This window comes from Microbacterium sp. (genome assembly GCF_031180975.1).
Taxonomy (GTDB): domain Bacteria; phylum Actinomycetota; class Actinomycetes; order Actinomycetales; family Microbacteriaceae; genus Microbacterium.
The window spans coordinates 115343-172437 of record NZ_JAPSLI010000007.1; the positions used below are offsets into that span (position 1 = coordinate 115343).

Consider the following 57095-nt stretch of genomic DNA (forward strand, 5'->3'; position numbering starts at 1 on the left):
GTAATGTCTGCTGCTCGGGAAGATCTGGATCGCACCGCCACCGAGCTCCGACACGCCGTCTTCCGACTGGCCCGCCGGCTCCGCTGCGCTCGGGCCGTCGATGCGATGAGCGACGCGCAGCTCGCGGTGCTCGCCGCCCTGCGCATGCACGGGCGGCACACCCTGTCCGCCCTCGCCGAGCGCGAGCGCGTCACGGCGCCCACCATGACCGCGATGATCAACGGCCTCGCGGACCAGGGGTACGTGGTGCGGATCCCCGACGAGGAGGACCGTCGCCGGGTGCACGTCGAGATCACGCCGCGCGGCGAGGAGGTCGTCGCCGAGACGATCCGCCGACGCGATGCGCTGCTGGCCGACATGCTGGGCGAGATCGACCTGAGCGAGAAGGATCTCGCCGTCCTCGACGAGGCGGCCGCGTTGCTGAGGAGGGTCACAGAACGATGAGCGCGATGTTCCGTTCCTTCCGCTCGTTCAACTACCGCATCTGGTTCCTCGGCGCGGTGATCTCCAACATCGGCGGCTGGATGCAGGCCACCGCGCAGGACTGGGTGGTGCTCACCGAACTGACCGCGAACGACGCCACCGCCATGGGCGTCACCATGGCCCTGCAGTTCGGCCCCCCGCTGGTGCTGGTGAGCCTGACCGGGTGGGTGGCCGACCGATTCGACCGCCGCCGGGTGCTGCTGTGCACGCAGACGGTGCTCATGCTGCTCGCGGTCGCTGTCGCCGTGCTGCTGCTCACCGACGTCATGACGCTACCGCTGATGTTCTGCTTCGCCGCCGCGTTCGGCGTGGCGAACGCCTTCGACGCCCCGGCCCGGCAGGCGTTCGTGTCCGACATGGTCAGCATGGAGGACATGTCCAACGCCGTCGCGCTGAACTCCGCGTCGTTCAACATGGCCCGGTTGATCGGTCCCGCGGTCGGCGGCGTGCTCATCGTCGTGATGGGATCCGGCTGGGTGTTCGTCGCCAACGCGGTGACGTTCCTGGCGATGATCGTCGCCCTGCTGCTCATCCGCTCCCCGGAGCTCACGCCGCGATCCAAGCACCGCCGCAACGGCGGCCTCGCCGAAGGCTTCCGGTACGTCCGGGGCCGCAGCGACCTGGTGGTCGTGTTCGTGATGGTGTTCCTCATCGGCGCGTTCGGCATGAACTTCCCCATCTACGCGTCGACCATGGCGCTGGAGTTCGGCCGCGAGGCGGACGGCTACGGCGTGCTCAGCTCGGTGCTCGCGATCGGGTCGCTGACCGGCGCGCTGCTCGCCGCCCGGCGCGACCGCGCCCGGGTGCGCGTGCTGGTGCTCGCAGCGGGCGGCTTCGGGCTCGCGTCGCTGCTCTCGGCGGCGATGCCCGGGTACTGGAGCTATGCGGCCGTGCTGATCCTGGTCGGCTTCTCGACGGTGACGATGCTCACCACCGCGAACGGGTACGTGCAGACCACGACGGACGCCGCGCTGCGCGGCCGCGTCCTCGCGCTGTACATGGCCGTCATCATGGGTTCGACTCCGGTCGGCGCGCCCATCGCGGGCTGGATCGTCGACACCTTCTCGGCACGCACCTCGATCATGGTGGGCGGCGTCGCCGGCCTGACCGCGTTCGCCATCGGTGTCGGCTGGATGATGCGCTCCGGCCGCCTGCACCGCGACGCCGAGGCACGGTTCCGGCTCACCCTGGACGAGACCCGGCCCATCTCGGTGATCCGCGAGATGGACCCGACATCATACGACGATCGCACCGCCGCGACGACGCCCATCCGTCTCCCCCGCGACGGCGCGTGAGGCCGCTCAGGACGGATGCTGTCAATCCCTTCCTCGTGCGGATGGGCCGGTCGTAGGCTCGTCGCCATGACTGAGAACCACGAGAACGAAGCGGATGCCGGACAGCGCCCGCACACTCCCGGCCAGGATCCGGAGGGCAGCGGCGAGCCGCGCGAGGGCGGCCTCACCGGTGCGGCCCGCCCGCAGGGCGGGGCGGCCGCCGGGGCCGCGGCGGCGAGGGGCGAGGGCGCGAATCAGGGCGCGAACCAGGGCGACGCCCCGCTCGGCGGTGACGAGGCCACCGAGGAGCAGCTCGATGCCGACAACGCCGTCGAGGAGGACACCCTGAAGTCCCTCGACCCCGACGACTCCCCCGCCTGACCGCGGATCGCGCACCGAGCGGGCGGCCGTCGGCCTTGTCAATCCCCTCTCCCTGGTGAGGGCCGGCTCGTAGCCTCAGCCCATGGACGAGCAGACGCACCACCACGACCGGACTGACCACGACGACGTTCCGGAGAACGATCCGCAGGGCGCCACGCAGGGCGGAGCGATCCAGGGCGACAGTTCGCGCGGCGAATCACCGCACGGCGCCATCCAGGGCGACGCGAGCCCGGACCGCGATCTCGACGAGCGCGACGATCCGCACGTCCGGGACGATCTCGCCGAGTAGCGCAGACAGCGAGACCTCCCGTTCCGTCGACGCGCATGCGCCGTCCGCGGAACGCGAGGTCTCGTCGCTGTCAGCCCGCCAGCACGACCCGCAGCTGCTCGACCGCCCAGTCCAGCTCGGTGGCGCGGATGACCAGCGGCGGGGCGATCCGGATCGTCTGGCCGTGCGTGTCCTTGACGAGCACGCCGCGCTCGAGGAGCTTCTCGGCGATCTCGCGCCCGGATCCACGCGCCGGGTCGATGTCGACGCCGGCCCAGAGCCCGGCGATGCGCACGCCGGTGACGCCCTCGCCGATGAGCGACTCCAGCCGACCGGCCAGATGCTCGCCCAGCGCCCGTGCCCGCTCCTGGAACTCGCCGTTCTCGAGCATCTCCACCACGCGCAGACCCACGGCCGCCGCCAGCGGGTTGCCGCCGAACGTCGAACCGTGCTCACCAGGGCGGATCACGCCGAGCACGTCTCGATCGCCGACGACCGCCGACACCGGCAGGATGCCGCCACCGAGCGCCTTGCCCAGCAAGTACAGATCCGGCACGACGCCCTCGCGGTCGCACGCGAACGTCTCGCCCACCCGACCGAGGCCGGACTGGATCTCGTCCGCGATGAACAGGACGTTGCGCTCGTCGCAGATCTCGCGGATGCGGCGCAGGTAGCCCTCCGGCGGGATGATCACGCCCCCCTCGCCCTGGATCGGCTCGATCAGCACGGCTGCGGTGTCCTCCGTGATGGCCGCGGCGACGGCATCCGCATCGCCGTAGGGGACGGCGTCGAAGCCGGGGGTGTACGGGCCGAAGTCGGCGCGCGCCTGCTCGTCGTCGCTGAAGCTCACGATGGTGGTGGTGCGGCCGTGGAAGTTCCCCTCGGCGACGACGATGCGTGCCTTGCCGTCGGCGATGCCCTTCACGCGGTAGCCCCAGGCACGGGCGACCTTGATGCCGGTCTCCACCGCCTCTGCGCCGGTGTTCATCGGCAGCACCATCTCCTTGCCGCACAGCGCGGCGAGGGCGGCCGCGAACGGCTCGAGCCGGTCGCTGCGGAAGGCGCGGCTGGTGAGCGTCACCCGGCCGAGCTGCTCCGTGACGGCGGCGAGGAGGGCCGGATGCCGGTGCCCGAAGTTCACAGCCGAATAGGCGGCGAGCAGGTCGAGGTAGCGCTTGCCCTCGGCATCCGTCACCCATGCGCCTTCGGCACGCGCGATGGTGACCGGCAGGGGGTGGTAGTTCTCGGCGACGTGCGGCTCGGCCGCCTCCACGACCGCGCCGGTGGCGGGCGATCGGAGGGCCCCGGCGGTCACTTCTTGCCCCGCAGTTCGAGCGTGCAGCACTTGATCCCGCCGCCGCCGAGCAGCAGCTCGGAGAGGTCGACGGTGATCGGGTTGTAGCCACGCTCCCGAAGCTGGCGTTCGAAACCGGTCGCGCGCGGCGAGATGATCACGTTGCAGCCGTCGCTGGAGGAGTTCAGGCCGAACACGGCGCCGTCCTCGTCGGAGACCAGGATCGCGTCGGGGAAGCGCTCCTCGAGGATCGCACGGCTGGCGTCGTCGAAGGCGCCGGGCAGGTAGGCGATGTTGGCGCGCTCGGGGCCGCCGTTCTCGACGCCCTGCACCGGGTCCAGCACGGCGATCGCGGTGTCGAGGTGGTAGAAGCGCGGGTCGATGAGATTCAGCGAGACGACCTCGCGGCCGAACACCTCGCCGACCTCACGGTGGCTGTCACCGGTGGAGCGGAAGCCGGTGCCGGCGAGGATCACGTCGCCGACCAGCAGGAAGTCGCCCTCGCCCTCGTTCACCTCCTGCGGTTCGACCGTGTCGAAGCCGTGGGTGCGGAACCACTCTGCGAATGCGGGCGCCTCGCCCTGCCGCTCGACGAAGCGGAACTTCGGCACATATGCGCGTCCGTCGATCACGAAGCCGCCGTTGGCGGTGTAGACCATGTCGGGGTAGCCGGCCAGCGGGTCGATGAGCTCGACCTCATGGCCGAGCTCGAGGTACAGGTCGTACAGCTTCTGCCACTGCGCGACAGCCTTGGCTGTGTCGGTGGGCTTGGCCGGCTCCATCCACGGGTTGATGGAGTAGTTCACCGTGAAGTGCTCGGGTCGGCACATCAGGTAACGGCGGTGGTGGGCGGTGCGGGTCACGGGGCTCGCGATGGCGGTCTCCGGCGTCGACATGGGTGCTCCTCGAGAGGGTGCGGCGGACGCTGTCCAGGGGCCCGGCGGGCCTTCGACCCGTCGCGCGGCCCTCGACTGAACCAGGGACCGGCGGCGGGGAAGATGCGACTCGGGCACGCCGCGTTCATTCTCTCACCCGAGTCTGTGCATCGCCAGCATCCGGGCCCTGCACCACGACAGGCGCCCGCGCACCGGCCGCGACGAGGTGGTGGATCGCGGAGGGCGCGGCGGAGAACGGCCATTCGCCGTCCCACACCGGCGTCACCGCGCCCTCGTCCGCGAGCAGGGTGAGGGCGCGGACCACCTCGGGGTGGACGCCCGCCGCGAGGGTGCGGATGCGGATGCTCCGCCCGCCGGACAGCAGCAGGCCCGCCGTGCGATGTCGGAAGGACCCTGGGACGGCATCCTCACCGGCGAGGACGATCACGCCGCCCCTGGCGGTCAGCCGCTGCAGCAGAGCGAGGCGGATACCGCTGCCGAGATCGACGACGGCGTCCAGATGTCCCGATGGGATCTCGGCAGCCAGGGCGTCCGGCGCGATCGGGTGCACGCCCGGCGGCCGGCCGCTGGATACGGCATCCGTCGCCCAGACCTCGGCGCCGCGCACGGTCGCGAGCTGCACCGCGATCGTCGCGGCCGCTGACGCGCCGGCGATGAGCACGCGCCGACGGTGCGCAACGCGTTTGTCGAGCCCGGCCATGTCGAGCGCCTGCCACACTCGACTCCCGCCGCCCGCCAGGCAGGCGGCCGACTCGACGGCGAGATGCGGCGGGCGCGGCACGAGGCGCATCTCGTCGACGGCGACGAGGGCCGCGAGACCGCCTCCGCCGGGCAGTCCGACCACGACCTCTTCCCCGAGCTCCGAGCCGACCACGCCGGATCCGATCGCGACGACCGTTCCGGCCACGGCGGAACCGGGCACCTGCCGTCCAGGAGTGCTGACGCCGGCTCTCGCCCGCCTGGGCCCCCTGCGCATCATCCGCAGGTCCGTGCCGTCGAGCGCGGTCGCGCGGACGCGCAGCAGCACCTCACCGGCGCGTGGCCGCGGCACTCGCATGCGTTCCAGGCGGATGCCGGATGCCCCACTGTCCTGCATCCAGGCCGGCATCAGATCTGGGACGCCGGGAAGCCGGGCGCCGGGCAACCGGTGCGCGATCACCGCGGCACCTCCAGCATGGTCATCCCGGTCCGTCCTCGTCACATCATGCGGCTCTCCGCGGAGCGGACCGGGTCCTGGCGGGCACCCGGCGCGCCAGGACCCGACCGATCACTCGTCGCCGCGCGGCTCCCACGCCTGCTCGGGCAGCGAGTCCCAGATCGACGTGTCCGCCGTCTCCACTTCACCGCTGGCCACAGCGCGGATGGTGCTCTCCAGCGTAAGGATCGTCTGCTGACGCAGGTAGCCGTTTGACTTCTGCCCCAGCAGCGCGTCCGGGTTCTCGTGGTCGCTCATCCCGCGCATCTCGAACAGCAGGGTGGAGATGTCGTACTCGGCGGCGATCCCGTTGCGCGCGATCGTGTTCGCGGTGCCGCCGACGTACTTGCCGAGGTGGCCCCAGCCGGTGGAATCCACGCTGGCGTAGACGACCGCACCCAGCCGCTTCGAGCCCTCCAGCACGGCCGGGTCCACATCGGGGGTGGTCGGGTGCAGGATCGACCCGGACACCAGCTTCCCGTCGACCCGGGACTGCGTGCCCTGGTGGTGCAGGTCGATCATGTAGTCGATGTCGTACACCGAGAGCACGTTCTGGTGCAGAGCCTGGATCTCGGGCTGTGTCTTGGCCACGTGGTCACGGTTGATGTCCACGTTGTTGGCGTTGTGGCGGGTCAGGTGGCGGTCGCCCGACGCGATGTAGTCGTCCAGCGGGAAGTCGACGTCACCCATCGCGCCATCGGGGTTGAGCATCGGCAGCACCAGGATGTTGATGTCGTCGAGCACGTCGGCCATGCGACCGGTTCCCAGGTGCTTGATGACCTCGATCGCGCCTTCCGTGGTCAGCTGCTCGTTGCCGTGCTGCTGCGTCAGGAACAGGATGGTCGGGTTCGCGGGGTCCGACAGGTACTTCGCGAGGTAGAGATCCCGGCCCTTCACCGACTGCCCGATGACCTCGAGCTCGAGCGCGTTCTGCCGCGCGTCCTGCGTCTTCAGTTCCTGCACCATCGAGTCGTAGGTGTGCAGGTTCGCCGTGTTGACCGTCTCGTGCCCGTTGTAGTTGGGGCCTTCGCCGACCGCGAGCGCAGGGGCGGCGCTCAACGTCGCGACCAGGGCCGTGCCGGCCAGCACGCAGCCGGCCTTCGCCAACAGATGCCGTGGGGATCGGGCTGAGGTGAGATTCATGGGGAGTTCTCCTTCGGACTGGTCGGCGCGCCGACCCCTGCGCGAGGGGCGCGCAGATCGGTGCACCCTGGGGAACGTCCCATGCAACCATGGCCTCGTCACGGTTGGCAATCGCTTTCCCCCGCTCGGCCGAAGTTCCTCCGGCGAGCGCCGTGACGCATCAGGCGCGATCAGATCACGCCGGCGCTCCAGTCGTCCGGGTTCCCGAACCGGTGCGCCGTGATGGTCACCGACTGCTCATGCACGAAGGGCAGCAGTTCGATCCGACCGGCCGAGGTCACCTCGTCGGCGTACACCGCCAGATCGGGATCGCCCTGCACCGCGCGCGCAAGATCGCCGTGCAGCGCGGCGACGGCATCCCGCTCACCCACCAGCCGCACGCGACCCGCCCCGGCGAGCACGGCGGAGGGCCCGTCGGGGTCCGCCACCGTCTCGACGTCGGCCTGCTCGGCCGCCTGGCCGCGGCGCACCATCCGGTCGATCCATTCGGCGTCGCTCTCGACGGCGACGAGCACGCCCAGGTCTCCCAGCACGGTGCGGACTGCGGCCGGCAGCCCGCTCGGCACCGAGAGCAGGAACCGCGCGCCGGAGCGGATCCCGGCGATCACCACCCGCAGCACCTCGTGCAGCGTCGAGCCGGCTGCGGCGCGCACCACGACCGGGACCGGACGGTACCGGAACAGGTTGCGCTCCACACCGAGCTGGGAGACGTCGCGCACCTGCCCGAACTCGCGGTCCCACGCCACGGCGTCGGCGAGCGCCGCCTGCCGCAGCCACTCGAACGCGTCGAAGTCCAGCGACGGCTGCGCCGCCTCGATGAGGCCCGAGATCCGCGCGTCGAGGCCGCGCAGGTGCAGCGTGCTCGACGCCTTGCCACGGGGCTGCGAGCGCCACGAGCCGAGACCGATCAGGTAGTTCGGCCCGCCGGCCTTCGCCCCTGGTCCGACCGACGAGCGCTTCCAACCGCCGAACGGCTGCCGCTGCACGATGGCGCCGGTGATGCCGCGGTTCACGTACAGGTTGCCTGCCTGCACCTGATCGAGCCAGAGCGCCAGGTCCTGCGGGTTCTGGGTGTGCAGCCCGGCGGTGAGTCCGTACGGCACCGCGTTCTGCAGTTCGATCGCGGCGGCGAGCGTCGGGGCGTGCATGATGCCGAGCACGGGGCCGAAGAACTCCTCGAGGTGCGTGCGGGATCCGGACTGCACGCCGACCCTGATGCCGGGGGTCCACAGCCGGCCGGTCTCGTCGCCGGGCACCGGCGCCGGCTTGACCAGCCAGCGCTCCTCGCCCTCGAGCTCGGTGAGCGCCCAGTCCAGCTTGCCTTGCGGCCTCTCGATCAGCGGCCCCATCTCGGCGAGCGGGTCGGAGGGCCAGGCCACGTGCAGCGAGCGGGTCGCGTCGACGAGCTGCCGCGCGAACCGCCGGGAGCGGCCGACCGGTCCGACCAGGATGCCCAGGGACGCCGCGGAGCATTTCTGCCCGGCGTGGCCGAACGCGCTGCGCACCAGGTCGGCGACGGCGAGGTCGAGGTCAGCGGTCGGCGTGATGACCAGCGCGTTCTTGCCGCTGGTCTCCGCCAGCAGCGGCAGGTCGGGACGCCAGGAGCGGAACAGCGCCGCGGTGTCCCAGGATCCGGTGAGGATGACCCGGTCGACGTCCGGGTGCGATATCAGCTGTCGACCCAGCTCGCCCTCGTCGAGGTCGGCCAGCACCAGGACGTCGCGCGGGATGCCGGCCTGCCACAGCGCCTCGGCGATCACCGCCGCGCATCGACGGGCCTGCGGCGCCGGCTTCAGCACGACGCCCGAGCCCGCGGCGAGTGCCGCAAGCGTGCCGCCGGCCGGGATGGCGAGCGGGAAGTTCCACGGCGGGGTGACCACGGTCACCCTGACGGGCTGGAACACCGCGCCGGGGATGCCGTCGAGTTCGCGGGCGGTCGCTGCGTAGTACTTCGCGAAGTCGACCGCCTCGCTCACTTCGATGTCGGCCTCGGCGAACACCTTGCCCGTCTCGGTCGCGGCGACCTCGATCAGCTCGCCGCGTCGTGCTTCGAGAGCGGCGGCCGCGCGCAGCAGCACCTCCGCACGCTCGGATGCCGGACGCGCGCCCCAGCCGGATGCCGCGTCGCGCACCGTCTGGAGCGTGCTGTGCAGCATCCGCTCATCGTCGATCCGCGCGGCACGCAGCGTCTCCGACCCCGCTCGTTGCGTCGTCGAGACCGACGCGATCCGCTCCAGCACCTGACGGGCCCACTCACGGTTGGGAGGCAGGGCGGGATCGCTGTCGGGCGTGTTCGAGAAGCCGGGCGCCCCGTCGGAGCGGGTGGCGCCGGCGAGCTCTTGCCGGGCGTACACCGCCGTCTGCAGGAACGGATCCTCGTCGTCCTCGTCGCCGGAGGAGCCGCGCGCGATGCCGAGCACGACCCCGGTGAGGTTCTCATCGCGCGGCGCCGGACGCGTCACCGGCCGCACCGACTCGTGCGCGGGGGCGAGGCGGTTCTGCGTGCGACGCGGTCCGGTGAGCAGCGACCGGTCGGCGGCGCGGGCGATGGAATCGACGAACCGCAGCCTCTCCCGCTCGAACAGCACCGGATCGTCGGCCAGATGGAACGCCGCCGACAGGAAGTTGGCGGGGGAGGCGCTCTCCTCGAGTCGCCGGACCAGGTAGCTGATGGCGACGTCGAACTCGTCCGGGCGCACCACGGGCACGTACAGCAGCACCGGTCCGACGACCCGCGACACCGCGGCGACCTGCCCCTGCGCCATGCCCAGGAGCATCTCGAACTCGATGTGCTCGCGGACGCCACGCTCGCCGGCGAGCAGCCACGCCCAGGCGATGTCGAACAGGTTGTGGCCGGCCACGCCGATCCGCACGGCGTCGGTGTTGCGCGGCTGGAACGCCTCGTCCAGGCAGCGCAGGTAGTTCGCGTCGGTGTCGAGCTTCGAACTGTACGGGGCCTGCGGCCAGCCGTGCATGACGGCATCCACCTGCTCCATGGCGAGGTTCGCGCCCTTCACCAGCCGCACCTTGATCGGGGCGCCGCCGTGCTCGACGCGGTCGCGTGCCCACGCGGTGAGCTCGCGCAGCGCCGGAAGCGCGTCCGGCAGGTAGGCCTGCAGCACGATCCCGGCGTGCAGGTCGCGCAGACGGGGATCCTCGAGGATGCGGGTGAAGACGGCGATCGTCAGGTCGAGATCCTTGTACTCCTCCATGTCGAGGTTGATGAACGTCTGGGCCCCTGAGCCGGTAGAAGAGCCCGCCGCGGTCAGGTACAGCGGCATCAGCCGCTCCACCACCCGGTCGACGACCTCGTCGAACGCCCACATCGAGATGCGGCTCATGATCGCCGACACCTTCACCGACACGTAGTCGACGTCGGGTCGCCGGATCAGCTCGTGGATGCCGTCGAGTCGGCGCTTCGCCTCGGTCTCGCCGAGCACCGCCTCGCCGAGCAGGTTCAGGTTGAGCCGTGCGCCCGACTCACGGATCTGCTCCAGTGCTGGCCCGAGCTTCTCGGGCCGCGCGTCGACGATGAGGTGTCCGACCATCTGCCGCAGCACGCGGCGGGCGATGGGCACGGTGGGCGCGGGCAGCGCCGGGGCGATCATGCCGCCGGCCCGCACGGCGCCACGCAAGTACCAGGGCAGGAACTCGGGCGCCAGCGGGGCGACGCGGTGCAGGTTGGACGCGGCGGCGGACAGGCTCTCGGGGCGCATCACCCCGTCGACGAAGCCCAGCGTGAACGGGAGCCCCTTCGGGTCCTGCAGCACGCCGGCCAGCCGCTGGGCGGCCGGGTCGGTCTCGGCCTGGGCGGCCTCGGCCACCCAGCGGTGCACGAGTGCGGTGGCCTGATCGGCGAGGGATGCCGCCGCCTCGGGGTGTTCTGGTGCGGGCGTCTCCGGCATGCCCTCAGCCTATGCGGGCGTCGTGTCGGCCGGCCGGATTGCGCCGTGCTGAGGGGGAGCACCGGTGGCCGGGACCTCCCCAGTGGTCCCGGCCACGGCATCACTCCGTGAGACGTCACACCGGCTGCGATGCGGCGAACGTCCCCTGCGGGTCGTACTGGTCCTTCAGCGCGCGCAACTGCGCGGCGGACGCGCCGAATCCGCGGCCGCGGTCGACATCTCCGGCGTCGACGAAGGTGAGGGCGAGCGCGTCGACGTGCCACGGCGCGAATGCGCTGACGCCGCCGCGGACCGCCGCGATGCCCGGCTGGATCGCCTCCGGCACCGGCGTCATCGCGATGGTGTGCACGAGGTAGTCCCCCGCGATGGAGCCCACAGCACCGGCATCCTGCGGGCGGCGCCCGACCGCGCCGCCGAGGTGGCGCAGCTCGGCGATGGACACACCGGGCGTCCACCCCACCGACGCGAACACGTCCACGGCCTCGGCGGGCAGCGCGCTCAGGATGGCATGGTCGGTGACCGCCGGCGTCGGGCCGGGTGGGTCCATGTGCACGCCGATCAGCGCGGCAGACGGGATGCGCGAGAAGGTGTCGAGTTCGGGTCGCAGTGCGCGCAGTGGTTCGAGCAGGGCCGCAGCGGTCGCGTCGTCCTCGACGATGGCGCCGTCGACGACCACGACGGAGCGCCCGGACAGGAACGGCGGCAGCTCCGGCAGCGGCGGGAAATGCATCACCCGCAGGGTGGTGGTCGCGGTCTCGGGCGCCGTGCGAGTCCACGCCGCCCAGGCGTGGGAGACGTCGTCGGTGTGCGAGCCGTCCCACAACAGCATCCCGGCGAACACGTCGGCGTAGGGCAGCAGGTCGATCTCGATCGAGACCACGACACCGAACGCGCCGGAGCCGCCGCGGACCGCCCAGAACAGCTCCGGGTTCTCCTCTGCGCTGGCGCGCAGCAGCGCACCGTCGGCCGTGACGATCTGCACGGCCCGCACGTGGTTCACCGCCAGGCCGACCGAGCGCGCGTAGAACGACAGACCGCCGCTGAGCGTGTATCCGACGACGCCCACGTCGCCGGCGCTGCCGTGCGGGGCGGTCAGCCCGTGCGGTGCCGCCGCCTCGAGGACGTCGTTCCACAGCGACCCACCCAGCACCCGGGCGGTGCGGGCGTCCGGGTCGACGCTCACGCCGCGCAGGCCGTTCAGCTGCATGAGGACCGTATCGGACAGGTCGGTGCCCGCGAGCGCGCCGGCCGCGTGGCCGGTCGCCTGAGGGGCGATGCGGATGCCGCGGGCCGCGGCGGCACGGACGACGTCGACGACCTCCTCGACCGTCTCGGGGCGCACGATTGCGAGCGGGCGCTGGTCGATCGCGACGTTCCACGGCGAGCGCGCGGCGTCGTACCCGGGGTCTCCGGCGAGGAGCGCGCCGGATCCCAGCTCGTCGCGCAGCTCACGGTCGCCGGTCGGTGCGGTGATGTCGGAAAGTGTCATGGGTTCTCCATCGCTGTGTGATGTCGAGGCGTCCGGTGCGACGGCCCTCGAGTGGTACACGGAGAGTCTGCGCGCCGCCGCGAACGCGCCACCATCCCAGCGTCGAGGGGTTCTTCGACCCCCCAGACATGTGGGATGGCGCGCACCGCCGGGCGGGAGGACACTGGTCTCGTGGCCTCGGAACTGGCGTTCGGTCGTGCGCGCAGCGACATCGACGTGATGTCGCGCGCGGGGTTGCCGCTCGACCGCTTCATGGACGAGGCGGCGGCCGCGCTGCAGCACGTCGTGCCCTATGTGGCCGCGTGCCTTGCCACCCTCGACCCGGCCACCGCCATGGTCTCCGGCGTACGGAAGATCGGCGAGCTGAAGGACGCGAACGACAGCGACATCACCTGGGCGCAGATCGAGTACGGCGCCGACGACATCACTGCGACCACCGCGCTGCTGTCCGCCGGGCGCGTATCGGTGGGGGTGCACGACCTCACCGGGGGCGACGTCACCCGCTCCGTCCGGATGGCGGACCTCGTGATCCCGCGGTTCGGGTTCCGCGACGAGGCGCGGGTCGTGTTCGCGGACCGGTCGGGCGCGTGGGGTTCGGTGTCGATGTTCCGGGGGAAGGACGATCCGGTGTTCACCGCCGATGAGGTGTCGTTCCTCGCGGCGGTCGCCCCGTCGTTCACCCGCGGCGTCCGCACTGGCCTTCTCGCCCAGTCCGGCCGACAGGATGCCGTCGCCGGGGGCGGCCCGGCGGTGATCATCGTCGACCATGAGGACCGGATCGTGCAGTTCACGCCTGGGGCGCGCGACCACCTGGACTACCTGTCGTCGCCCGGCCGGGGGGACCCGCTCACGATGGTGCACGCCCTGGTCAGCGCCGCCCGCCGGTTCGCACGCGGCGAGATGGACCGGATGCCGCGGATCCGCGTGCGCACGAGTGACGGTGTCTGGCTGGTGCTGCACGCCGCCCCGCTCAGCGGCGAGTGCGGACCCGCCGGGAACGTGGTGGTCACGATCGAAGAGGCCCGCCCGCAGGAGGTGATCGACCTGGTGGCTGCCGCCTTCGGGCTCACCGCGCGGGAGCGTGACGTGACGGCGATGGTGCTGCGCGGCGCCGACACAAAGGCGATCGCGCAAGCGATGCACCTCTCCCCCTACACCGTGCAGGATCACCTCAAGTCGATCTTCGACAAGGCCGGCGTCACCAGCAGGCGGGAGCTCGTCGCCCGGGTGTACTTCGACCAGTACGCCAGCCGCCTGGGCGGCGAGATCGCCCCGTCCGGCTGGTTCGCCGGCGGACGCTGAAAGCTTCGGCGAAGTCGTCGGTCCGGGCGACCGGGCGCGTCAGTTCCAGACGCTCGGGGCGTCGGCCTTGGTCGAGGGCAGCGCGGAGGCTGCGGCCCAGTCGTGGATCCAGTCGTCGACGCCCGGCACGCCCTCGGGGCGTCCGACGGCGGCGAACAGCTCCTCGTGGGAGACGGTGCCGCCGGTACGGCGCAGCATCCGTGCCCGCACGATCACCCGCGCGTACACCTCGCCGTCGACCACGGCGCGGTGCTCCATGAAGAGCGCCTTGTCGTCGTGACCGACGAACCGCGTCTCGACGTCGAACCGCTGCCACAGCTCGAGCGACTTGCGGAAGGTGACCGTCTCGCTGGACACGACGGCGTACCAGCCGCGCCGCCTCATCGCGTCGAACAGGCCGGTGCGGATCAGCAGGTCCCAGCGCCCGAGGTCGAACAGCGACAGATAGCGGCCGTTGTTCATGTGCCGCAGCATGTCGATGTCGGTCGGCAGCGTGGTGAGCCTGATGGTGGCGACCTCGGTGGGCGGGAGCGGAGCGCCGCGGCGGACACGGAGCCGGGCGCGGAGGATGACGAGCAAGGTGCGCCAGATCACGTTCACGAGTTCCGATCGTAGCCAGACGTGCACGAATCGCGAAGACCGTTGTGGGAACCCCACATCACGCGCAGGGTGCTGAAATGAGGGTTCCTCTCGATTTCCGCTTGGCGGGAGCCGCGCGTAGAGTCGCGGCATGAGCGCCGAAGCCCAGCCCGAGATCATCGTTCGTCCGGTCCGCGATGTCGACGCGGAGGCTCTGGGTCGCGTGCACGCGCAGTGCTGGCACGAGACCTACGACCACCTGATCAGCAAGGCCGCGTTGGCCAAGATCTCTCCTCGCCGCATGGCGGAGCTGTGGACGCACTGGGCGGCGCAGGGTCCCGACTTCAAGATGAGCGCCGCGTTGGTCGACGGTGAGATCGTCGGGTTCGTCGGCTCGGGGCCGGCTCGCGACAAGGACGCGCCGGCGTTCCGCGAGCTGTACTTCATCTACCTGCTCGACGCGTACCACGGCACGGGCATCGGCCAGCGCCTGTTCGACGCGGCGGTGGAGAAGGACGAGCCGCTGTACCTGTGGGTCGCGGAGGACAACCCGCGCGCGCACCGGTTCTACACCCGCAACGGGTTCCACCTCGACGGCGCCAAGCACACCGAGCCATTCCTCGGCGAGACGCTCACCGAAGTCCGCTTCGTGCGCTGAGCGCCGTCGCCGACACCCCGCCCTGCCGCCGACACCCCGAGTTGCGCACGTCCGTAGCACGGGGTGTCGGCGCGCACCCGGGGTGTCGACGCGTACCCGGGGTGCGGGCGCCCTGAAGCACGGGTTCAGAGGGCGCGGATGATGTCCTCCACCCGCTCCTTCGCGTCGCCGAACAGCATGTGAGCGTTGTCGCGGAAGAACAGCGGATTCTGCACGCCGGCGTAGCCGGCCGCCATCGAACGCTTGAACACGATCACGTTCTGCGCCTCCCACGCCCGCAGCACCGGCATCCCGGCGATCGGGCTGCCCGGATCCTCCGCAGCAGCGGGATTCACGGTGTCGTTCGCGCCGATGACGAGCACGACCGAGGTGGAAGCGAAGTCGTCGTTGATCTCCTCCATGCCGAGCACGATGTCGTAGGGCACCTTTGCCTCGGCGAGCAGGACGTTCATGTGGCCGGGCAGGCGGCCGGCCACCGGATGGATGCCGAACCGCACGGTCACACCCCGATCGCGCAGCCGTGCGACGAGGTCGGCGACCGGGTACTGCGCCTGCGCGACGGCCATGCCGTAGCCGGGGGCGATGATGACGGTGTCAGCGTTCGCCAGCATCGCGGCCGCCGCCTCAGCGGTGATCTCGCGGTGCTCCCCCATCTCCTGCTCCGCGGTCGAGGGCGCGACGATACCGAACCCGCCCGCGATCACCGACAGGAAGGAGCGGTTCATCGCCTTGCACATCACGTATGACAGGTACGCACCGGACGACCCCACCAGGGCGCCGGTGACGATGAGCAGGTCGTTGTTCAGCAGGAAGCCCGCGGCCGCCGCCGCCCAGCCGGAGTAGCTGTTCAGCATCGACACCACGACCGGCATGTCGCCGCCGCCGATCGAGGCGACCAGGTGCCAGCCCAGCGCGAGGGACAGCACGGTGACCGCGATGAGCAGCCACAGCTGCTGGTCGATCACGAACCACACCGTGAGCCCGAGGAATGCGACCAGAGCCAGCACGTTCAGCACGTTCTTGCCCGGCAGCATCAGCGGGCGGGAGGAGATGCGCGCCGACAGCTTGAGGTACGCGACGATCGAGCCGGTGAAGGTCACGCCGCCGATGAACACGCCGATGAACACCTCGGCGTTGTGGATGCCGGCGAGCGCGGCGGGAAGCTCCGGGTGCGCGAGGTGGCCGTTCCAGCCGACGAGCACCGCGGCGAGGCCCACGAAGCTGTGCAGCAGGGCGATGAGCTCCGGCATCCCGGTCATCTTCACCACGCGCGCGCGCCACAGGCCGATCCCGGCACCGATGAGCACCGCGACGCCCAACAGGCTGAGGCCGAGCACGGCACCGGTGCCGCCCCAGCCCCCGGCGACAGTCAGGGCCAGGGTGGCGAGCAGCGCGATCGTCATGCCGGCGATGCCGTAGGCGACGCCGTTGCGTGCGGACTCGTGACGGCTGAGCCCGGCCAGGCTCAGGATGAACAGCAGCGCCGCGACGAGGTAGGCGGCCCCGGCGAATGCGTCGACGGTCACTTCTGCGCACCCTTCGCCGGCTTCTCGAGGGTGAACATCGCCAGCATCCGCCGAGTCACCGCGAACCCGCCGAAGATGTTGATGCTGGCGACCAGCACGGCGACCGCGGCGAGCGCCTGCACCACCGGATTCGGGTCGGTCAGCTGCAACATGGCGCCGACCACGATCACACCGCTGATCGCGTTGGTGACCGACATCAACGGCGTGTGCAGCGCGTGGTGCACCTTGCCGATCACGTAGAACCCGATGACGACGCTCAGCACGAGCACGGTGAGATGCTGCGGCAGGGGCGGGGGCGCGAACACGTTCACGAGGAAGAGCGCCGCTATGCCGAGCGCCACGAGTCCGGCCCTGCGGCGTGCCGGCATCCGGGTCGGCCCCGGCGGGACGGCCGCCGCTGTCGCGGCAGGGGCGGATGCCGGCGGCGCGGCCGCCACCTGCACCGGGGGCGGCGGCCAGGTGATCTCCCCGTCGCGCACCACGGTGACCGACCGCTGCACGATGTCGTCGAAGTCGGGGGCCAGGCGGCCGTCCTTGCCTGGGGTGAGCAGTGCGACGAGGTTGGCGACGTTCGTCCCGTACAGCTGGGAGGCCTGGGATGCCAGTCGCGACGCGAGATCGGTGTAGCCGAGGATGATCACCCCGTTCTCGGTGACGACCCGCTCGCCGGCGACCGAGCCCTCGACATTGCCGCCCTGGCCCGCGGCCATGTCGACGATGACGCTGCCGGGCCGCATCCGCGCCACATCGGCCGCGGTGATCAGCCGGGGTGCTGGGCGCCCGGGGATGAGCGCGGTCGTGATGATGATGTCGACCTCGGCGGCCTGGGCGGTGTAGAGCTCCGCCGCGCGACGGTCGTAGTCCGCGCTGGTCGCCTTGGCGTATCCGTCGGTGGACTTCTCCACCTCGACGTCGACGGCCAGATAGGTGCCGCCGATCGAGGCGACCTGGTCGGCGACCTCGGGTCGGGGGTCGGTGGCCCGCACGATCGCGCCCAGGCTGGATGCCGCACCGATGGCGGCGAGTCCGGCGACACCGGCACCGGCGACCAGCACCTTGGCGGGCGGGACCTGCCCGGCGGCGGTGACCTGGCCGGTGAACAGACGCCCGAACTCGTGAGCGGCCTCGATGACGGCTCGGTAGCCGGCGAGGTTGGCCATCGAGCTGAGCACGTCCATGGACTGCGCACGGGAGATCCGCGGCACGGCATCCAACGCGATGGCGGTGAGACGGCGCTGCGCGAGCTGCTCGAGGAGATCCGGTCGCAGCGCCGGGGCCAGCAGAGCCACGATCGTGGCCCCGTCCGCGAGGCGTGCGATCTCCTCTGCCGTGGGAGCGTCGATCTTCAGCACGATCCCGCTCGCCCAGGCGGTGGCGGCGTCCACGATCTCGGCGCCCGCCTCGCGGTAGGCCTCGTCCGGGTACGAGGAGCGCGCCCCCGCTCCTGTCTCGACGGCGACCCGGTACCCCAGGGCGCGGAGCGTCGTCACCGTCGCGGGTGTCGCGGCCACGCGCGCCTCGCCCGCGCGCTCCTGCACGATTCCGATCTGCGTCACTGCATTCCTCCAGTCCGACGGCGGTGTCGGCGGCCCGCGGTCATCCGGGCGCTGCTGGGCTCAGGCTATCGACCCGGACGCGCAGGACCGCCGGATTCGCGCCCGGATGATGAGGAAAGAACGAATGTTCTTATCGACCCGGTAACCGGTTCGGCGCGGATCAACGGCTCGACACGTTGCCGAACATCCGGGCGATCGGTGCCAGCACCGGCGCGCGGGCCGCGATCCAGCCCGCCACGACCACGACGAGCGAGGCCACGAAGACCCAGAACCCGGTCCAGGTGACAGCGTCCTGCGAGGCGTACATGTGGTTGAGATTGCGCAGGAACCCGGTGAGCATCACCAGCGCCACGTGCACCACGATGAACGCGACGAAGTACAGCATCACCGGGAAGTGCAACGCGCGGGCCCATTCCACCGGGTACACCTTCGACAGCCGCTCGGCGCTCTTCGGCCACAGCCCGGACATCCGGAAGCCGGTGACCGCGGCGAGCGGCGCGGCGATGAACACCGTGATGAAGTAGGCCAGCTGCTGCAGGCTGTTGTAGTTGTTCCAGCCGTTCTCGTGCGGCCAGTCGAATGAGACGTACTGCAACGCCGCCGAGAGCGCGTTCGGCAGCACCTCCCAGCTGGTGGGGACGATCCGCACCCAGTGGCCCGTGACGAAGATCAGCACGACGAACGTGACGCCGTTGATCAGCCAGAGCAGGTCGAGCACCTGGTGGAACCACAGTGTGAGGCTGATCTTGCCCTTGCTGTTGCCGCGGGGGGCCCAGAACGCGGTCGGCCGCTTCTCGGTGCGCACCCTCAGGCCCGAACGGATGATCAACACGAGCAGGAACATGTTGAAGAAGTGCTGCCAGCCCACCCACGGGGCGAAACCCGGCTCGACCGCGATGGCCGGTTCGTACTCGCCGGGGAACGCGGCGAGAAAGTCCTGCATGAAGGGCAGACTCAGCAGTGCCCGGACGAACGCGACGGCTGCGCCGGCGAGGATGCCGAGGGCGGCAGCCCCGAGGAGCCCCGCGATCGCCTGCGGCCAGGTGGGACGGAGAGCGGATGCCGGAGGCTCGGCGTCCCCGTGACGCGGAGCCCTGCCCTGCCACACGGTGCGCCGAAACGGCAGCGGTGTGGACACATCCGGGCGGACGGCCGCGCGCGCACCGGAATGGGTCTCGAGTGCACCGGTTTCCGTCGATTGCACGGCATCCACGCGCTCCGAAGCCGTGCGCTCGGCGACATCCCGTGCATTCGGCACGCCTATGCCCGCCGGCGGCCACGCTTCGCCACCCTTCACCCGCGGCAGCCCCCGCCGCAACGTGGTGCCGGTCCGCGAAGCGCCTGGTGCCTCGGCCTGCATCCCGAGTGCACCGGTTTCCATCGACTGCACGGCATCCACGCGCTCCGAAGCCGTGCGCTCGGCGACATCCCGTGCATTCGGCGCCTCGGCCGCCGCATCGCCCCGCTCGGCGACGTCCCGTGCACTCGGCGCGCCCGCGCCCGCCGGAGGCCACGGCTCCCCGCCCTTCACCCGCGGCAGCCCCCGCCGCAACGCGGCCCCAGCGCCGGAAGCGCCCGCCACGTCATCCCGGGTGACGAGTGCACCGGTTTCCGTCGACTGCACGGCATCCACGCGCTCCGAAGCCGTGCGCTCGGCGATTTCGGGTGCACTCGGCGCGCCCGCGCGCGACCCCGCACCCGCATTGGCGCCCGAGTGCACGGCATCCGCTCGCGAAGGACCGGTGCTCTCGGCGACGTCCGCCGCACTCGGCGAGCCCGCCACCGAGGCGCCGGGCGCCGGCGCGGCCGGCGGCCACGACTCCCCGCCCTTCACCCGCGGCAACCCGCGGCGGAGCATCCCGGCGGCCATGTCACTGCGCCTGTCGGCGGGCTTCGAGCGCCTCGACCAATTGCGGGACCACGGTGAACACATCGCCGACGATCCCGAAGTCGGCGATGTCGAAGATCGGTGCGTCCGCGTCCTTGTTGATCGCGACGATGGTCTTCGCGGTCTGCATCCCGGCGCGGTGCTGGATCGCGCCGGAGATCCCCAGCGCGATGTACAGCTGCGGCGACACCGAGACCCCGGTCTGGCCGACCTGATGCGCGTACGGGATGTACCCGGCGTCGACGGCCGCCCGCGACGCGCCGATGGCGGCGCCGAGCACATCGGCGAGCTGCTCGACGAGCGCGAAGCCCTCCTTCGACCCGAGCCCACGTCCGCCAGACACCACCCGCGCGGCGCCGCGCAGCTCCGGGCGCGACGACGTCTTCTCCACCGCCGCGATCTCGCCCGCGGTGGCGGCGACCGCCCCCGAAGGCGTGACGGCCAGCTCCTCGACCGCCGGCGAGGCGACGGCCTCGGCGCGCGCGTCGATCGCACCCTGCCGGACCGTGATCACCGGCGCGCCGAATGTCGGCGCGGAGTCCACCAGGAACGAACCGCCGTACACCGAGTGGTGCGCGACCACCCCCTCCTCGTCACGGGACACCCCGACGGCGTCGACGCAGACGGCCAGCCGCTCGCGCACCGCGAACCGTCCGGCGACGTCGCGGCCGGCGATCGAGTTCGACACCAGCACGGCATCCGGCTGCACGGCGCGGAACGCGGCCTGCAGCGCATCCACGACGGGCACGGTGAGGACCCCAGGGGCGACGGGAGCGGTCAGCACCACCCGTGCACCGGCCGCGGCGGCGGCATCAACCGCGGCCTGCGAACCGCCGGGCACGAGGGCGACGGGCGCGCCGATCGTCGAGGCGGCGCCGATCAGACCGGCCGTGCTGCTGGCGGCGGCCCCGGACGGGTCGACGTCGACGAGCACGAGGATCGCGTTGTCGGGGTAGCCCATGTCACACCAGCCTGCTCTGCACGAGGAAGTCCACGAGCTGCGCGGCGGCATCGCCGTTGTCGGTGATCTTGACGCCCGCGGCGCGCGGCGGCTTCTCGGACACCGCGGTCATGATCGACCGCGGCGCGACGGTCGGATCGGCGGACACACCGAGATCGTCGAGCGACAGCACCTCGAGGGGCTTCTTCTTCGCGGCCATGATCCCCTTGAAGTTCGGGAACCGCGCGTCCGGCAGAGCCTCGGTGATCGAGATGACCGCGGGCAGCGGCGCGGTGACCGGCTGCGTCCCAGCATCCCCCGTTCTCGTGCCCGACACATGGTCGGGGGCGATCTCGACGGCGCTGAGGGATGTGGCCTGAGCGTAGCCGAGGTGCTCGGCGAGCATCGCGGGCATCATGCCGGCCGATCCGTCGGTCGACAGGTTGCCCGTGATGACGAGGTCGGGGGCGCCGCGGCGGATGGCGGCGGCGAGGGTCTCGGCGGTGAGGCCGAGGTCAGCGCCGCGCAGCTGGTCATCGGCGATGTGCACCGCCGAGGCCGCGCCCATCGCCAGCGCACGCCGCACGGATGCCGTCGCCGACTCCGGCGCCATCGACAGCGCGACGACCTCGGTGTCGGCGTTCTTGTCGGCGTAGGACAGCGCGACCTCGAGGGCGCGCTCGGTGATCTCGTCCAGCACCACGTCACCCGCCGTACGGTCGGCCAGCCCGGTCTCGAGGTCGAGCTTGCGGTCGCCGTAGGTGTCGGGGACTTCCTTGACCAGGACGTAGATCTTCATCGATGCTCCTCACGCCGCTCTGAGTCTATTCGGCAGTGCTCCGCACATCGGAGACCCGATTTCAGTTAGAGCACGTTAACACTAACCCGGGTCGATACCCTTGAGCCATGGCGCGCAACAGCCCCCTTCCGATCGACCCGCTCGCCGAGGCGAAGCGGCAATGGATCGCGCACGGCTGGACGGATGCCGCGGACGGCATGACGGTCGTGATCTCGGTCATGCGCGCGCAGCAGCTGCTGCTGGCCCGCGTCGACGCGGCGCTGAAACCGTTCGGCCTCAGCTTCGCCCGCTTCGAGCTGCTGCGCCTGCTCGCGTTCAGCCGCGCGGGGCGACTCCCGCTGTCCAGCGTCGTCGCGCGCCTGCAGGTGCACGCCACGAGCGTCACGAGCACCGCGGACCGACTGGTGCGCGACGGGCTGATCGTGCGCGAGCCGCATCCGCACGACGGGCGTGCGGCGATGCTGGCACTGACGGATGCCGGACGCGAGCTCGTCGAACGCGCGACGGAGGCCCTGAACGCCGAGGTGTTCGCCGACCCGGGGCTGAGCCCGTCGGATGCCGCCGACCTCGCCGGGATCGTCGCGCGGCTGCGGCGGGATGCCGGCGACTTCACCGACCCGCGCCCGCTGCCGGATCCGCTCTGACAGCCCCGGCCCTGCGCGGGGCGCGCTCCGCCCGCGAGACTTCTGTTTCTGCATCAGACAGCACGCATGTCGCCCTGTCATATGCAGAAAGATAAGTCTCACGGGGTGGGCACCGCGCAAGCGTGCACGGGGTGGGCACCGCGCAAGCGCGCGGCGCGGCGAGCGGCGGCGCTCAGTCGCCGTCGTAGACGTAGTGGTCGAAGCGCGCGGGCACGTGCCGGCGCTGCCACGCGAGCTCGACGTCGCGGCGGACCCGGTCTCCGGGGAACGCCTTGGCGGTGTACCTCGGCACCTGGCGCGCGTGTCCCGCCATGTGCGCCACGGCCGCGGCCTGCCCGCACACCCGCGCTGCGGCGACCGCCGCCGGGTGGTGCGCCTCCCGTGCGGCAGCATGACAGGCGAACGCCTTCTCACGCACCGCGTCGATCGCGAGCTCGCCCCGCATGAACGCCTGCGCGGCCTCCAACGCCTCCCGCGGACGGGAGTCGTCCGGCCGTTCTGCGAGGAAGAGCGGCAGCAGCCGCTCCGCGCACGCCACGGTCCATTCGACCAGTTCGCGGCGGTCCGATTCCGGGAGAGTGAGGTCGGCGTCGTCCGGCAGCACTTCCAGCACCTCGCTCATCGGTGCACGAAATGAGGGGGGCGCTTCTCGCGGAATGCCGCCATCCCCTCCTTCTGGTCGGCGGTGTCGAACAGCGCGGCGAACGCCTGCTTCTCGTGCGCGAGGCCGTCCGTGAGGGACGTCTCGAGGGCGGCATCCAGTGCGGCCTTGGCGGCGTACACCGACGGCAGCGACTTCGACGCGATCGTCTCGGCGAGCTTCGACGCCTCGTCCAGCAGATCGGATGCCGGGACGACGCGCGACACGAGTCCGATCCGCTCCGCCTCTTCGGCGCCGATCAGGCGTCCGGACAGGATCAGCTCGGCGGCCTTGTAGTACCCGACCGCACGGGTCAGGCGCTGCGTGCCACCCATGCCGGGGATCACTCCGAGGTTGATCTCGGGCTGGCCGAACGTGGCGGTGTCGGCCGCGAGGATGATGTCGCACATCATGGCGAGCTCGCATCCGCCGCCCAGCGCGTAGCCGGAGACGGCGGCGATGACCGGGGTGCGCACGGCTGCGAAGCGGGTCCATGCGCCGAAGTGATCGGTCTCGACCATCTCGGCGGCGGTCTTGGACTCCATCTCCTTGATGTCGGCGCCCGCCGCGAAGGCCTTTTCCGAGCCCGTGACGACGATGGCGCCGACGCCCTCGTCCTCATCGAACGCGATGGCCGCCGCGGAGATCTCCTCGGCGACCTGACGGTTCAGGGCGTTGAGCGCCTGTGGCCGATCGAGGGTGACCCACCCCACCCGTTCTCGCCGTTCGACGCGGATCGTCTCGTACTCGGTCATGTCGCTCCCTCCGCCGCCACGCTGCGGCACCTCCAGTCAACCACGCCTCTCGGACGCGGATGCCGGTCGCCGCCGGTGACGTCAGACGCGGCCTTCCCGGATGTCCGTGATGATCCCCGAGAAGTCACGCGCGCCGCCGTCGCCCGCGGCGTAGGCGGCGTACAGCTCTTGCGCGAGCCGCCCCATCCTGGCATCCGTCGAGGTCTGCTCGATCGCCTGCAGCGCGAGACCGAGGTCCTTGGCCATGAGCGCGCCTGCGAAGCCGGGCTGGTAGTCGCGGTTCGCGGGACTCGTCGGCACCGGACCGGGGACCGGACAGTTCGTGGTCAGCGCCCAGCACTGCCCGGACGCCTGGGAGACGACGTCGAACAGTGCCTGGTGCTCGAGCCCGAGGCGCTCACCGAGCACGAACGCCTCCGCGACGACGATCTGCGAGACGCCGAGGATCATGTTGTTGCACACCTTCGCCGCCTGCCCGAGCCCGGGGCCGCCGCAGTGCACGATCCGCTTGCCCATCGCCTCCAGCAGCGGCAGCGCCTCGGCGAAGTCCTCGTCGGATCCGCCGACCATGAACGCGAGCGTGCCGTTCTCCGCGCCGACGACGCCGCCCGACACCGGCGCGTCGACATTGCGGTGCCCGGCCGCCACCGCCATCTCGTGCGCGGTGCGCGCCTCGTCGACTGCGATGGTGGACGACTCGATGAACAGGGTGCCCGGCTTCGCGGCATCCAGGAGCCCGTCCTGGTACGCGTCGATCACGTGCTTGCCGGCCGGGAACATCGTGATCACGACGTCGGCGTCGGCGACGGCATCCGCTCCGCTCTCGGCGACGGGGATGCCGGCGGCGCGCGCCGCCTCGTCGGCGGCGGGCACGACGTCGTAGCCGAGGACGTCGTGCCCCGCGGCGACGAGGTTCTTCGCCATCGGCAGACCCATGTGGCCGAGCCCGAGGAACGCGACGCGGGTCATGATCCGCTCCGCATCGACGCGGAACCTGCGGGGCGCAGCATCTCGCGCCCGACGATGAGTCGCATGATCTCGTTCGTCCCTTCCAGGATCTGGTGTACGCGCAGGTCGCGCACGACCTTCTCGATCCCGTAGTCCTGAAGGTAGCCGTAGCCGCCGTGCAGCTGAAGAGCCCTGTTGGCGACGTCGAAGCCGGCATCCGTCGCGAAGCGCTTGGCCATCGCGCAGCGCATGGTGGCATCCGGCGCCTTCTCGTCGACGGCCTGCGCGCCGTCGCGCACCATCAGCCGCGCGGCCTGCAGCTCCGTGCGCATGTCGGCGATCGCGAACATGATCGACTGCTTCTCGGCGAGCGGTTCTCCGAACGCGACCCGCTCGTGCACGTACTGCACCGCGCGGTCGAGCGCCCACTGCGCACCGCCGACCGAGCACGCGGCGATGTTCAGCCGTCCGCCGTTCAGGGCGGACATCGCGATCGCGAATCCGCGGCCCTCCTCGCCGAGCATGGCGGATGCCGGGACGCGCGCCCCGTCAAGGATCACCTGCCGGGTCGGCTGGGCGTGCCACCCCATCTTCTTCTCCGGCACGCCGAAGCTCAGCCCCGCCGCGTCGCCCGGCACGAGGAACGCCGAGATGCCCTTGGCCCCCGAGTCGGGGCCGCCGGTGCGGGCCATGACGACGTATACCGCGGCCTCACCGGCGCCCGAGATGAACTGCTTGACGCCGGTGAGCACGTACTCGTCGCCGTCGCGGACGGCGCTGGTGCTCAGCGCGGCGGCATCCGATCCCACGCCCGGCTCGGTCAGGCAGTACCCGCCGAACTCGGCCATCGTCGTGAGGTCGGGCAGCCAGCGCTCCCGCTGCGCCTCGTCGCCGTAGGTGTCGATCATCCAGACCACCATGTTGTGGATGGAGATGTAGGCGGCGACCGCCGGGTCGGCCTTGGCGAGCTCCTCGAAGATGGCGACGGTGTCGGTGCGCGACAGCCCGCTGCCGCCGGACTCCTCGCTCACGTAGATGCCGCCCAGGCCGAGCTCGCCGGCGCGGCCGAGCGCTTCACGCGGGAACGTGTGGTGTTCGTCCCAGTCCAGGGCGTGCGGGGCGAGTTCGGCGTCGGCGAAGTCGCGGACGGCGGCGAGGATGGCGTCGCGCTCCTCGGCGGTGGTGCTGGTGGTGGCGGTCATGCTCATGGTCGTGGTCCTGTTGTCGGCGGGTCAGTGCATGGTCGGGATGACGAAACTCGCGCCGCCCGACTCGGCCTGCGCCTGTCGAAGGATGCCGGAGGGCCAGCGGCTCGTCACCGTCTTGGTCTTCGTGTAGAAGCGGAACGCGTCCGCCCCGTGCTGGTTGAGGTCGCCGAAGCCGCTGTTCTTCCAGCCGCCGAACGTGAAGTAGGCGATGGGCACCGGGATGGGCACGTTGACGCCCACCATGCCCACGTTGACCCGCGCGGCGAAGTCGCGAGCCGCGTCGCCGTCGCGGGTGAAGATCGCGACGCCGTTGCCATACTCGTGATCGGATGCCATGGCCAGGGCGTGCTCGTAGTCGGGCGCGCGGGCGATCACGAGCACCGGGCCGAAGATCTCCTCGCGATAGATCGCCATGTCGGTGGTGACGTGGTCGAACAGTGTGGGTCCGAGGTAGAAGCCGTCCTCGTGGCCTTCGACGGTGAAACCGCGCCCGTCGGCGAGCAACGTGGCGCCCTCGTCGATCCCCTGCTGGATGTAGCCCTCGACGCGTTCGACGGCGGCGCGGGTGACGAGCGGGCCGTAGTCGACGTCGTCGGCGAGGGACGGCCCGACCTTCAACTCGCGGACGCGCTCGGTGAGGCGGGCGGCGAGGGCGTCCGCGATCTCGTCGCCGACCGGAACGGCGACGGAGATCGCCATGCACCGCTCACCGGCGGAGCCGTAGCCCGATCCGATCAGGGCGTCGACGACTTGGTCGAGGTCGGCGTCGGGCATGACGATCAGGTGGTTCTTCGCGCCGCCGAAGCACTGCGCCCGCTTGCCGTGCGCGGCGGCCGTGGCGTAGATGTACTCGGCGATCGGGGTGGACCCGACGAAACCGACTGCGCGGACGCGGGGGTCGGTGAGGATCGTGTCGACCGCCTCCTTGTCGCCGTGGACGACGTTGAAGACGCCGGCGGGGAGTCCCGCCTCGATGAACAGCTCGGCCAGGCGCACCGGCACCGAGGGGTCGCGTTCGCTCGGTTTGAGCACGAAGGCGTTGCCCGCCGCGAGCGCCGGCCCCGCCTTCCACAGCGGGATCATGGCCGGGAAGTTGAACGGGGTGATGCCGGCGACCACTCCGAGCGGCTGACGCATGGAGTACACGTCGATCCCCGCCCCGGCACCGGTGGAGTACTCGCCCTTCAGCAGGTGCGGGGCGCCGATGCAGAACTCGATCACCTCGATGCCGCGCTGGATGTCGCCCTTCGCGTCCTCGAGGGTCTTGCCGTGCTCGCTGGAGAGCAGGCGGGCCAGTTCGTCGCGGTCGCGGTGCACGAGCTCGATGAACTTCATGAGCACCCGGGCGCGCTTCTGCGGGTTGGTGGCCGCCCATTCCGGTTGCGCGGCCTCGGCGTTGTCGATGACGGCGCGCACCTCGTCGGCGGTGGCCAGCGGCACGCGCGCCTGCACGGCGCCGGTACTGGGCTCGAAGACGTCGGCGACACGGCCGCCGCTGCTCTCGACGGCAGTTCCGCCTATGAAGTGAGGGATCATACGGGTCATTGTGCGACTCTCCTTCGTGCCGTCATTGGCACACTGTTCAGGATACTCGGACGAACGACCAATTACTAGGACACCCTTGCATCTGTCAGAGGTACTCGCCGGGCCCCAGCAGGCGGACACCGCCGCTGTGCAGCAGGAACTGCGCGCGCAGCGTGACACCGAAGTCGACGGCCGCCCGGTGCATCGCCGCCGCCCACGCCCGGTCTTCCGTGCGGAGCAGACGGGATCCGACCCGCTCCCACATCAGCACGATCTCGACGTTGCCGGTGAGCCCGCACAGCAGTCCGGCCCGCTGCATGAGCAGGCCGGCCTCGGTGACCTCGCCGAGGTCCTCGGCGGTCGTGCGGGTGTGCGGGTCGCGGGGGTAGTCGGCCATCGGCATGATCGGGTCGCCCAGGCAGCCGCGGTCGTCGATGAACAGCAGCCACATCTGGCGGCGGTTCGCGCGCTGCGTGAGCAGTTCGAGGAGAGCGCGCAGCTCCTCATCGGTGGTGAGCGGTCGGCGCTTCAGCGGAATCGCAGTGTCGGTCATGGGTCGATGTTGGGGCATCGGCCGAACGGCATCCCGCGAGAATCTCGGGGCTGTGGACGACTTTCTCCATGTCGCCGCATGTGCAGGACGAATGCGACGACGCCCGCCGCACACGGCTCTCGCGGTGTTCGCCGCTCGTTCACCCTGTGGTCACCTTCGGCACGTAGAACGGTGAGTGCGCGGACGAAGGCTGAGACCGGATCGGGTGCCGAACGCCTCCGCGCTCGCGGTGAGCCTCTGACGCTCCCGCCGCGGTCATGGACCGCGAGACCCCCGCCGAATCGGGTCGGCGGGGGTCTTCCCCTTTTCGTTCGGCTCCCGCGCTCAGAACCGCTCGAGGATGAGTGCGTTCGCCATGCCGCCGCCCTCGCACATCGTCTGCAGTCCGCGGCGCCCGCCGGCGGCATCCAAGTGGTCGAGCAGCGTGCCGAGCAGCCGCGTGCCGGACGAGCCGAGCGCGTGCCCGAGCGCGATCGCGCCGCCGCGCGGGTTCAGCCGCTCCGGATCGGCACCGACGTCGGCGGCCCAGGCGAGGGGCACCGAGGCGAACGCCTCGTTCACCTCGTACGCATCGAGGTCCTCGATGCCGAGGCCCGCCCGCTCGAGCACCCGGCGGGTAGCCGGGATGGGGCCGATGAGCATGAGCTGCGGGTCGTCGCCGACGACGTCGAATGCGACGAAGCGCGCACGTGGCACGAGCCCGAGCCGCTCGGCGGTGGTCTCGCTCATCAGGAGCGCCGCGGAGGCGCCGTCGGTGAGCGACGAAGAGTTCCCCGGCGTGATCCGCCAGTCCAGTTCCGGGAACCGGGCGGCGAGCTCCTCGGTGCGGAACGCCGGCTGGAGCCCGGCCAGACGCTCGGTCGTGGTGCCCTCCCGTACGGTCTCGTCGGTGACGGCATCCGGCGCCTCCGCCACCGCAACCACGGTGCGGTCGAAGAAGCCGTCACGCCACGCCCGCGCGGCGCGCGCGTGCGACTCGGCGGCGTACGCATCGAGCGCGTCCCGGTTGAGCCGCCAGCGCTGCGCGATGAGCTCGGCGCTGACCCCCTGGTTGACCAGTCCGTCCGGATAGCGCTCGCGCAGCCGCGGCGACATCGGCGATCGGTCGCCGGCGCGCACCGACGACCCGAGCGGCACCCGGCTCATCGATTCGACGCCGCCGACGATCACGATGTCGTACTCACCGGCGGCGATGCCCTGCGCGGCGAAGTGCACCGCCTGCTGGCTCGACCCGCACTGCCGGTCGATCGTGGTGGCCGGCACGCGCTCGTCGAAGCCGGCGGCGAGCACCGCCTGCCGGGCGATGTTCATGGCCTGTTCACCGATCTGGCTGACGCAGCCCAGGAGCACGTCGTCGATCTGCCGCGACTCCAGGCCGTTGCGCTGCAGAATCGCCTGCAGCACCCCGGCGGCGAGGTCGACCGGATGCACGCCCGACAGCATCCCGCCGGGCTTTCCCCGCCCGACCGGGGTGCGGACGACGTCGACGACCACGGCTGCGCTGCTCATGCTTCGATTCTGCCCCCGCCGACGGCGCCCGGGGCGTTCTCTGCGACCTGAGCGCGGCCGAAACGGATGCCGTCCGCTCCCCTACACTCGTATGCGGCCATCCGCCGACCCCGCCCGCTCACACCAGAGCACGCAGCATCCGAGGACCGCACCCATGTCCGAGCCCATCACCGTGTCCATCCGCCGTGAGGTCGACCCCGCGCGCATCGCCGAGGCGACGGTGTGGGTGCAGACCGGCGTGAACCTGGCCAACCGCTACCCGGGATTCCTCGGCTCCGGGTGGGTGCGCGCCGGCGAGCACTCGCACGTCTGGCACATGCTGTACCGGTTCGCCACAGAGGAGACGCTCCAGGCGTGGGAGACCTCACCCGAACGCGAGTGGTGGCTGTCGATGGGCGAGGGCTTCGTGCGCAGCGAGCGCACCAGGCGTCGCAGTGGCATCGAGGGCTGGTTCGACGAGCCGTCCACGGGCAGCATCCCGATCCCGAATCCGGACGGCCCCGGCACCACCACGGTCGCCGTCGTACACGCCCCGCCGCGCTGGAAGCAGGCGGTGTCGATCTGGCTCGGTTTCTTCCCGGTGAACCTCGCGTTCAGCTACGCGGTGTCGCCCGTCCCCGGCTGGGAGAGCGTGCCGCTGTGGCTGCGCGTGGTCATCACGACCGTCGTGCTGACGCCGATCATGACCTACTGGGTGCTGCCGTGGGTGACCCGGATGCTGCGGAGCTGGCTGAATCGGTGAGTCCGGCGTCTCAGCGGCCGGTCACAGTGCGCGGATGCTCCAGGACGCCGCGTGCACGGCATCCGGTTGCAGCACGACGAGACCGGCACCGGAGTTGAACGCATCGGGTGCGCAGGTCATCGGCTCGACGGCCAGACCGATGCGGTGCGTCGATGGGTCGGCCGGGGTGTCGGCGGTGTGGATCTGCACCCACGGGCAGTCCTCGTCCCAGCTGAGGGCGACGCCGGTGCCGGCAGCCGTCAGGACTCGCACCTCGGCGACGCCGTCGGTGCGGGCGAGTCCGGTGAAGGCGTGGTCGATGAAGGTGTCGCCGATCAGCCGGGGCGCGCGGAAGTCCCACTGCGGGTGCGCTTCGACCGGCTCGACTGCTACCGGGCTCAGCCGGTCGGGCGTGACGGTCAACACGTCGGATGCCGGGAGCAGCAGCGTCCACTCGTCCACGCAGCCCGGGCCGGCGACGAGGTACGGGTGCGGACCGGTGCCACACGGCGCGGCATCCATCCCGAGGTTGCGGGCGGTGACGGTCTGCGTGAGACCGACGGCCTCCAGCCGGTACTCCACCTCGACCTCGACGCGGAACGGGTATCCGGCCTGCGGCTCGATGATCGTGGTGAGCACGACGCGGTCGGGCTCTACGACGCGGTCGGCGAACTCGGCCCAGGCCACGAGGCCGTGCAACGCGTGCCCGCGGGACGGTTCGGTGAGCGCCAACTGATGCTCGGCCCCTCCGAAGGAGTACCGGCCGTCGACGATGCGGTTCGGCCACGGCGCGAGGGTGGCCCCGCGGTAGTTCGGCCGCACCTCCTCGGCGTCGAAGGGCACCACGAGGTCACGTCCGTCGTGCGTCAGGGCGCGCAGGGTGGCGCCGATGCTGGCGATCACGGCCCGGTAACCGTGGCTTTCGAGCGTCAGCTGGCGACCGGAGCGCGGGGTCGACGCAGCCGGGTGTTCATAACTCAGGAACGATGGCCGGGATCCCGCCGAATCCGCCCGTGAACCGCCCGCTCGGGCCGATTCTTCCTGAGTTGTGAACACCGCGCCGCCGGGACCGGCGCCGTCATCCGCCATCACAGCCCCTGCGCGAGCCGGTAGTACGCCTGGTTCCAGCGCACCTGCTGCTGGAACGCCGGCACCGTGGTGTACTCGTCGATGACGAGCAGCTCGACCTCGGCCATCTCGGCGAAGTCGCGGAACGCATCCAGGCCGACGGCCGTCGACATCACGGTGTGGTGCGCCGCGCCGGCGGTCAGCCACGCGCCGGCGCTGGTGCGGAAGTCCGGCGCCGGCTTCCAGACCGCGCGCCCCACCGGCAGCTTCGGCAGGGCGCCGCGCGGCTCGACGTTCTCGACCACGTTCGCGGTGAGACGGAACCGGTCGCGCATGTCGGTGAGCGCGACGACCACGCCCGGGCCGGGGTCGGCGGTGAACACCAGCCGCACCGGGTCGTCCTTGCCGCCGATGCCGAGCGGGTGGATCTCCAGCGTCGGCTTCGCGGTGGTCAGCGACGGCGAGACCTCGAGCATGTGGGCGCCCAGGATCAGTTCGTCGCCCGGGGTCATGTCGTAGGTGTAGTCCTCCATCAAGCTGGCGCCGCCGGGCAGGCCCGCGCCCATGACGTTCGCGATCCGTACCAGGACGGCGGTCTTCCAGTCCCCCTCGGCGCCGAATCCGTAGCCCTCCGCCATGAGCCGCTGCACGGCGAGTCCCGGCAGCTGCTTCAGCGCGCCGAGATCCTCGAACGACGTGGTGAAGGCGCCGAAGCCGCCCTCCTCCAGGAACGCGCGCAGCCCGATCTCGATGGCGGCGCCGTCGCGCAGCGACTGGTGCCGTTCGCCCCCGCGCCGCAGTTCGGGGACGACCTCGTACAGCCCCTCGTACTCGGCGACGAGCGCCTCGATGTCGGACTCGGATGCCGCGGCGACGGCATCCGCCAGCTCGTTCACGCCCCACGTGTTGACCTGCACTCCGAATCGCAGCTCGGCCTCGGTCTTGTCGCCCTCGGTGACCGCGACGAAGCGCATGTTGTCGCCGAAGCGGGCAAGCTTCAGAGTGCGGGCGGCGGCGAGCCCGGCCGCGGCGCGCTGCCAGACGCCCAGTTCGCGCTGCACCCGCTCGTCGCCCGCGTGCCCGACGATGGTCTTGCGGGGCACGCCGAGGCGGGTCTGGATGTAGCCGAACTCGCGGTCGCCGTGCGCAGCCTGGTTCAGGTTCATGAAGTCGAAGTCGATGTCGGCCCACGGCAGCTCGACGTTCGCTTGGGTGTGCAGGTGCGCGAGCGGCTTCTGCAGGGCGTCGAGGCCCGCGATCCACATCTTCGCGGGGCTGAACGTGTGCATCCAGGCGATGAGGCCGATGACGTTCTCAGCGGCGTTCGCCTCGAGCGCGATGCGCTTGATGGCCGCGGAGTCGGTGAGCACCGGCTTCCAGACGATGCGCACCGGCACATCAGGCGCGCCGTCGAGGGTCTGCGCGATCTCGCGGGACTGCTCGGCGACCTGGGCGAGCGTCTCGGGCCCGTACAGGTGCTGGCTGCCGGTGAGGAACCAGACCTCATAGTGGTCGAGGGCGGTGGTGAGCTTCGGCATGGGTTTCCTTCGTGTCAGAGCGAGTCGACGGCGGCGGCCTCGATGGCCAGGGCCGCGCGGTAGCGGTCGAGGTAGGCGGTGAAGCCGGCGACGTCGGCAGCGTCGGGGCCGATCACGGTCAGGTCCGCATCCGCGAAGACGTGCGCGGCGAGGTACTCGCCAAGAGTGCTGTGCTCGGCATGACGCAGGTAGGAGGCGAGCACCGCGATGCCCCACGCCCCTCCCTCGGATGCCAGATCACCGACGGCGACCGGGGCACCGAGCGCCCCGGCGAGGAACCGTTGCGCCACCCCGGCGGTGCGGAACATCCCGCCGTGCGCGAACATGCGCTCCAGCGACACCCCTTCCGCCTCGAGCACCTGCATGCCCAGCGCGAGCGTGCCGAACACGCCGTACAGCTGGGCACGCATGAAGTTGGCGAGGGTGAAGTCGCTGTCGGGTGTGCGGGCGAACAGCGGGCGCCCCTCGACCAGCCCGGCGATGGGCTCGCCCGCGAGGTGGTTGAAGGCGACCAGCCCGCCGGCGTCGGCCTCGCCCGCCAGCGCCTCGCGGAACAGTGCCTCGAAGGCGGCATCCGGCTCGATCGGCCGGCCCGCTGCCTCGGCGAACCGCACGAACAGGCGCGCCCAGGCGGCCAGCTCGCTGGCACCGTTGTTGCAGTGCACCATTGCGACGGGGTCTCCGGCGGGCGTGGTGACCAGGTCGATCTCGTGGTGCACCTCGGCGAGCGGACGCTCGAGCACGACCATCGCGAAGATGCTGGTTCCGGCCGAGACGTTTCCGGTGCGCGGGGCGACCGAGTTCGTCGCGACCATGCCGGTGCCGGCGTCGCCTTCGGGTGGGCACAGCGGGATGCCGGGGCGCAGCGCGCCGGTCGGGTCGAGGTACGCGGCGCCCTCGGCGGTGAGGTCTCCGGCGGAGGCGCCGGCGGGAAGCACCTCGGGGAGCAGGTCCCAGACGGGGGCGGACAGCCGCCCGGCGGCGCGGGATTCGTAAGCGTGCAGCATCCGCTCGTCGTACCCGCCCGTGGCGGAGTCGATGGGGAACATGCCGGAGGCGTCACCGACGCCCAGCACGTGCCGGCCGGTCAGGCGGCGGTGCACGTAGCCGGCGAGGGTGGTGACCGAGGCGATCCGTGGGACGTGCTCCTCCCCGTCGAGCACCGCCTGGTGCAGGTGTGCGATCGACCAGCGCAGCGGGATGTTCACCCCGAGCAGGTCGCTCAACTCGGCAGCGGCAGCACCGGTGGTGGTGTCGCGCCAGGTGCGGAACGGGACGAGCAGCCGCCCGTCGGCGTCGAACGCCAGGTAGCCGTGCATCATCGCCGAGACGCCGATCGCGCCGAACGTATCGGGGCGGACGCCCCAGCGGTCATGCGAGTCGGCGACGAGGGCGGCGTACGCGGCTTGAAGGCCGTGCTCCACGGCGTCGAGCGAGTACGTCCAGTGCCCGCCCTCGAGTCGGTTCTCCCAGTCATGGGCGCCGGTCGCGAGGACGGTCGTGGCATCCTCGCCGATCAGGCAGGCCTTGATGCGGGTGGAGCCGAGCTCGATGCCGAGCGAGGTGCGACCGGCGAGGATGGCGTCGCGCTCACTCATCGGCGGGCGTCCTCGGTCTGGCCGTACACATTCTGGTACCGGTCATACAGGCGGTCGATCGCGTCCTGCGGGATCGGGATGAGCGGGCCGGCCTCGCGGGCGTGATGCACCGTGCGGGCGACGTCCTCCACCATGACGGCGGCCTTCACGGCATCCTTCGCGTCGACCCCGATCGTGAACGGGCCGTGGTTCTGCATCAGCACGGCGCGACTGCGGTGACCGCGCAGCGTCTCGACGATGCCGCGGCCGATCGAGTCGTCGCCGATGATCGCGAACGGGCCGACCGGGATCGGGCCGCCGAACTCGTCCGCCATCGCGGTGATGACGCACGGGATCTCCTCGCCGCGCGCCGCCCACGCGACGGCGTAGGTGGAGTGCGTGTGCACGACGCCGCCGACGTCGGGCATGTGCCGGTAGACGTACGCGTGCGCGGCGGTGTCGCTGGACGGGCTGCGGTCGCTGCCCGGCGTGCCGGGGATCACGTTGCCTTCGAGGTCGCAGAGGATCATGTTCTCCGGTGCGAGGTCGTCGTACGAGACGCCCGAGGGCTTGATCACGAACAGGTCGGCGCCGGGGACCCGGCCCGAGACGTTGCCGCCGGTCCAGACGACCAGCCCGTACCGGACCAGTTCGCCGTGCAGGTGGGCGACGTCGGCGCGGACGGCGGCGATGGCCCTCTCGACATCGACGGAGAAGGTGGTGGCTTCGGCGCTCACGGATACCTCACATCGTCTGTGACCGGTCACTGTGACCGGTCACAGAAGTGTGACACGGCGCGGGAACCCGCGTCAAGCACGGGTGGCGAAGCTGGGCGAGCGGGTCGGCCGCGCTGCGTGGCGGGATGGGTCAGAGCGGCGGGGCGACCGAGTCGCGTTCGACCAGCCGGGGCGCGACCGGCGCGAGATCGGATGCCGTGGCGTCGCCCTCCCCGACCAGTGCGGCGACCGCGCGGCGGGCGAGTTCAGTGAAGTCCTGGCGCACCGTGGTGAGCTTCGGCCAGTAGTACGCGGCGTCCGGCACGTCGTCGAAGCCGACGACGCTGAGGTCGCGGGGCACGGACAACCCCGCCTCGTGGAGTCCGCCGAGCAGGCCGAGCGCCATCTGGTCGTTCGCCGCGAACACCGCGGTGACGCCCGAGGACCGGACCGCCTCGACTGCCGCGTACCCCGACCCGGCGGACCAGTCCCCCGCGATCACCGGGCCGGGCGGCAGGCCCCGCGCCGCCAGCTCTGCGGCGTAACCGTCGGCGCGCGACTCGGCCTCCAGCCAGTCGGACGGACCCGCAAGATGGGCGATACGGGTGTGTCCGGCATCCGCCAGCACCGCCACGGCCAGCCGGGCTCCCGCCACCTGGTCGACCGAGAGGCCGCGCGCGCCCCGGCCGGAGGAGTGCAGCGTCACGACGGGCACCCCGATGCGCATCTCATCGAGCGCGTCGAGCGTGCGCGCATGCGGGGCGACGACCACGATGCCCTCGACGCCCTGGGCGATCAGGTGATCGACGGCCGACACGACCCCCGCCGCGTCGCCGGCATCGGCGAAGGCGGCGCTCACCCAGTACCCCGCGTCGCGCGCGGATGCCTCGATCGCGGCGATGCTGCGCGACGGACCGTAGAGCAGGGCGTCGGATGCCAGCACGCCGAGGGTCCGCGATCGCCGCGTGCCCAGGGCGCGGGCGGCGTTGTTCATCCGGTATCCGAGCTCGTCCATCGCGCGCAGCACGCGGTCCTTGGTCTCGTCGGCCACATCGGGGTGCGCGTTGAGCACGCGCGACACGGTCTGCCGCGAGACGCCGGCGCGCGCGGCCACGTCCCGCACGCCGATCGCGCGCGCCCTACTCTCCGCTGCTGCACTCATCGTCCCGAGTGTAGGCCCCGCGTCGGGACCGGTCACACCCCGTCCCCACGACCGCCAGTACGCCCCCGCCCCGCGAGACTTATCTTTCAGCGTGAGACAGCACGCCACACGTCATGTCTCACGCTGAAAGATAAGTCTCACCGCCGAAGCCTCACCCGGGCACCGTGGGCGCCATGTCCGCCCGGCCTCAGCGCAGGGCGGGGCGGGTGCTCGCGCGCACGATGAGCTCGGGCACGCGCGGCTCGGGGGCGATCGGGGTGTCCTCATCGGTGATCTGCGCGAGCACAGCGGCCATCGCCTCCTGCCCGAGCGCCGTGAAGTCCTGGCGCACGCTGGTCAGCGGCGGCGAGAAGTGCGCGGCGTCCGGCACATCGTCGAAGCCGACCACGCTGAGATCATCCGGCACGCGCAGCCCCGCCTCCTGCACCGCGTGCAGCAGGCCGAGCGCCATCTGGTCGTTACTCGCGAAGACGGCATCCGGGGTCCCCTCGGCGAGCAGCCTTCGGCCGATCTCATAGCCGGAGGTCGAGGTCCAATCGCCGCGCAGCGGCTCGGCGGGGTGCCATCCGGCATCCCGCAACGCGTCCCGCCAGCCGCGCAGCCGCTCTTCCGCGTCCATCGAACCCACCGGTCCGGCGATGTGCCGGATGTCGCGGTGCCCGAGCTCCTGCAGGTGCGCGACCGCCCTGCGCGCTCCCGCGTACTGGTCGAGCGTGACCCGAACTCCACGCCCGCGCGCCTCGGAGGCGATGGCGATGAAGGGGATGCCGAGATCCCAGTCTGCGAACGCGTCCAGCGCCCCCCGTTCGGACGCGAGCAGGACGATGGCCTCGACGCTCTGCCGGATCAGCATCTCGGCGGCGGATCGCAGCGTCGCCCCCTCCACGTCGGCTGGGTTGGCCGACACCACCGCGTAGCCGGCGGCACGAGCCGAGCGGTTGAAGCTCAGCACGATGCTCGACGGGCCCCAGTCGGGCAGGCCGGTCGCGACGAGGCCGATGGTGCGCGATCGCCTGGTGACCAGCGCGCGGGCGGCCTGCGAGGGGACGTAGTTCAGCTGCCGGATCGCCTGCTCGACCCGCTCCTTGGTGGCCGCGCGCACATTCGGCAGGTCGTTCAGCACCCGGGAGACGGTCTGGTGGGACACGCCGGCGAGGCGCGCGACGTCGAAGATCGTCGCGACGCGCCCGTGGTCGTCCGCGCTCAGCACCGCCGCCTGCTCCCCTCGGGCGCGATCGGGCGCGCGCCTGAACACATTATCCCGGCGCGCGTCCGCACTCCCCCGCTGATCACGCGCGACGGATCGTCAGCACGCGCTGCAGCCCGATGAACGCCAGCAGCAGACCTCCGATGAAGATCTTCGTCCACCACGACGAGAGCGTCCCCTCGAAGGTGATGATCGTCTGGATGATGCCGAGCACGAGCACGCCCAGCACCGAGCCGAGCACGAACCCGTAGCCGCCGGTGAGCAGGGTGCCGCCGATGACCACAGCCGCGATGGCGTCCAGCTCGGTGCCCACCGCGGTCAGGGGGTAGCCCGAGAGCGTGTAGAACGAGAACAGGATGCCGGAGATGCCCGAGCACAGGCCGCTGATCGCGTACACCAGCACCTTGGTGCGCGCGACGGGAAGCCCCATCAGCCGCGCGCTGTGCTCGCCGCCACCGAGACCGTAGACGGTGCGTCCGAAGCGCGTCCGATGCAGCATCCACACCGCCGCGGACACGACGAGCAGCGCGATGACCACGCTCCAGGTGATCGACATTCCGCCGCCGAGCGGGATGCGCGACACGGCGAGCGCGATGAACGTCGGGTCGGAGATCGAGATCGAGTTCTGGCTGATGACGTAGCAGAGGCCGCGCGCGAGGAACATCGCCGCCAGCGTCGCGATGAACGGCTGCACCTGGAAGACGTGGATCATCAGCCCGACGAGCAGACCCAGCACCGTCGTCGACACCAGCACGAGCGGGATGACCGCCCCGGCCGGCACACCGCTCTGCAGCAGACTCGCCACCATCATGGTGGACAGCGCCACCACCGCGCCGACCGAGAGGTCGATGCCGCCGGTGAGGATCACGAACGTCATCCCGACGGCCAGCACGATGAGGTATGCGTTGTCGACGAGCAGGTTGAGGACCACCTGCCCGCTCAGGAAACCCGGATACCGCAGTCCGCCGGCGACGAGGACGGCGACGAACAGGATGCCGGTCACGAGGACGGGTCCGTATTTCGGGCTGGTGAAGGCGCCGCGCAGGCGGTGCGCGAGCCCGGGCCGGGTGGACGTCTGGACCACCTCGTCGGCGCTCGTGCCGCTGTCGCTGATGGTGCGTTCGATGGTGCTCATACCGCCACCGCATCCTTTCCTGCTCGAAGAGCGAGCCTGCGCCGGAACGACCGCAGCGCGTCGCTGGTCGTGGGCGACTGCAGCAGGCACACCAGCGTCACGACCGCGGCCTTGAAGACCATCGTCACGATCGGCGGGATGCCGACCGTGTACACCGTGGTGACGAGGGTCTGGATCACCAGCGCACCCACGACGGTCCCGGTGAGGGAGTAGCGCCCGCCCGCGAGCGACGTGCCGCCGATCACGACCGCCAGGATCGCGTCCAACTCGATGAACAGGGCCGCGTTGTTGGCATCCGCCGCCATCGTGTTGGCGGTGAGGATGAGCCCAGCGGCCGCGGCGCACAGCGCCGCGAACGTGTAGACCAGGAACAGCAGGGCGCGTGCGCGCACGCCGGCCTGGCGGGAGGCCTCCGGGTTGATGCCGACCGCCTCGATCAGCATCCCGAGCGCGGTGCGCCGGGTCAGCACACCGGCGAGCAGCACCACGAAGGCGGCGATGTACACCGCGATCGGCACGCCGAACAGGAAGCCGGCGCCGAGCGCTTTGAACGGCGGACTGTTCACCGTGAGGATCTGCCCCTCGGTGATCAGCATGGCCGCTCCACGGCCCGCGGTCATCAGGATGAGCGTCGCGATGATGGGTTGGATGCCGATCACCGAGACCAGCAAGCCGTTCCACAGTCCCAGCACGAACGCGATGCCCATCGCGGTGGCGATGGCGATCGCGACCACGCCGGGGTTGCCCGGCTCGGCCGAGCCGAGAAGGATGCTGCAGGCCACGGCTCCCGCGATGGCGGCGACCGCTCCGACCGACAGGTCGATGCCGCGGGTGGCGATGACCAGTGTCATGCCGATCGCGACGATCAGGGTCGGCGCGCCGTTGCGGAGGATGTCGATGAGGCTGCCGTAGAGGTTGCCATCTCGCAGCGAGATCGCGAAGAACCCGGGGAACGCGATGACGTTGATCAGGAACAGGACGGCGAGCATCACCAGCGGCCAGAACAGCCGGCTCGCGAAGGTGCGTGCGAGCAGTGCGTTCATGCGGTCTCCTCCAGGTCTTCCTCTGCGTCGCCGTCGGCGATGAGGGCGAGCAGGCTGTCGATGGTCAGGGCGTCGTTGTCGAGATCGGCGATCATGCGCCGGTCGCGCATCACGACGATCCGGTGGCTGAGGCGCAGCACCTCTTCGAGCTCGCCGCTGATGAACACCACGCTCATGCCGTTCTCGGCCAGGCTGATGACGAGCTTCTGGATCTCCGCCTTCGCCCCGATGTCGATGCCGCGCGTCGGCTCGTCGAGGATGAGCAGGCGGGGTGCGACCGCCAGCCAGCGGGCCAGCAGCACCTTCTGCTGGTTTCCGCCGGAGAGGTTGCGCACGATGGCATCGGGGTTGGCGGGGCGGATGTGCAGCGCCTCGATGTAGCTTTGCGCGAGCTCCTCGGCGCGCTTGCGCGGGATCGGGCGGAACCAGCCCCGGTCCGCCTGGAGCGCCAGGATGATGTTGTCCCGCACCGACAGTTCATCGACGATGCCCTCGGTGCGGCGGTTCTCGCTCGAGAAGGCGATGCGGTGCGCGAGCGCCTGCCGCGGGGTGCGCAGCCGCACCGGGTCGCCGCGCAGCTCGAGGCGGCCGGCGTCCGAGCGGTCGATGCCGCCGAGCAGACGGGCCACCTCGGTGCGACCAGAGCCGAGCAGGCCCGCGAACCCGACCACCTCGCCCTCTGCGATGGTGAGGTCGACCGGGGCGACGGAGCCCTTGCGTCCGAGTTCCCTGGTGCGCAGGAACGGGGTGCCACCGGCATCCGCCCCCTCGTTCTCGCGCACGCGCTGCTCGAGCTCCTCCAGGGTGCCGACCTCCTTACCGATCATCTTCTGCACCAGCTCGATGCGCAGCAGATCGGGCGTGAGGTACTCGCCGATCAGCGTGCCGTTTCGCAGCACCGTGAGCCGGTCGGCGATCTCGTACACCTGGTCGAGGAAGTGTGACACGAACAGGATCGCGACGCCCGACTCCTTCAGGCTGCGGATGATGCGGAACAGTTCTGCGACCTCGTCGTTGTCCAGGCTCGAGGTGGGCTCGTCGAGGATCAGCACCTTCGCGTCGATGTGGATGGCGCGGGCGATGGAGACCAACTGCTGGATCGCGAGGGAGTGCGTGCCGAGCATGGAATCCGGGTCGATGTCGAGGCCGAGGCGGGCGAGCACCTCACGGCTGCGTGCCCGCATCGCGCGCTTGTCGATCGCCCCCCATCGGCGCGGTTCACGACCCAGCATGATGTTCTCGGCGACGGTCAGGTTGGGCAGGAGGTTGACCTCCTGATAGACCGTGCTGATCCCGGCATCCTGCGCCTGCGCGGTGCCATGGAACGACACCGGCGTCCCGGCGAACAGGATGGTGCCGGAATCGGCCTGATAGACGCCCGTCAGGGCCTTGATGAGGGTGGACTTCCCCGCGCCGTTCTCCCCCATCAGCGAGTGCACCTCGCCGGCGAACATCCGGAAGGACACCTCGTCCAGCGCCTTGATGCCGGGGAACGAGATCGAGATCCGCTGGACCTCGACGATCGGCTCCGGGTGCGCGGGTGGGGCGGGTGGTCTGCTCGGTTCGGTCATCCTGCTTCTCCGTCGAAGGGGTGAGTCCGGGGGCGGCGTTCCCGCCCCCGGAGGGGTGCGCTGTGCTGAGGCGGCGCTCAGTACTTGCGGTCGGGCAGCGCCTCGATGGCCTGCTCCTGGGTGAAGGTGGTCTCCTCGGTGACGATGCGCTTCTCGACCTCGCCGCCGTCGTTGAGGGTCTTCACGATGTCGACGAGCTGGGCGCCCAGCAGCGGCGAGCATTCGACGATGAAGTTGATCTTGCCATCGGCGAGCGCCTGCATGCCGTCCTTGACCGCGTCGACGGTGACGATCTTGATGTCCTTGCCCGGCACCTTGCCGGCGGCCTCGATCGCCTCGATCGCACCCAGACCCATGTCGTCGTTGTGCGCGTAGACGAGGTCGATCTCCGGCTGCGACTTCAGCAGCGCCTCCATGACCTGACGGCCGCCAGCGCGGGTGAAGTCCCCGGTCTGGCTGGCGACGACCTCGAACTTGTCGTCCTCGCCGATCACCTCGGCGAAGCCCTCCGCGCGGTCGATCGCCGGGGCGGAACCGGTCGTGCCCTCGAGCTGCACGATCTTCACGGAGTCGGCGTCCGCGAATTCCGTCACTGCCCACTGGCCGGCCTTACGGCCCTCCTCCACGAAGTCCGAGCCCAGGAACGTCACGTACAGCGACTCGTCCTTGGAGTCGACGGCGCGGTCGGTCAGGATGACCGGGATGCCGGCCGCCTTGGCCTCGTTGAGCACGGCATCCCATCCGGTCTCCACGACGGGCGAGAAGGCGATGTAGTCCACCCGCTGCTGGATGTAGGAGCGGATCGCCTTGATCTGGTTCTCCTGCTTCTGCTGCGCGTCGGAGAACTTGAGCTCGATGCCCGCCTCCTCGAACGACGCCTGGATGTCCTTGCTGTTGGCGGTGCGCCAGCCGGACTCGGCGCCGACCTGGGCGAAGCCGACGACGAGCTCGTCGATCGCCTTGCCTCCGCCGTCGCCGCCGCTTGCGGGTGCGGCGTGCGCCGAGCACCCGCTGAGGGCGAGCGCCAGCGCTGCGCCGGCCGCGGCGATGGTGATGAGCTTCTTCATTGCTGAACCTCCTTGTTCTTCCCGCACCCGTGACTGTGGCGGTGCAGAGGACCGGCCGTCGTGGCCGTCCTGGAAATGTTAGCGCTCACTGTTAGCGCTCACAAGAGCCAAAGTGAGCGCTCACATTCTCGGCGTCCGTCCCGCCGCCCGCGTCCAACGCGTGAGACTTCACTTTCAGCGTGAGACAGCACGCCAGACGGCCTGTCTCATGCTGAAAGTGAAGTCTCGGCGGGCGGGGCGGGGCGGGCGGCGGGCGGGCAGCGGGCGCGCCGCGGCGGGCTCAGAGCCCCAGCCCCTCCAGGAAACCGTTCATGAATACGCGCTCCGGGTCCATCCGGTCGCGCAGGGCGGCGACGTCGTCCCAGCGCGGGTAACGCCGACGCACCTCCTCGCCCGGCAGCGTGAAGATCTTCCCCCAGTGCGGGCGAGCGGATGCCGGAAGCGCCGCCTCGATGTCCGGCAGCAGCGCTCGCACAGCGGCCTCGTCGCGCGTCCACGTGAAGTGGATGCCGACGGCATCCGAGTCGTAGGATGAGCTCAGCCACAGCCGGTCGGCGGCGACGGTGCGGATCTCGGTGACCAGGAGCAGCGGCGCGATGCGATCGGCGAGAGAGCGGATCGCCTCGATCGCGGCGACCGCGTCGGCGCGCGGCACCAGGTACTCGCTCTGGATCTCCTCGCCGGCCGACGGCGTGAACTCGAGCCGGAAGTGCGGCAGGCGCGCGTGCCAGGGGCCCGGTCGGCCGAACTGCTCGGTGCAGGCCTCGGCAGGAGCCCCGAAGATCGGATGCCGGGCGACCGACGCCTCCGCCGCGCCGAGGCGTGCGAGCAGCTCGGCATCGGCCGGTTCGGCGCCGACGCGGTTCTTGATCCATAGCTGATCGGCGATGTCGGCATCCGTCCAGCGCGAGAAGATGCTGACGCTGGTGCCGAGCGAGGTGACGGCGTCGAACTCCGCGAGCAGCGCGTCCCAGCGGGGTCCCTCGTGCACGCTCTGCGCGACGTCGTAGGTCGGTTCGACGTCGAGTTCGAGCTGCGTCACGACTCCGAGTGCGCCGAGCGAGATCACTGCGCCGTCGAAGCCGTCCTCCCCGCGGGCGAGTCTGCGGTGCTCGCCGTCGGCGGTGAGGAGCGTGATCGCCCGCACGGCCGCGGCGAGCGAGCCGGTGCGGTCGCCGGACCCGTGCGTGCCGGTCGCGACCGCTCCCGCCACCGAGATGTGCGGCAGTGAGGCGAGAGTGGCGAGCGCATAGCCGCGGCGGTGCAGTTCGGAGGCGAGTTCGCCGTAGCGGATGCCGCCCGCGACGCGCACGGCGGCATCGCGCTCGTCGTCGAGGATGTCGATCGCCCCCGCCAGCCCTGCGCTCTCGACCAGCACGCCCTCGGTGTCGGCGATCGGGGTGAAGCTGTGGCGCGACCCGAGCGTGCGCACCCGCAGGCCCTCGCGACGGGCGGAGGCGATCACCTCGCGCAGTTCGTCGACGCTCGCGGGTCTTGCGATCCGCCGCGCGCCGTACGTCAGGTTGCCGGCCCAGTTCGTGGTCGATGACATGCGCACATCCTACGGTTGAGAGCCCTGTTGTCTACAACGTTAGAACTACCCCCCTCGCGCACCCACCCGACCGCGAGACTTCTCTTTCAGCGTGAGACAGCACACCAAGCGGCATGTCTCACGCTGAAAGAGAAGTCTCGGGGGCTCCCGCCCGGGGGGCTCCCGCGGGGGCTCCCGGGGACGCCTTGTCAGGCCGCGGGGCGGGGCCACTCGGCTCGGGGCCAGCCGTCCTCCCACAGAAGCGGCAGCAGACCGAGCCGGAACATGCCGTCGGCGGCGCCGTCGTACCAGTGGAACGCGAGCACACCGCCCGACACCGACTGCCCGCCGGGGCCGATCCGGTCGCCGTCGGCGCTGAGCACGACGGTGCCGCCGTCCTCGGTGAGCGCGCCGCCGTCGGCATCCAGGTACGGACCGGTGACGGAGGACGACCGGCCGACGATGATCTCATACGTGCTGTCGACGCCTTTGCAGCAGAAGCCCCGTGACGCGAACAGGTAGAACGCGCCGTCGTGCGGGAGGATGAACGGCGCCTCGATGGCGTTCTCGACCAGCCCGCGATCGGCGATCGCCGTCGGCTCCTCGCCATCCGCGCGCAGGCCGGTCGGCCACTCCAGTTGCACGATCTTCAGCCCGCTGGAGAACGAGCCGAACGACAGCCACGGCGTGCCGTCGGCGTCCTCGACGATCCCGGGATCGATGGCGTTGAAGTCCGTCCCCTCCGACGCGATCACCTCGCCCCGGTCGACCCACTCGTACTCCGGATCATCGGGGTCGAGCGCGGTGTTGGTGGCGAGCGCGATGAGCGAGACGTTGCTTCCGAACGTGGACGCCGAATAGTAGAGGTACCAGGTGCCGTCGTGCTCGTACAGCTCCGGCGCCCACAGGTTCTGCACGCCCGGGATGCGCTCCGAGAGCCACGCGGGCTTGGCCTCCCATACCTCGCCGAGGTACTCCCACACCCCGTCCGTCCCGGCACGGCGGATCTGGATGTTGCCGTCGCCGAGCCCGCCGTTGCCGGTGGAGTAGATGTACGACTCCGCACCGCCGTGCACGTACGCCGGGTCGTGCACGAACACGTCGCCGGTCGGCTCGACCACGGCGGCGGCGGGGGCGGATGCAGGGGCGCACCCTGCCAGTGCCGCCGGCGCCGCCACGGCGAGCAGTGCCGCTGCGACGGCGCCGGCGAGGCGCGGGAACCGGGACATCAGGCCAGCGCGATCGCCGACCACGACACCGGAGGCAGCGTGACCGTGAGCACGCCACCGTCGAGCACGGCGCCCTCGAGCTGCTTGAGGCCGACGCGGTTCTGGTCCTGCAGGGTGTTCTTCGCGTACACGTCGTCGTCCCACAGGGTGACCGCCTCGGTGATGCGGTCGGCACCGAGCTCCGTGACGTCGACCGTGACCGAGAGCGACTCGGTGCGGCTGCGGTTCACCAGGAACACGGCTGAGGACTCCTCGTCGGTCGTCGCGACGGCATCCACCAGCGACACCGTGCCGTACACGGCGGTCTCATACGTGCCCGCGTCGATCCGCGGCTTCAGCACCTCGCCGCGCGCCAGCCGCGACGTGACCGAGAACGGGAAGAACGTGGTCTGCCGCCACGCGTCACCGCCCGGCTCGGTCATGATCGGGGCGATCACGTTCACGAGCTGCGCGAGCGAGGCGCTGGCCACCCGGTCGTGGTTCTTCAGCAGGGTGATCATCAGGTTGCCCAGCACGACGGCATCCGCCACCGAGTAGACGTCCTCGAGCTGGCGGGGCGCGTAACGCCACTCGTCGTTGACCTCGTCCGACTCGCGGTGCTCGTCGAGGTACCAGATGTTCCACTCGTCGAACGACAGCTTGATCTTCTTCTTCGACTTCAGCTTGTTGCCGACGTGGTCGGCGGTGGCCACCACGGTCTCGATGAAGTACTGCATGTCCACCGACGAGGCCAGGTACGAGTCCAGATCGCCCCCGCGCTCCTGGTAGTACGCGTGGCAGGAGATGTAGTCGACGTGCTCGTACGAGTGCTCCAGCACCGTGCGCTCCCAGTCGCCGAAGGTGGGCATCGACGACCCGGACGAGCCGCACACCACGAGTTCCAGGCTCTTGTCGGCGGCCTTCATCGCCTGCGCGGTCCGGGCGGCCAGCTTGCCGTAGTCGTCGGCGGTCATGTAGCCGGTCTGCCACGGGCCGTCCATCTCGTTGCCCAGGCACCACATGCGGATGTCGTGCGGCTCCGGGGTGCCGTTGGCGATGCGCTGGTCGCTGAGTGCCGTGCCCGACGGGTGGTTGCAGTACTCCAGCAGGTCGAGGGCCGCCTCGATGCCGCGGGTGCCGAGGTTCACCGCCATCATCAGCTCCGAGCCGGTCAGCTTCAGCCACCGTGCGAACTCGTCGACGCCGACCTGGTTGGTCTCCAGCGCGTGCCAGGCCAGGTCGCGCCGCACCGGGCGCTTCTCGCGTGGGCCGACCGAGTCCTCCCAGCGGAAACCAGAGACGAAGTTGCCGCCCGGGTAGCGGATGGTGGTGGAACCGAGCTCCCGCACCAGCTCCACGACGTCCATACGGAAGCCGTCCTCGTTGGCGGTCGGGTGGCCGGGTTCGTAGATGCCGTCGTAGACGCAGCGTCCGAGGTGTTCCACGAACGAGCCGAAGATGCGGCGGTTGATGGGGGCGACGACCGCCTCGCGGTCGATCGAGATGCGTGCCTTGGTCACGGGTTTTCCTTCTCTGGGCGGGCCGACTGCAGGGCAGCACGGCGAGGTCAGGGGGGTGAAGCGGAGGGAGTCGGCGGACCGTCAGCCGGCCCGCTCGACGCGGTCGAGCCGGGCGCCGATCAGTCGCACCGCGGCGGCCAGCGGGACCGCTGCTCCGACGAGCGGCAGCACCACCGGCGCGATCGAGCCGATGACCGCCCAGGCGGCGAGGACGGTCAGCACCGCGGCGGCCGTCGTCGGGAAGGTCAGCGGCAGCACGACCGCGTAGCGCAGCAGGGCGCGGGGCGGGTCCTGGTATCGCGAGAGCAGCACGACGGCGACCGTGCCGCTCGCGACGACAGCGAGGGCGAGCGCGCCGGTGAGCACCAGCAGCACCGCGGATGCCGGGCCGCGCAGCTGCGGCAGCAGCACGGCATCCGCTGCCAGCAGCATCCCCGCGATGGCGAACGGGATGCCGGTGAGGTTCGCCCGCACGAACTCGGCGCGATACGTCGCGACGAAGGTGCGGACGAGACCGTCATCGGCGGTGCCGGCGAGCAGGTCGTCGCGGCGCAGCACCGCCGCGGCCGCGACCGATGCGGGCATGACGCCGAGGATGCCGAGCCCGAGCAGCGTGCCGGCGAGGAACATCAGGTTCACGGCGATCAGCGCCGTGACGACGTGCAGGATCTGCATGACCCGGCCGGTCCAGCCGACGCCGAGCGCATCGCCCGCCCCCGCGGTCGGCGCCACCGGCGCCGCTCCGGTGCCGCTCACGGTGCGATCTCCTGCGATCCCGCCCACACCACGCCCGCCGGGTCCAGGCCGGCGAACGCGAGCACGGGGCGTCCCGCGACCGGGTCGAACGCGCCGAACACGACTCCGCCGAGTTCCACGCCGTCCACGGTCAGGGTCGTCGCGACCGGCTCGCCGGCGCTGGCGACCGGGGCTGACAGCTGCACGCTCCGCGCCTCGACGAGGGCGGTGGTCTCCGGCGCGAACCGCACCGCCTGCCAGCGGCCGGTAACCGGCTGGGCGGAGGGCAGCCTCTCGGCGTCCGCCCCGGCGAAGGGGTGCGGCGACACCAGCGGCCAGCCGTTGCGGGTCCAGTGCACACGTCGGATCTGCGCCTCGTGCTGCGTCGGGGCGTCGGCCAGCCGCACGTGGTGCACCATGAAGGTCGCGTCGCCGTCGGTGAAGACCGAGTTGTGCCCGGGCGCGATGAACCCCGTGCCACCGGGGAACCGGTACCCGCCGAGCACCTTGGTGCCGGCCGTCGTGGCGCGCGCGGGCTCCGGCGAGGTGAGGTCGTTGCCGGCGGCGTCGCGGTACGGCCCGGTGATGTGGTCGGAGACGCCCACCCGCACGCTGTAGGTGTCGACGAGCGAGTCGTACGACACGAACAGCACGAAGCGGTCCTCCTCGGCGCGGTACTGCACATACGCGCCCTCGATCGCGCCGTCGACGCTTGCGGGACGACGCGCGATCAGCGTGCCCGGCTCGTCGCGCAGGCGCAGGCCGGTCTCGGGCGACAGCTCGACGATGTGGATGCCGCCGAAGAACGACCCGTAGATCATCCACGGCCGTCCGTCGCGATCGAACGCGATCGCCGCATCGATGGCGTTGTGCGCGTCGCGGTCGTGCCGGGTCGCCACCACGATGCCCTGGTCGATCCAGGGACCGGCGGGGCTGTCGGCGATGGCCAGGCCGATGGCCGAGGTGCGCGAACCGAACGTCGACGCGGAGTAATACATGTGCCACTGGGGGCGCCCGTCGCCGGTGGGCCAGCGCACCACGTCGGGCGCCCAAAGACCCTGCGCGCCGCTCCAGTCCCGGGCGGGCGCGGGGACCTCACCGAGGGCCGTGCCGTGGAACGACCAGGTCACGAGGTCGGTCGAGGTGCGCACGTGCGCACCCACCGGGAAGCCGGGCGCGTCGGCGGCGGCGTCCGTCGAGAACATGTACCAGAGGCCGTCGTCGCCGCGGACCACGGTCGGGTCGTGGGCGTTGCGCGCACCCCAGGTGCGGGGATCGTTCGTGAGCGCGGTCATGTCAGGCCTTCGATCCGCTCAGCGCGACCGACTCGATGATCTGCCGCTGGAAGACCACGAACACCACGAGCACCGGGATCAGCGCGATGAACGACGCCGCCATGATCAGCGGATAGTCCGTCTGGCTGGCGTAGGTGGCGTTGAAGCTGCCGATGACCAGCTGCAGGGTCTGCCGCTCGGGGGTGTTCAGGTAGATGATCGGCGCGAGGTAGTCGTTCCAGACCGCCATGAACCAGAGGATGAACTGCGCGGCGATGGCCGGGCGGATCGCGGGGAAGATCAGCGTGAAGAAGATCCGCAGGTAGCCCGCGCCGTCCAGCTTGGCGGCCTCGATGATCGAGTCCGGCACCGAGTCCAGGAACTGGCGGAGGAAGAAGATCATCACGATGTTGCCGAACAGACCCGGAAGGATCAGCGGCCACAGGGTGTCGACCATCCCGGCATCCGCGAACATCTTGAACTGCGGGATCATGATCGTCGGGAACGGGATCATGATCGCCGACAGCATCGCCAGGAAGATGACGTTCTTGAACGGCAACCGCATCTTCGCGAAGGCGAACGCGGCGATGGCGGAGCTCACCGTGCCGACGACGGTGACGCTCACCGAGACGATGAGGCTGTTCAGGATGCCGCTGGCGAGCGGACCGGCCGACCAGACCCGGATGTAGGTCTCCCACTGCACGGGGTCGGGGATCCACTGCGGCGGCAGGGAGAACACCGCCTCCTTGGTCTTCAGCGACGTGCTGAACGTCCACACCAGCGGGGCGATCATCACGATGCCGCCGATGGACAGCAGGATCGTCACGATCACGTTCATGGTGCGGTACGAGCGCGAGCGCGTGCCGACGGGCGCGGAGGAGTTGCCGGTCGGCTCGCCGATGACGCGACGCGGAAGACGGCGGCGGGCGGCGGCCGCGGGGAGGACGGTGGTGACCGTTCCGGGCGCGGCAGACGTGGTGGGGGGTGACAGGGTCATGGCTGCCTCACTCGATGGAGAACTGGGAGCGACGGTTGACCTGGAACTGGATCGCCGTGACGACGAAGACCAGCAGTCCCAGCACGATCGACATCGCCGTCGCGTAGCCCATCTGGAGGTAGTTGAACGCCTTCTGCCAGATGTACCAGACGATCGATGCCGTGGAGAACTCGGGGCCTCCGGTGGGGGTCATGATGTTGATCTCGATGAAGATCTGCGCCCCGCCGATGATGCTCGTGACGACCAGGAAGAAGGTCACCGGGCGCAGCATCGGGACGGTGATGTGGCGGAACTGCGACAACGCGCCGGCCCCGTCGATCGCGGCGGCTTCGTAGAGATGCCGTGGAACGGACTGCAGCGCTGCCAGGTACAGCAGCATCGAGAAGCCGAGGCCCTTCCAGATCGCCATGATGATGATCGCGGGCTTCGCGGTATCCGCATTCTGCAGCCAGTTCGGGCCCTCGATGCCGAACATCCCGAGCACCTGATTGACCAGACCGAAGTCGCCGTTGTAGGCCCACTGCCAGAGGATCGCGACCGCGGCCAGCGAGGAGATGACCGGCACGTAGTAGACGGTGCGGAAGAACGTGGTGCCGCGCATCCGGCGGTTCAGCGCGAGTGCGAGCAGGAGGGAGATCACCAGCCCGATCGGGATGCCGATCATCATGAACAGGGTGTTGCCCATCGCCTGCCAGAAGTACCGGTCGCCCGCCATGTCGACGTAGTTGTCGAGCCCGTTGAACACCGGCTCGCTGAGGCCGTTCCACTTCGTGAACGACGCGTAGACGGCGAACAGCAGCGGGTAGGCGATGAAGATCAGGAAGCCGAGCACGGGCACCGCGATGAAGGCGGCTGCGGCCAGGTGTTCGCGGCGGTGCAGCCGGGAGCGACGAACGGTGGTCGTTGACATGGTCACCTCGTTCTCTGAGACGGATGGTTGGCTGGTGCCCCGGGGGCCGGTGTCACGACCGGCCCCCGGGGAGGCGGTCAGCCGATGCCGGCTTCCGCGTTCGCCTTGTCGAGCAGCTCCTGCATGCGCGGCTGCACGTCCGACAGGTATTCGGCCGCGGTCTGCTTGCCGTCGAGGACGGGCTGGATGTTCTTCCAGAGCTCGTCGTACCACTCGGCGCTGTACGTGTTGCCGCCGGGGAGCGCACGGCCGTAGTCGTTCGCCACGTCGAGGAACTCCTGCTTGTTGCTCGGGGGCAGCGTCGAGGAGGCGACCCACTCGTCGGCCATGTCCTTCAGGTTCGGGATCTGCACGCCGGCGTCGACCAGCGCCTGCTGTGCGGTCTCGTCGGTGGACAGGTAGATGGCGAGCTCGGTGGCCAGGTCGGGGTTCTTCGACGACTCGGACACCGCAATGCCCAGCGTGCCGATCCACGAGGCGGTCTCACCGGTCGATCCGACCGGGTAGGGGATCAGATCCCACTCGAAGTCGAGCTTCTCGTAGGTGGGCACGTCCCACGGGCCGACGGGGAAGAAGCCGATCTGGCCTTGCATCCAGCGCTGATAGGTGTCGAGTGTCTGCGCGTCGGTGGTCGACGGGGTGACCTTGGCCACGTTCGACATGTCGGCGAAGAACTGCAGCGCCTCGGCGAACTCGGGGGTGTCGACGGTGACCTTCGTGCGGTCCTCGTTCAGCCAGTCGCCGCCGTTGGACCACACGAACGACTGCAGGTTCCACTGCACGTTCAGGCCGGTGCCCCACTGGTCGAGCGTGCCGTCGCCGTTGGTGTCGAGGGTGAGCTTCTTGGCGACGTCGATGAACTCGTCCCAGCTGTAGGGCTTGTCCTTGTCGGGCAGCGGGATGCCGGCCGCCTCGAACATGGTCTTGTTGTAGCCGAACGAGAACGGGCCGATGTCCTTGGGCATCGCGTAGATCGCGCCCTGCCCCATCAGCTTGCCGTCGAACCGGTAGCTGTCGACGCCGTACTCCCACACGTTGTCGAGGTCGACGGTCTCCTCGACCTTGTCGGTGATGTCCTTGATGATGCCCGAGCGTACGTACGCCTGAACGCTGCCCGGATCGATGTAGAAGACATCCGGGATCTGCTTGCCCGTGATGGCCGCCTTGAGCTTGGTGGAGTACTCGTCCGGCGTGGTCATGATGACCTTGACCTTGACGTCGTTGTCCTTCTCGAACTGCTTGATCGCGTCGGTGTACGCCGCCTTCTCGGCGTCGTTCCCACGGAACATGAAGGTGAGGGTGTCGGCATCGCCGCCGCCACCGCTGCCGGCCGCGCAGCCGGTGATGGTCGCCGAGGCGAGGACGAGCGCGCCCGCCGTGGCCAGGATCCGTGACTTCATTGTGCTGTGTTCCTCTCGGGTGGAATGACACCGATGTCGAGTCGCCGCGGAGGTCGGCGGCGATCCCACTTCTACAACGTTGTAGTAAACGTTGTAGAGAATGTAACTCCGTGCCGCACGCTTGTCAACGACGAATCCGTGATGAGCCGGCGGGGGGCGACGCGGATCAGCTTCGGAGGCCGGCGACGGCCGTGTCCCCGGGCGCCGCGGCGGCGTCAGCACCCGCGAGAGCGGCGGGCCGCGGCGCGGACTCCCGCGCAAGGATACGGAAGTCGGCCAATAGCAGCCGCGGCTCGCCGGTGACTTTTCCCGCGATCCGCTCCAGCAGCGTCGACACCGCGGTGCGCGCGATCCAGTCCCGCCCCGGGTCGACCGTGGTCAGGCTGGGGATGGAGTACTCCGCCTCGTCGAGGCCGTCGAACCCGACCACCGCCACCTCGTCCGGGATGCTGCGCCCGGCTTCCTGCAGCACCCGCATGGCGCCGAGGGCGAGCGTGTCGTTCAGGCCGAACACAGCGTCGAACTCGACCCCGCGTGCCAGCAGCTCGCGCATGGAGTCCGCGCCGTTGGCCCGGTGCCACAGGGTGGTGTAACCGACGATGTCGTCGTCGTACGGAATGCCGGCGGCCGCGAGCGCCTCGCGGTAGCCCTGCAGACGCAGCGCGGCCGAGCCGATCACCTCGCCGGCGTGCGCGCCGACGACGGCGATGCGCCTGCGCCCGGAGGCGAGCAGAAACTCGGTGGCCGCGCGCGCCGCCTCGACGTTGCGCATGGTGACGTGATCGGTGGGTCCGTCGAAGATCCGCTCGCCGAGCAGGACCATCGGGTAGTCGACGGCCAGCGCGTCGGCATCCTCCTGCCCCATCCCGAGCGGACTGAAGATGAGCCCGTCGGTGAGCTTGAGCCGAGGACTGCGCAGCAGTTCACGCTCGCGAGCCGGGTCGGCGCCGGTCTGCTCGACGAGCACGACGACCCCCGCCGCCTCGGCGGCGGCGATGACGGATGCCGCCAGCTCGGCGAAATACGCCAGGCCGAGATCGGGCACGGCCAGGGCGATCGCCCCGGTGCGCCCCGAGCGCAGGCTACGGGCGGTGAGGTTGGGCGTGTAGCCGAGCTCGGCGATCGCCTGTTCGACGCGAGCCTTGGTGGTGGGCCGGATGTGCGGATAGTCGTTGATGACGTTGGAGACCGTCTTGATCGACACGCCGGCGAGCCGTGCGACGTCATGCAGTGTGGCGGACATGCTCACCCCCTCGCTGCCATGTTACAACGTTGTACACCATTTCGAATCGCGCAACTGGCCGCCGTGCGCCGCGCGAGACTTGCCTTTCAGCATGAGACGGCACGACACCGGGCATGTCTCACGCTGAAAGAGAAGTCTCGGCGGCGGGTCAGTCCTGGACGTGGCGCTCCTCGACCCCGTTGTACGCGGACAGCGGGCGGATCAGCGCGTTGGACGCGGCCTGCTCCATCACGTGCGCGGTCCACCCGGTGACCCGCGACGCCACGAACAGCGGCGTGAAGATCTCGGTGTCGAAACCGAGCAGGTTGTACGCCGGCCCCGACGGGTAGTCGAGGTTGGGGTGGATGCCCTTGCGGGCGACGAACTCGCGCTCCAGCGTGTCATACAGCGCGGCGAGGTCGTCGCGGCCGGACTCCTCGAGCAGCACGTCGAGCGCCGCCTTCATGGTCGGCACCCGGGAGTCGCCGTTCTTGTAGACGCGGTGCCCGAAGCCCATGATCTTGCGCTTCTCGGCGAGGGCCTTGTCGAGCCACGGGACGACGTTCTCGGCCGATCCGATCTCGTCGAAGATGTGCATGACAGCCTCGTTGGCCCCGCCGTGCAGCGGGCCCTTCAACGCTCCGATCGCGCCCACCACGGCGGAGTAGATGTCGGCGGTGGTCGACGCGATCACCCGCGCCGTGAACGTGGACGCGTTGAACGAGTGCTCGGCGTACAGCACCATCGACACGCGGAACACGTCGACGGCGGCATCCGACGGCAGTTCGCCGAACGTCATCCACAGGAAGTTGCGGGAGTAGTCCAGGTCGTCGCGCGGCGCGATCGGCTCCAGGCCGCGGCGGCGGCGCTGCACGGCGGCGACGATCGTCGGGATCTGCGCGAACAGGTAGACGGCGCGCCCGAGGTCCAGGTCGCGGTCGGTCCAGCCGCCGGGCTGGTGCAGGGTCTCGTCGAACGCGCCGAGCTGGCTGACGGCGGTGCGGACGACGTCCATCGGGTGGGCGTGCGCGGGCAGCGTGTCCAGCAGCGCGATGGTGCGCTCGTCGAGCGCGCGCATCGAGCGCTCCATGCGCTGGAAGTCCGCCAGTTGCGTGGCATCCGGCAGCTCCCCGCTCCACAGCAGGTAGGCGACGGCCTCGAACGGCTGCGACGCGGCGAGCTCCTGCACGGGGTAGCCGCGGTAGAGCAGGCTGTTCGTCTCGGGGTTGACCTTCGAGATCGCGGTGCTGTCCACGACGACGCCCGCGAGTCCCTTCTTGATGTCCTCGGGCATTGTGTGCTCCTTCGTTCCGTCTCGTCGCTTCGCGCCTCGCTCAACGACCGGAGGGCTTCTCGATCGTGAAGTTGAAGACTCCCGAGTCGAAGTGGTTGTAGGACTCGTAGTCGATGAGGTCGTACAGATCGGCGCGGTGCTGCATCTCGCCGAGCCGGGAGGTGAGGTGTCCCTCCTTGTTCAGGGTATCGAGTGCGCTGCCGGCGGCACCCATGGCCATCCGCAGCAGCGACACCGGCCAGATCACGATGCGCACGCCCGCGTCGCGGAGTTGATCGACCGAGAACAGCTCACTCTTGCCGAACTCGGTCATGTTCGCCAGGATCGGCACGTCGACGGCATCCGCCATCGCCTCGAACTCGGCAAGCGACCGCATCGCCTCGGGGAAGACGGCGTCGGCGCCCGCGTCCACCAGCGCCTTCGCACGGTCCTTCGCCGCCTCCAGCCCCTCGACCGCGGCGATGTCGGTGCGCGCCATGATGAGCAGGTTGCCGTCGCGGCGCGCGTCGGCCGCCGCGCGGATGCGCTTGATCGCGGTGTCGGCATCGACCACGCTCTTGCCGTCGAGGTGGCCGCACCGCTTGGGGTTGACCTGGTCCTCGATGTGCAGGCCGGCGAGACCGGCATCCTCGATCTCCTGCACGGTGCGGGCGACGTTCATCGGCTCGCCGAAGCCGGTGTCGGCGTCGACGATGGCCGGCAGGTCGGTCATCCGCGCGATCTGCCCGGCGCGGCCCGCCACCTCGGTGAGTGTGGTGAGGCCGATGTCGGGCAGGCCGAGGTCGGCCGACAGCACGGCACCCGAGATGTAGACGCCGTCGAAGCCCTTCTGCTCGATCAGCCGCGCCGAGAGCGGATTGAAGGCACCCGGAAAGCGCAGCAGCTCACCGCTCGCCAGCCGCTCGCGGAACAGCCGGCGCTTCTCGTGCGCGGGGGTGTTCGCGTACAGCATCAGAACAGCCCCTCGGGCACCGGCGCGTTCTCGAGGACGCCCGGCTTCGCGACGATCGACAGCTGCGCGACCTCGGATGCCGTCAGCTCGGGCAACCGCTGCACGAGCTCGAGGAACCGGTCGATCTCGGCGGCGTCGAGCACCGGGGCGGCGAGGATGCGGAACTTGCGGATGTAGTCCTCCCGGCCGAACGGCCGCGCCCCCAGGGGGTGCGCGTCGGCCACCGCGATCTCGTCGACGATCGTCTCACCGTCGGTGGTGCGGATCTCCACACGGCCGCCGAACGCCTTCTCGGCCGGGTCTGTGGAGTGGTAGCGGCGGGTCCACTCGGCATCCTCGGCGGTGGTGATCTTGCGCCACAGCTCGACCGTGTCGGGGCGGGCGGCGCGCTCGGGTGCGTATGAGTCGACGTGGTGCCAGGTGCTGTCCTGCAGCGCGACGGCGAAGATGTACGGAATCGAGTGGTCGAGGGTCTCGCGGGACGCCGTCGGGTCGTATTTCTCCGGGTCGCCGGCGCCCGAGCCGATCACGTTGTGCGTGTGGTGGCTGGTGTGGATGACGATCGATTCGATGTGCGCCGGGTCGCGCAGCTCGGGGTGCTCGGTGCCGAGTCGGCGCGCCAAGTCGATGAGCGCCTGCGCCTGATACTCGGCGGAGTGCTCCTTGGTGTACGAGTCGAGGATGGCGCGCTTGGGCTCGCCGAGGGCCGGCAGCGGGACCTCATAGGAGGCATCCGGGCCATCCAGCATCCACGCGATGACGCCGTCCTCGCCCTCGTAGATCGGCGACGGCGACGTCTGTCCGCGCATGGCGCGGTCGACCGCCTCCACGGCCAGCTTGCCGGCGAAGGCCGGGGCGTGCGCCTTCCAGGTCGAGATCTCGCCCTTGCGGCTCTGCCGCGTGGCCGTGGTGGTGTGCAGCGCCTGACCGATCGCCTGGTAGATGGTCTCGGCGGGAAGGCCGAGCAGCGTGCCGATTCCGGCAGCGGCCGAGGGGCCGAGGTGGGCGACGTGGTCGATCTTGTGCTTGTGCAGGCAGATGGCGCGGACGAGGTCGATCTGGATCTCGTAGCCGGTGGCGATGCCGCGCAGCAGCGCGCGTCCATCCGCGCCGACGTGCTGGGCCACGGCGAGGATCGGCGGGATGTTGTCACCCGGGTGCGAGTAGTCGGCGGCCAGGAACGTGTCGTGGTAGTCGAGTTCGCGCACGGCGACGCCGTTCGCCCACGCGGCCCATTCCGGGCTGGTGCGGCGGTCGAGCGCGGCACCGAACACGGTCGCGCCGGCGCCGCCGGTGGAGACCGGGTGGGCGAACGCCTGCGCCCTGGCGGCGTTGATCGGCGCGCGGGTGAGCGACGCGGCCGCGACCGACGCGTTGTCGATGATCCGGTTGATCACCATGTCGGCGACGTCGGGCTCGACCTCGACCGGGTCGACGGCGACCTGGGCGATCTTCCAGGCGAGCTGCTCCTCGCGGGGCAGCTGCTCCTCGCTGCGGTAGACGCGGACGTGGTGGGTGACGGTCATGTCGTTCCTTCGCTTTCGGCGGCGGTGAGGGAGCTGAGGATGCTGGTCAGCGCGTTGTGCAGGTGGACGTGGGTGGCATGCGCGGCGAGGTCGCCATCGCCGGCGGCCAGCGCTTCGGCGATGAGGCGGTGCTCGGCGGCGGAGGCGGCCAACCGGTCGGGCTTGTCGCGGGCCATCCGGCGCACCCGTACGAGGTGGGTGCGGACGGTGCGCAGCGCAGAGGCGATGTAGTCGTTGCCGACGGCGGAGTCCAGGGCTGAGTCGAGGCGGGCGATGAGCGCATAGTAGGCGTCGCGTCCGTCGGCTCCGTCGAGATCGACGTGTGCGAACTCGTCGGCGAGGTCCGCGAACAGCCGACGGTCCC

Annotated in this window: 50 protein-coding genes (1 of these 50 cut by a window edge); 8 read left to right on the forward strand and 42 right to left on the reverse strand. The window is 70.5% G+C overall.

The genetic code is table 11. The features are described from left to right. Window positions 1-3 precede the first annotated feature (3 nt). The 4 genes from RIF65_RS11135 to RIF65_RS11150 all read left to right on the forward strand — a co-directional run bounded on the left by RIF65_RS11135 (window position 4) and on the right by RIF65_RS11150 (window position 2427). On the forward strand, window positions 4-444 hold the full coding sequence (locus RIF65_RS11135) for a MarR family transcriptional regulator (protein WP_309082651.1): 441 nt from the start codon (window positions 4-6) through the stop codon (window positions 442-444). A gap of 5 nt (window positions 445-449) precedes the next feature. Continuing rightward, window positions 450-1778, forward strand: coding sequence for an MFS transporter (locus RIF65_RS11140; RefSeq protein WP_309065610.1), 1329 nt, complete (start codon window positions 450-452; stop codon window positions 1776-1778). A gap of 66 nt (window positions 1779-1844) precedes the next feature. Continuing rightward, window positions 1845-2138, forward strand: coding sequence for a hypothetical protein (locus RIF65_RS11145; RefSeq protein ID WP_309065611.1), 294 nt, complete (start codon window positions 1845-1847; stop codon window positions 2136-2138). Window positions 2139-2220: 82 nt separating this feature from the next. Beyond that, window positions 2221-2427: a hypothetical protein gene (locus tag RIF65_RS11150; RefSeq protein ID WP_309065612.1), complete on the forward strand. Its 207-nt coding sequence runs from the start codon at window positions 2221-2223 to the stop codon at window positions 2425-2427. A gap of 70 nt (window positions 2428-2497) precedes the next feature. On the opposite strand, the gene rocD is transcribed toward RIF65_RS11150, so the two are convergent. From rocD to RIF65_RS11180, 6 genes are all read right to left on the reverse strand, one after another. Beyond that, window positions 2498-3721 (reverse strand): ornithine--oxo-acid transaminase, encoded by a 1224-nt coding sequence (gene rocD, locus RIF65_RS11155; RefSeq protein WP_309065613.1) that lies wholly within the window; start codon window positions 3719-3721, stop codon window positions 2498-2500. Beyond that, window positions 3718-4596 (reverse strand): dimethylargininase, encoded by an 879-nt coding sequence (gene ddaH, locus RIF65_RS11160; protein WP_309065614.1) that lies wholly within the window; start codon window positions 4594-4596, stop codon window positions 3718-3720. Before ddaH ends, rocD begins: the two co-directional genes overlap by 4 nt. Window positions 4597-4720: 124 nt before the next feature. Then, window positions 4721-5755, reverse strand: coding sequence for an alcohol dehydrogenase catalytic domain-containing protein (locus RIF65_RS11165; RefSeq protein WP_309065615.1), 1035 nt, complete (start codon window positions 5753-5755; stop codon window positions 4721-4723). A gap of 108 nt (window positions 5756-5863) precedes the next feature. Beyond that, window positions 5864-6934: a M14 family zinc carboxypeptidase gene (locus tag RIF65_RS11170; protein ID WP_309065616.1), complete on the reverse strand. Its 1071-nt coding sequence runs from the start codon at window positions 6932-6934 to the stop codon at window positions 5864-5866. A gap of 170 nt (window positions 6935-7104) precedes the next feature. After that, window positions 7105-10839, reverse strand: a complete 3735-nt coding sequence (locus tag RIF65_RS11175) for a bifunctional proline dehydrogenase/L-glutamate gamma-semialdehyde dehydrogenase (protein ID WP_309065617.1) — start codon at window positions 10837-10839, stop codon at window positions 7105-7107. Window positions 10840-10954: 115 nt separating this feature from the next. Then, complete coding sequence (locus RIF65_RS11180) at window positions 10955-12328, reverse strand: FAD-binding oxidoreductase (RefSeq protein WP_309065618.1); 1374 nt, start codon at window positions 12326-12328, stop codon at window positions 10955-10957. Window positions 12329-12499: 171 nt separating this feature from the next. On the opposite strand from RIF65_RS11180, the gene RIF65_RS11185 reads away from it, so the two are divergent. Beyond that, on the forward strand, window positions 12500-13630 hold the full coding sequence (locus tag RIF65_RS11185; RefSeq protein WP_309065619.1) for a helix-turn-helix transcriptional regulator: 1131 nt from the start codon (window positions 12500-12502) through the stop codon (window positions 13628-13630). A gap of 39 nt (window positions 13631-13669) precedes the next feature. On the opposite strand, the gene RIF65_RS11190 is transcribed toward RIF65_RS11185, so the two are convergent. Next, window positions 13670-14230 carry an acyl-CoA thioesterase gene (locus RIF65_RS11190; protein ID WP_309065620.1) on the reverse strand — a complete coding sequence of 187 codons (561 nt, stop codon included), beginning with the start codon at window positions 14228-14230 and terminating at the stop codon, window positions 13670-13672. A gap of 130 nt (window positions 14231-14360) precedes the next feature. Between RIF65_RS11190 and RIF65_RS11195 the strand changes: the two genes are divergently transcribed. Next, window positions 14361-14867: a GNAT family N-acetyltransferase gene (locus tag RIF65_RS11195; protein WP_309065621.1), complete on the forward strand. Its 507-nt coding sequence runs from the start codon at window positions 14361-14363 to the stop codon at window positions 14865-14867. A 125-nt stretch (window positions 14868-14992) separates the two neighbouring features. Here the strand turns inward: RIF65_RS11195 and pntB are convergent, their stop codons facing one another. From pntB to RIF65_RS11220, 5 genes are all read right to left on the reverse strand, one after another. After that, window positions 14993-16393: a Re/Si-specific NAD(P)(+) transhydrogenase subunit beta gene (gene pntB / locus RIF65_RS11200; protein ID WP_309065622.1), complete on the reverse strand. Its 1401-nt coding sequence runs from the start codon at window positions 16391-16393 to the stop codon at window positions 14993-14995. After that, entirely contained in the window at window positions 16390-17949 is a 1560-nt protein-coding gene (locus tag RIF65_RS11205; RefSeq protein ID WP_309065623.1) for a Re/Si-specific NAD(P)(+) transhydrogenase subunit alpha, read from the reverse strand. The genes pntB and RIF65_RS11205 overlap by 4 nt, the downstream gene beginning before the upstream one ends. Before the next feature lie 160 nt (window positions 17950-18109). Then, window positions 18110-19819 carry a cytochrome b/b6 domain-containing protein gene (locus RIF65_RS11210; protein ID WP_309065624.1) on the reverse strand — a complete coding sequence of 570 codons (1710 nt, stop codon included), beginning with the start codon at window positions 19817-19819 and terminating at the stop codon, window positions 18110-18112. 1 nt (window position 19820) lies between these two features. After that, on the reverse strand, window positions 19821-20798 hold the full coding sequence (locus RIF65_RS11215; protein WP_309065625.1) for an electron transfer flavoprotein subunit alpha/FixB family protein: 978 nt from the start codon (window positions 20796-20798) through the stop codon (window positions 19821-19823). 1 nt (window position 20799) lies between these two features. Further along, complete coding sequence (locus tag RIF65_RS11220) at window positions 20800-21576, reverse strand: electron transfer flavoprotein subunit beta/FixA family protein (protein WP_309065626.1); 777 nt, start codon at window positions 21574-21576, stop codon at window positions 20800-20802. A 107-nt stretch (window positions 21577-21683) separates the two neighbouring features. Between RIF65_RS11220 and RIF65_RS11225 the strand changes: the two genes are divergently transcribed. Continuing rightward, complete coding sequence (locus RIF65_RS11225) at window positions 21684-22220, forward strand: MarR family winged helix-turn-helix transcriptional regulator (protein WP_309065627.1); 537 nt, start codon at window positions 21684-21686, stop codon at window positions 22218-22220. A 172-nt stretch (window positions 22221-22392) separates the two neighbouring features. Here RIF65_RS11225 and RIF65_RS11230 read toward each other — a convergent pair whose 3' ends face one another. From RIF65_RS11230 to RIF65_RS11260, 7 genes are all read right to left on the reverse strand, one after another. Next, window positions 22393-22842: a putative immunity protein gene (locus RIF65_RS11230; protein WP_309065628.1), complete on the reverse strand. Its 450-nt coding sequence runs from the start codon at window positions 22840-22842 to the stop codon at window positions 22393-22395. Next, a complete protein-coding gene (locus RIF65_RS11235; protein WP_309065629.1) occupies window positions 22839-23615 on the reverse strand; it encodes an enoyl-CoA hydratase-related protein in 777 nt (258 codons plus the stop codon). The genes RIF65_RS11230 and RIF65_RS11235 overlap by 4 nt, the downstream gene beginning before the upstream one ends. 81 nt (window positions 23616-23696) lie before the next feature. After that, window positions 23697-24584, reverse strand: a complete 888-nt coding sequence (gene mmsB / locus RIF65_RS11240; protein ID WP_309065630.1) for a 3-hydroxyisobutyrate dehydrogenase — start codon at window positions 24582-24584, stop codon at window positions 23697-23699. Next, window positions 24581-25771: an acyl-CoA dehydrogenase family protein gene (locus RIF65_RS11245; protein WP_309065631.1), complete on the reverse strand. Its 1191-nt coding sequence runs from the start codon at window positions 25769-25771 to the stop codon at window positions 24581-24583. Before RIF65_RS11245 ends, mmsB begins: the two co-directional genes overlap by 4 nt. A gap of 24 nt (window positions 25772-25795) precedes the next feature. Further along, on the reverse strand, window positions 25796-27316 hold the full coding sequence (locus tag RIF65_RS11250) for a CoA-acylating methylmalonate-semialdehyde dehydrogenase (RefSeq protein ID WP_309065632.1): 1521 nt from the start codon (window positions 27314-27316) through the stop codon (window positions 25796-25798). 85 nt (window positions 27317-27401) lie between these two features. Continuing rightward, window positions 27402-27848: a hypothetical protein gene (locus RIF65_RS11255; protein WP_309065633.1), complete on the reverse strand. Its 447-nt coding sequence runs from the start codon at window positions 27846-27848 to the stop codon at window positions 27402-27404. A gap of 324 nt (window positions 27849-28172) precedes the next feature. Next, complete coding sequence (locus tag RIF65_RS11260; protein WP_309065634.1) at window positions 28173-29357, reverse strand: thiolase family protein; 1185 nt, start codon at window positions 29355-29357, stop codon at window positions 28173-28175. A gap of 154 nt (window positions 29358-29511) precedes the next feature. Here RIF65_RS11260 and RIF65_RS11265 point away from each other — a divergent pair, with 154 nt between their 5' ends. Further along, on the forward strand, window positions 29512-30099 hold the full coding sequence (locus RIF65_RS11265; RefSeq protein ID WP_309065635.1) for an antibiotic biosynthesis monooxygenase: 588 nt from the start codon (window positions 29512-29514) through the stop codon (window positions 30097-30099). Window positions 30100-30120: 21 nt separating this feature from the next. Here the strand turns inward: RIF65_RS11265 and RIF65_RS11270 are convergent, their stop codons facing one another. The 23 genes from RIF65_RS11270 to RIF65_RS11380 form a co-directional block, all read right to left on the reverse strand. Beyond that, on the reverse strand, window positions 30121-31059 hold the full coding sequence (locus tag RIF65_RS11270; RefSeq protein ID WP_375142174.1) for an aldose 1-epimerase family protein: 939 nt from the start codon (window positions 31057-31059) through the stop codon (window positions 30121-30123). Between the two features lie 107 nt (window positions 31060-31166). Continuing rightward, complete coding sequence (gene araA, locus RIF65_RS11275; RefSeq protein ID WP_309065636.1) at window positions 31167-32684, reverse strand: L-arabinose isomerase; 1518 nt, start codon at window positions 32682-32684, stop codon at window positions 31167-31169. Window positions 32685-32698: 14 nt separating this feature from the next. Beyond that, window positions 32699-34282 (reverse strand): xylulokinase, encoded by a 1584-nt coding sequence (locus tag RIF65_RS11280; protein ID WP_309065637.1) that lies wholly within the window; start codon window positions 34280-34282, stop codon window positions 32699-32701. Next, entirely contained in the window at window positions 34279-34998 is a 720-nt protein-coding gene (locus tag RIF65_RS11285) for an L-ribulose-5-phosphate 4-epimerase (RefSeq protein ID WP_309065638.1), read from the reverse strand. The genes RIF65_RS11280 and RIF65_RS11285 overlap by 4 nt, the downstream gene beginning before the upstream one ends. Window positions 34999-35128: 130 nt before the next feature. Next, window positions 35129-36139, reverse strand: a complete 1011-nt coding sequence (locus RIF65_RS11290) for a LacI family DNA-binding transcriptional regulator (RefSeq protein ID WP_309065639.1) — start codon at window positions 36137-36139, stop codon at window positions 35129-35131. A 187-nt stretch (window positions 36140-36326) separates the two neighbouring features. Further along, window positions 36327-37349 carry a LacI family DNA-binding transcriptional regulator gene (locus RIF65_RS11295; RefSeq protein WP_309065640.1) on the reverse strand — a complete coding sequence of 341 codons (1023 nt, stop codon included), beginning with the start codon at window positions 37347-37349 and terminating at the stop codon, window positions 36327-36329. Between the two features lie 79 nt (window positions 37350-37428). Beyond that, window positions 37429-38481 carry a galactofuranose ABC transporter, permease protein YjfF gene (gene yjfF / locus RIF65_RS11300; RefSeq protein ID WP_309065641.1) on the reverse strand — a complete coding sequence of 351 codons (1053 nt, stop codon included), beginning with the start codon at window positions 38479-38481 and terminating at the stop codon, window positions 37429-37431. Beyond that, window positions 38478-39524, reverse strand: a complete 1047-nt coding sequence (locus tag RIF65_RS11305; protein ID WP_309065642.1) for an ABC transporter permease — start codon at window positions 39522-39524, stop codon at window positions 38478-38480. The genes yjfF and RIF65_RS11305 overlap by 4 nt, the downstream gene beginning before the upstream one ends. Next, window positions 39521-41095 (reverse strand): sugar ABC transporter ATP-binding protein, encoded by a 1575-nt coding sequence (locus RIF65_RS11310; RefSeq protein WP_309065643.1) that lies wholly within the window; start codon window positions 41093-41095, stop codon window positions 39521-39523. Before RIF65_RS11310 ends, RIF65_RS11305 begins: the two co-directional genes overlap by 4 nt. Window positions 41096-41172: 77 nt before the next feature. After that, window positions 41173-42162, reverse strand: coding sequence for an ABC transporter substrate-binding protein (locus RIF65_RS11315; RefSeq protein ID WP_309065644.1), 990 nt, complete (start codon window positions 42160-42162; stop codon window positions 41173-41175). Window positions 42163-42442: 280 nt separating this feature from the next. After that, complete coding sequence (locus RIF65_RS11320; RefSeq protein ID WP_309065645.1) at window positions 42443-43714, reverse strand: FAD-binding protein; 1272 nt, start codon at window positions 43712-43714, stop codon at window positions 42443-42445. 188 nt (window positions 43715-43902) lie between these two features. Continuing rightward, complete coding sequence (locus RIF65_RS11325; protein WP_309065646.1) at window positions 43903-44922, reverse strand: arabinan endo-1,5-alpha-L-arabinosidase; 1020 nt, start codon at window positions 44920-44922, stop codon at window positions 43903-43905. Next, entirely contained in the window at window positions 44922-46421 is a 1500-nt protein-coding gene (gene arfA, locus RIF65_RS11330) for an arabinosylfuranosidase ArfA (RefSeq protein ID WP_309065647.1), read from the reverse strand. The genes RIF65_RS11325 and arfA overlap by 1 nt, the downstream gene beginning before the upstream one ends. A gap of 81 nt (window positions 46422-46502) precedes the next feature. Continuing rightward, window positions 46503-47177, reverse strand: a complete 675-nt coding sequence (locus RIF65_RS11335) for a YesL family protein (RefSeq protein WP_309065648.1) — start codon at window positions 47175-47177, stop codon at window positions 46503-46505. Next, a complete protein-coding gene (locus RIF65_RS11340; protein WP_309065649.1) occupies window positions 47174-48451 on the reverse strand; it encodes an arabinan endo-1,5-alpha-L-arabinosidase in 1278 nt (425 codons plus the stop codon). The genes RIF65_RS11335 and RIF65_RS11340 overlap by 4 nt, the downstream gene beginning before the upstream one ends. Window position 48452: 1 nt before the next feature. Then, the gene (locus RIF65_RS11345; protein ID WP_309065650.1) at window positions 48453-49427 is read right to left on the reverse strand and encodes a carbohydrate ABC transporter permease; all 975 of its coding nucleotides are present in this window, start codon (window positions 49425-49427) and stop codon (window positions 48453-48455) included. A gap of 7 nt (window positions 49428-49434) precedes the next feature. Continuing rightward, window positions 49435-50337: a carbohydrate ABC transporter permease gene (locus RIF65_RS11350; RefSeq protein WP_309065651.1), complete on the reverse strand. Its 903-nt coding sequence runs from the start codon at window positions 50335-50337 to the stop codon at window positions 49435-49437. A 77-nt stretch (window positions 50338-50414) separates the two neighbouring features. After that, complete coding sequence (locus RIF65_RS11355) at window positions 50415-51737, reverse strand: ABC transporter substrate-binding protein (RefSeq protein WP_309065652.1); 1323 nt, start codon at window positions 51735-51737, stop codon at window positions 50415-50417. Between the two features lie 166 nt (window positions 51738-51903). Next, window positions 51904-52980, reverse strand: coding sequence for a LacI family DNA-binding transcriptional regulator (locus RIF65_RS11360; protein ID WP_309065653.1), 1077 nt, complete (start codon window positions 52978-52980; stop codon window positions 51904-51906). A gap of 148 nt (window positions 52981-53128) precedes the next feature. Continuing rightward, window positions 53129-54253 carry a bifunctional 2-methylcitrate synthase/citrate synthase gene (locus tag RIF65_RS11365; protein ID WP_309065654.1) on the reverse strand — a complete coding sequence of 375 codons (1125 nt, stop codon included), beginning with the start codon at window positions 54251-54253 and terminating at the stop codon, window positions 53129-53131. 40 nt (window positions 54254-54293) lie between these two features. Next, window positions 54294-55205 (reverse strand): methylisocitrate lyase, encoded by a 912-nt coding sequence (prpB, locus tag RIF65_RS11370; protein ID WP_309065655.1) that lies wholly within the window; start codon window positions 55203-55205, stop codon window positions 54294-54296. After that, entirely contained in the window at window positions 55205-56731 is a 1527-nt protein-coding gene (locus RIF65_RS11375) for an MmgE/PrpD family protein (RefSeq protein ID WP_309065656.1), read from the reverse strand. The genes prpB and RIF65_RS11375 overlap by 1 nt, the downstream gene beginning before the upstream one ends. Beyond that, window positions 56728-57095, reverse strand: the 3' portion of a protein-coding gene (locus tag RIF65_RS11380) for a GntR family transcriptional regulator (RefSeq protein WP_309065657.1). The gene runs 304 nt beyond the window's last position; 368 of the gene's 672 nt are visible here — the last part of the coding sequence; its start codon lies off the right edge, out of view; it ends in the stop codon at window positions 56728-56730. The genes RIF65_RS11375 and RIF65_RS11380 overlap by 4 nt, the downstream gene beginning before the upstream one ends.

Excerpts from the sequence above, each read along its gene's own strand:
- RIF65_RS11135 (WP_309082651.1), top strand. The coding sequence starts at position 4 with ATGTCTGCTGCTCGGGAAGATCTGGATCGCACCGCCACCGAGCTCCGA.
- RIF65_RS11140 (WP_309065610.1), top strand. The coding sequence starts at position 450 with ATGTTCCGTTCCTTCCGCTCGTTCAACTACCGCATCTGGTTCCTCGGC.
- RIF65_RS11145 (WP_309065611.1), top strand. The coding sequence starts at position 1,845 with ATGACTGAGAACCACGAGAACGAAGCGGATGCCGGACAGCGCCCGCAC.
- RIF65_RS11150 (WP_309065612.1), top strand. The coding sequence starts at position 2,221 with ATGGACGAGCAGACGCACCACCACGACCGGACTGACCACGACGACGTT.
- ddaH (WP_309065614.1), bottom strand. The coding sequence starts at position 4,596 with ATGTCGACGCCGGAGACCGCCATCGCGAGCCCCGTGACCCGCACCGCC.
- RIF65_RS11170 (WP_309065616.1), bottom strand. The coding sequence starts at position 6,934 with ATGAATCTCACCTCAGCCCGATCCCCACGGCATCTGTTGGCGAAGGCC.
- RIF65_RS11175 (WP_309065617.1), bottom strand. The coding sequence starts at position 10,839 with ATGCCGGAGACGCCCGCACCAGAACACCCCGAGGCGGCGGCATCCCTC.
- RIF65_RS11180 (WP_309065618.1), bottom strand. The coding sequence starts at position 12,328 with ATGACACTTTCCGACATCACCGCACCGACCGGCGACCGTGAGCTGCGC.
- RIF65_RS11195 (WP_309065621.1), top strand. The coding sequence starts at position 14,361 with ATGAGCGCCGAAGCCCAGCCCGAGATCATCGTTCGTCCGGTCCGCGAT.
- RIF65_RS11210 (WP_309065624.1), bottom strand. The coding sequence starts at position 19,819 with ATGGCCGCCGGGATGCTCCGCCGCGGGTTGCCGCGGGTGAAGGGCGGG.
- RIF65_RS11215 (WP_309065625.1), bottom strand. The coding sequence starts at position 20,798 with ATGGGCTACCCCGACAACGCGATCCTCGTGCTCGTCGACGTCGACCCG.
- RIF65_RS11220 (WP_309065626.1), bottom strand. The coding sequence starts at position 21,576 with ATGAAGATCTACGTCCTGGTCAAGGAAGTCCCCGACACCTACGGCGAC.
- RIF65_RS11225 (WP_309065627.1), top strand. The coding sequence starts at position 21,684 with ATGGCGCGCAACAGCCCCCTTCCGATCGACCCGCTCGCCGAGGCGAAG.
- RIF65_RS11230 (WP_309065628.1), bottom strand. The coding sequence starts at position 22,842 with ATGAGCGAGGTGCTGGAAGTGCTGCCGGACGACGCCGACCTCACTCTC.
- RIF65_RS11235 (WP_309065629.1), bottom strand. The coding sequence starts at position 23,615 with ATGACCGAGTACGAGACGATCCGCGTCGAACGGCGAGAACGGGTGGGG.
- mmsB (WP_309065630.1), bottom strand. The coding sequence starts at position 24,584 with ATGACCCGCGTCGCGTTCCTCGGGCTCGGCCACATGGGTCTGCCGATG.
- RIF65_RS11245 (WP_309065631.1), bottom strand. The coding sequence starts at position 25,771 with ATGAGCATGACCGCCACCACCAGCACCACCGCCGAGGAGCGCGACGCC.
- RIF65_RS11250 (WP_309065632.1), bottom strand. The coding sequence starts at position 27,316 with ATGACCCGTATGATCCCTCACTTCATAGGCGGAACTGCCGTCGAGAGC.
- RIF65_RS11255 (WP_309065633.1), bottom strand. The coding sequence starts at position 27,848 with ATGACCGACACTGCGATTCCGCTGAAGCGCCGACCGCTCACCACCGAT.
- RIF65_RS11260 (WP_309065634.1), bottom strand. The coding sequence starts at position 29,357 with ATGAGCAGCGCAGCCGTGGTCGTCGACGTCGTCCGCACCCCGGTCGGG.
- RIF65_RS11265 (WP_309065635.1), top strand. The coding sequence starts at position 29,512 with ATGTCCGAGCCCATCACCGTGTCCATCCGCCGTGAGGTCGACCCCGCG.
- araA (WP_309065636.1), bottom strand. The coding sequence starts at position 32,684 with ATGCCGAAGCTCACCACCGCCCTCGACCACTATGAGGTCTGGTTCCTC.
- RIF65_RS11280 (WP_309065637.1), bottom strand. The coding sequence starts at position 34,282 with ATGAGTGAGCGCGACGCCATCCTCGCCGGTCGCACCTCGCTCGGCATC.
- RIF65_RS11290 (WP_309065639.1), bottom strand. The coding sequence starts at position 36,139 with ATGAGTGCAGCAGCGGAGAGTAGGGCGCGCGCGATCGGCGTGCGGGAC.
- yjfF (WP_309065641.1), bottom strand. The coding sequence starts at position 38,481 with ATGAGCACCATCGAACGCACCATCAGCGACAGCGGCACGAGCGCCGAC.
- RIF65_RS11305 (WP_309065642.1), bottom strand. The coding sequence starts at position 39,524 with ATGAACGCACTGCTCGCACGCACCTTCGCGAGCCGGCTGTTCTGGCCG.
- RIF65_RS11310 (WP_309065643.1), bottom strand. The coding sequence starts at position 41,095 with ATGACCGAACCGAGCAGACCACCCGCCCCACCCGCGCACCCGGAGCCG.
- RIF65_RS11315 (WP_309065644.1), bottom strand. The coding sequence starts at position 42,162 with ATGAAGAAGCTCATCACCATCGCCGCGGCCGGCGCAGCGCTGGCGCTC.
- RIF65_RS11320 (WP_309065645.1), bottom strand. The coding sequence starts at position 43,714 with ATGTCATCGACCACGAACTGGGCCGGCAACCTGACGTACGGCGCGCGG.
- RIF65_RS11325 (WP_309065646.1), bottom strand. The coding sequence starts at position 44,922 with ATGTCCCGGTTCCCGCGCCTCGCCGGCGCCGTCGCAGCGGCACTGCTC.
- RIF65_RS11340 (WP_309065649.1), bottom strand. The coding sequence starts at position 48,451 with ATGACCGCGCTCACGAACGATCCCCGCACCTGGGGTGCGCGCAACGCC.
- RIF65_RS11345 (WP_309065650.1), bottom strand. The coding sequence starts at position 49,427 with ATGACCCTGTCACCCCCCACCACGTCTGCCGCGCCCGGAACGGTCACC.
- RIF65_RS11350 (WP_309065651.1), bottom strand. The coding sequence starts at position 50,337 with ATGTCAACGACCACCGTTCGTCGCTCCCGGCTGCACCGCCGCGAACAC.
- RIF65_RS11355 (WP_309065652.1), bottom strand. The coding sequence starts at position 51,737 with ATGAAGTCACGGATCCTGGCCACGGCGGGCGCGCTCGTCCTCGCCTCG.
- RIF65_RS11360 (WP_309065653.1), bottom strand. The coding sequence starts at position 52,980 with ATGTCCGCCACACTGCATGACGTCGCACGGCTCGCCGGCGTGTCGATC.
- RIF65_RS11365 (WP_309065654.1), bottom strand. The coding sequence starts at position 54,253 with ATGCCCGAGGACATCAAGAAGGGACTCGCGGGCGTCGTCGTGGACAGC.
- prpB (WP_309065655.1), bottom strand. The coding sequence starts at position 55,205 with ATGCTGTACGCGAACACCCCCGCGCACGAGAAGCGCCGGCTGTTCCGC.
- RIF65_RS11375 (WP_309065656.1), bottom strand. The coding sequence starts at position 56,731 with ATGACCGTCACCCACCACGTCCGCGTCTACCGCAGCGAGGAGCAGCTG.